Origin of the sequence: Pseudomonas sp. NY15435, from assembly GCF_048068295.1 — a bacterium.
Classification (GTDB): domain Bacteria; phylum Pseudomonadota; class Gammaproteobacteria; order Pseudomonadales; family Pseudomonadaceae; genus Pseudomonas.
Genome location: NZ_JBLUQA010000013.1, coordinates 173,015 through 215,840, shown reverse-complemented (window position 1 = coordinate 215,840; position 42,826 = coordinate 173,015). Strand labels below are relative to the sequence as shown.

General features: G+C 65.3%; 41 protein-coding genes, 1 pseudogene and 1 riboswitch (1 of these 43 only partly in view). Of the genes and pseudogenes, 28 read left to right on the top strand and 14 right to left on the bottom strand.

Annotated features, from left to right (window positions below; genetic code table 11):
- The 8 genes and pseudogenes from ACNFH5_RS26035 to hutG all read left to right on the top strand — a co-directional run.
- Nucleotides 1-319: pseudogene (locus tag ACNFH5_RS26035) on the top strand (urocanate hydratase); the annotation flags it as partial.
- 111 nt (nucleotides 320-430) lie between these two features.
- Complete coding sequence (locus ACNFH5_RS26030; protein ID WP_416751062.1) at nucleotides 431-1,843, top strand: purine-cytosine permease family protein; 1,413 nt, start codon at nucleotides 431-433, stop codon at nucleotides 1,841-1,843.
- A gap of 142 nt (nucleotides 1,844-1,985) precedes the next feature.
- On the top strand, nucleotides 1,986-2,894 hold the full coding sequence (locus ACNFH5_RS26025) for an ABC transporter substrate-binding protein (RefSeq protein WP_416751072.1): 909 nt from the start codon (nucleotides 1,986-1,988) through the stop codon (nucleotides 2,892-2,894).
- Nucleotides 2,895-3,100: 206 nt separating this feature from the next.
- Nucleotides 3,101-3,955 (top strand): ABC transporter permease, encoded by an 855-nt coding sequence (locus ACNFH5_RS26020; RefSeq protein WP_038803328.1) that lies wholly within the window; start codon nucleotides 3,101-3,103, stop codon nucleotides 3,953-3,955.
- Entirely contained in the window at nucleotides 3,952-4,767 is an 816-nt protein-coding gene (locus ACNFH5_RS26015; protein WP_416751060.1) for a quaternary amine ABC transporter ATP-binding protein, read from the top strand. Before ACNFH5_RS26020 ends, ACNFH5_RS26015 begins: the two co-directional genes overlap by 4 nt.
- 220 nt (nucleotides 4,768-4,987) lie before the next feature.
- On the top strand, nucleotides 4,988-6,514 hold the full coding sequence (gene hutH / locus ACNFH5_RS26010; protein WP_416751058.1) for a histidine ammonia-lyase: 1,527 nt from the start codon (nucleotides 4,988-4,990) through the stop codon (nucleotides 6,512-6,514).
- On the top strand, nucleotides 6,511-7,707 hold the full coding sequence (gene hutI, locus ACNFH5_RS26005; protein WP_416751056.1) for an imidazolonepropionase: 1,197 nt from the start codon (nucleotides 6,511-6,513) through the stop codon (nucleotides 7,705-7,707). Before hutH ends, hutI begins: the two co-directional genes overlap by 4 nt.
- Nucleotides 7,708-7,819: 112 nt before the next feature.
- Entirely contained in the window at nucleotides 7,820-8,623 is an 804-nt protein-coding gene (gene hutG, locus ACNFH5_RS26000) for an N-formylglutamate deformylase (protein WP_416751054.1), read from the top strand.
- Between the two features lie 98 nt (nucleotides 8,624-8,721).
- Here the strand turns inward: hutG and ACNFH5_RS25995 are convergent, their stop codons facing one another.
- A complete protein-coding gene (locus tag ACNFH5_RS25995; RefSeq protein WP_416751052.1) occupies nucleotides 8,722-9,633 on the bottom strand; it encodes a LysR family transcriptional regulator in 912 nt (303 codons plus the stop codon).
- A 132-nt stretch (nucleotides 9,634-9,765) separates the two neighbouring features.
- Here ACNFH5_RS25995 and ACNFH5_RS25990 point away from each other — a divergent pair, with 132 nt between their 5' ends.
- The 3 genes from ACNFH5_RS25990 to ACNFH5_RS25980 are packed head-to-tail and all read left to right on the top strand — an operon-like array spanning nucleotide 9,766 to nucleotide 12,324.
- Nucleotides 9,766-11,010, top strand: a complete 1,245-nt coding sequence (locus ACNFH5_RS25990) for a D-amino acid dehydrogenase (RefSeq protein WP_416751050.1) — start codon at nucleotides 9,766-9,768, stop codon at nucleotides 11,008-11,010.
- A 24-nt stretch (nucleotides 11,011-11,034) separates the two neighbouring features.
- Nucleotides 11,035-11,385, top strand: a complete 351-nt coding sequence (locus ACNFH5_RS25985) for a RidA family protein (RefSeq protein ID WP_416751048.1) — start codon at nucleotides 11,035-11,037, stop codon at nucleotides 11,383-11,385.
- Between the two features lie 39 nt (nucleotides 11,386-11,424).
- Nucleotides 11,425-12,324, top strand: coding sequence for a transporter substrate-binding domain-containing protein (locus ACNFH5_RS25980; RefSeq protein WP_416751046.1), 900 nt, complete (start codon nucleotides 11,425-11,427; stop codon nucleotides 12,322-12,324).
- 4 nt (nucleotides 12,325-12,328) lie between these two features.
- Here ACNFH5_RS25980 and ACNFH5_RS25975 read toward each other — a convergent pair whose 3' ends face one another.
- Nucleotides 12,329-12,805: an NUDIX domain-containing protein gene (locus ACNFH5_RS25975; protein WP_416751044.1), complete on the bottom strand. Its 477-nt coding sequence runs from the start codon at nucleotides 12,803-12,805 to the stop codon at nucleotides 12,329-12,331.
- A complete protein-coding gene (locus ACNFH5_RS25970) occupies nucleotides 12,802-13,230 on the bottom strand; it encodes a hypothetical protein (RefSeq protein ID WP_416751042.1) in 429 nt (142 codons plus the stop codon). Before ACNFH5_RS25970 ends, ACNFH5_RS25975 begins: the two co-directional genes overlap by 4 nt.
- 178 nt (nucleotides 13,231-13,408) lie before the next feature.
- Here ACNFH5_RS25970 and pip point away from each other — a divergent pair, with 178 nt between their 5' ends.
- The 7 genes from pip to ACNFH5_RS25935 all read left to right on the top strand — a co-directional run bounded on the left by pip (nucleotide 13,409) and on the right by ACNFH5_RS25935 (nucleotide 21,938).
- A complete protein-coding gene (pip, locus tag ACNFH5_RS25965) occupies nucleotides 13,409-14,380 on the top strand; it encodes a prolyl aminopeptidase (protein WP_416751040.1) in 972 nt (323 codons plus the stop codon).
- Nucleotides 14,377-14,814: a D-aminoacyl-tRNA deacylase gene (gene dtd / locus ACNFH5_RS25960; RefSeq protein WP_416751037.1), complete on the top strand. Its 438-nt coding sequence runs from the start codon at nucleotides 14,377-14,379 to the stop codon at nucleotides 14,812-14,814. Before pip ends, dtd begins: the two co-directional genes overlap by 4 nt.
- A 201-nt stretch (nucleotides 14,815-15,015) precedes the next feature.
- The gene (locus ACNFH5_RS25955; RefSeq protein ID WP_416751035.1) at nucleotides 15,016-16,584 is read left to right on the top strand and encodes a glucan biosynthesis protein G; all 1,569 of its coding nucleotides are present in this window, start codon (nucleotides 15,016-15,018) and stop codon (nucleotides 16,582-16,584) included.
- On the top strand, nucleotides 16,577-19,150 hold the full coding sequence (mdoH, locus tag ACNFH5_RS25950) for a glucans biosynthesis glucosyltransferase MdoH (protein WP_416751033.1): 2,574 nt from the start codon (nucleotides 16,577-16,579) through the stop codon (nucleotides 19,148-19,150). The genes ACNFH5_RS25955 and mdoH overlap by 8 nt, the downstream gene beginning before the upstream one ends.
- A 227-nt stretch (nucleotides 19,151-19,377) precedes the next feature.
- Nucleotides 19,378-20,175: a transporter substrate-binding domain-containing protein gene (locus ACNFH5_RS25945; protein ID WP_138213898.1), complete on the top strand. Its 798-nt coding sequence runs from the start codon at nucleotides 19,378-19,380 to the stop codon at nucleotides 20,173-20,175.
- A 73-nt stretch (nucleotides 20,176-20,248) separates the two neighbouring features.
- Complete coding sequence (locus ACNFH5_RS25940; RefSeq protein WP_416751030.1) at nucleotides 20,249-21,211, top strand: amino acid ABC transporter permease; 963 nt, start codon at nucleotides 20,249-20,251, stop codon at nucleotides 21,209-21,211.
- Entirely contained in the window at nucleotides 21,204-21,938 is a 735-nt protein-coding gene (locus ACNFH5_RS25935) for an amino acid ABC transporter ATP-binding protein (protein ID WP_416751027.1), read from the top strand. Before ACNFH5_RS25940 ends, ACNFH5_RS25935 begins: the two co-directional genes overlap by 8 nt.
- Before the next feature lie 224 nt (nucleotides 21,939-22,162).
- Here the strand turns inward: ACNFH5_RS25935 and ACNFH5_RS25930 are convergent, their stop codons facing one another.
- From ACNFH5_RS25930 to ACNFH5_RS25905, 6 genes are all read right to left on the bottom strand, one after another.
- Complete coding sequence (locus tag ACNFH5_RS25930; protein ID WP_416751025.1) at nucleotides 22,163-24,229, bottom strand: DEAD/DEAH box helicase; 2,067 nt, start codon at nucleotides 24,227-24,229, stop codon at nucleotides 22,163-22,165.
- A gap of 154 nt (nucleotides 24,230-24,383) precedes the next feature.
- A complete protein-coding gene (metF, locus tag ACNFH5_RS25925; protein WP_416751023.1) occupies nucleotides 24,384-25,232 on the bottom strand; it encodes a methylenetetrahydrofolate reductase [NAD(P)H] in 849 nt (282 codons plus the stop codon).
- Nucleotides 25,233-25,286: 54 nt separating this feature from the next.
- Nucleotides 25,287-25,817 (bottom strand): HD domain-containing protein, encoded by a 531-nt coding sequence (locus ACNFH5_RS25920; RefSeq protein ID WP_416751021.1) that lies wholly within the window; start codon nucleotides 25,815-25,817, stop codon nucleotides 25,287-25,289.
- A gap of 65 nt (nucleotides 25,818-25,882) precedes the next feature.
- Nucleotides 25,883-27,289, bottom strand: a complete 1,407-nt coding sequence (ahcY, locus tag ACNFH5_RS25915) for an adenosylhomocysteinase (protein ID WP_416751019.1) — start codon at nucleotides 27,287-27,289, stop codon at nucleotides 25,883-25,885.
- An 8-nt stretch (nucleotides 27,290-27,297) separates the two neighbouring features.
- Nucleotides 27,298-27,410: riboswitch (S-adenosyl-L-homocysteine riboswitch) on the bottom strand.
- A gap of 216 nt (nucleotides 27,411-27,626) precedes the next feature.
- Nucleotides 27,627-28,850 carry a CaiB/BaiF CoA transferase family protein gene (locus ACNFH5_RS25910; protein WP_416751017.1) on the bottom strand — a complete coding sequence of 408 codons (1,224 nt, stop codon included), beginning with the start codon at nucleotides 28,848-28,850 and terminating at the stop codon, nucleotides 27,627-27,629.
- A gap of 138 nt (nucleotides 28,851-28,988) precedes the next feature.
- Nucleotides 28,989-30,170, bottom strand: coding sequence for an acyl-CoA dehydrogenase (locus tag ACNFH5_RS25905; protein ID WP_038803335.1), 1,182 nt, complete (start codon nucleotides 30,168-30,170; stop codon nucleotides 28,989-28,991).
- A 229-nt stretch (nucleotides 30,171-30,399) separates the two neighbouring features.
- Between ACNFH5_RS25905 and gcvA the strand changes: the two genes are divergently transcribed.
- The 5 genes from gcvA (at nucleotide 30,400) to ACNFH5_RS25880 (ending at nucleotide 34,705) form a co-directional block, all read left to right on the top strand.
- Nucleotides 30,400-31,308 (top strand): transcriptional regulator GcvA, encoded by a 909-nt coding sequence (gene gcvA / locus ACNFH5_RS25900; RefSeq protein ID WP_416751014.1) that lies wholly within the window; start codon nucleotides 30,400-30,402, stop codon nucleotides 31,306-31,308.
- Nucleotides 31,309-31,446: 138 nt separating this feature from the next.
- Nucleotides 31,447-31,854, top strand: coding sequence for an acyl-CoA thioesterase (locus ACNFH5_RS25895; RefSeq protein ID WP_138213907.1), 408 nt, complete (start codon nucleotides 31,447-31,449; stop codon nucleotides 31,852-31,854).
- 195 nt (nucleotides 31,855-32,049) lie between these two features.
- The gene (locus tag ACNFH5_RS25890) at nucleotides 32,050-33,057 is read left to right on the top strand and encodes an ABC transporter substrate-binding protein (RefSeq protein ID WP_416751012.1); all 1,008 of its coding nucleotides are present in this window, start codon (nucleotides 32,050-32,052) and stop codon (nucleotides 33,055-33,057) included.
- A 65-nt stretch (nucleotides 33,058-33,122) separates the two neighbouring features.
- On the top strand, nucleotides 33,123-33,929 hold the full coding sequence (locus ACNFH5_RS25885; RefSeq protein WP_184588097.1) for an ABC transporter permease: 807 nt from the start codon (nucleotides 33,123-33,125) through the stop codon (nucleotides 33,927-33,929).
- Nucleotides 33,929-34,705, top strand: a complete 777-nt coding sequence (locus ACNFH5_RS25880; RefSeq protein ID WP_416751009.1) for an ABC transporter ATP-binding protein — start codon at nucleotides 33,929-33,931, stop codon at nucleotides 34,703-34,705. The genes ACNFH5_RS25885 and ACNFH5_RS25880 overlap by 1 nt, the downstream gene beginning before the upstream one ends.
- Nucleotides 34,706-34,718: 13 nt before the next feature.
- Here the strand turns inward: ACNFH5_RS25880 and ACNFH5_RS25875 are convergent, their stop codons facing one another.
- Nucleotides 34,719-35,702 (bottom strand): TPM domain-containing protein, encoded by a 984-nt coding sequence (locus ACNFH5_RS25875; protein WP_416751007.1) that lies wholly within the window; start codon nucleotides 35,700-35,702, stop codon nucleotides 34,719-34,721.
- The gene (locus ACNFH5_RS25870) at nucleotides 35,699-36,313 is read right to left on the bottom strand and encodes a LemA family protein (RefSeq protein ID WP_416751005.1); all 615 of its coding nucleotides are present in this window, start codon (nucleotides 36,311-36,313) and stop codon (nucleotides 35,699-35,701) included. Before ACNFH5_RS25870 ends, ACNFH5_RS25875 begins: the two co-directional genes overlap by 4 nt.
- Nucleotides 36,314-36,459: 146 nt before the next feature.
- Between ACNFH5_RS25870 and ACNFH5_RS25865 the strand changes: the two genes are divergently transcribed.
- The 3 genes from ACNFH5_RS25865 to ACNFH5_RS25855 all read left to right on the top strand — a co-directional run bounded on the left by ACNFH5_RS25865 (nucleotide 36,460) and on the right by ACNFH5_RS25855 (nucleotide 38,389).
- Nucleotides 36,460-37,290, top strand: coding sequence for an EamA family transporter (locus tag ACNFH5_RS25865; RefSeq protein ID WP_416751003.1), 831 nt, complete (start codon nucleotides 36,460-36,462; stop codon nucleotides 37,288-37,290).
- A 100-nt stretch (nucleotides 37,291-37,390) separates the two neighbouring features.
- Nucleotides 37,391-37,777: an MAPEG family protein gene (locus ACNFH5_RS25860; protein ID WP_416751001.1), complete on the top strand. Its 387-nt coding sequence runs from the start codon at nucleotides 37,391-37,393 to the stop codon at nucleotides 37,775-37,777.
- A 144-nt stretch (nucleotides 37,778-37,921) separates the two neighbouring features.
- Nucleotides 37,922-38,389, top strand: coding sequence for a c-type cytochrome (locus ACNFH5_RS25855; RefSeq protein WP_416750999.1), 468 nt, complete (start codon nucleotides 37,922-37,924; stop codon nucleotides 38,387-38,389).
- A 133-nt stretch (nucleotides 38,390-38,522) separates the two neighbouring features.
- Here ACNFH5_RS25855 and ACNFH5_RS25850 read toward each other — a convergent pair whose 3' ends face one another.
- On the bottom strand, nucleotides 38,523-38,921 hold the full coding sequence (locus ACNFH5_RS25850; RefSeq protein WP_416750997.1) for a DUF1090 domain-containing protein: 399 nt from the start codon (nucleotides 38,919-38,921) through the stop codon (nucleotides 38,523-38,525).
- Between the two features lie 178 nt (nucleotides 38,922-39,099).
- Between ACNFH5_RS25850 and ACNFH5_RS25845 the strand changes: the two genes are divergently transcribed.
- Nucleotides 39,100-40,068: an alpha/beta hydrolase family esterase gene (locus ACNFH5_RS25845; protein WP_416750995.1), complete on the top strand. Its 969-nt coding sequence runs from the start codon at nucleotides 39,100-39,102 to the stop codon at nucleotides 40,066-40,068.
- Here ACNFH5_RS25845 and ACNFH5_RS25840 read toward each other — a convergent pair.
- On the bottom strand, nucleotides 40,065-40,811 hold the full coding sequence (locus ACNFH5_RS25840) for a metallophosphoesterase family protein (protein ID WP_416750993.1): 747 nt from the start codon (nucleotides 40,809-40,811) through the stop codon (nucleotides 40,065-40,067). The genes ACNFH5_RS25845 and ACNFH5_RS25840 overlap by 4 nt on opposite strands.
- 173 nt (nucleotides 40,812-40,984) lie before the next feature.
- Here ACNFH5_RS25840 and ACNFH5_RS25835 point away from each other — a divergent pair, with 173 nt between their 5' ends.
- A complete protein-coding gene (locus tag ACNFH5_RS25835) occupies nucleotides 40,985-42,289 on the top strand; it encodes a ferric reductase-like transmembrane domain-containing protein (RefSeq protein ID WP_416750990.1) in 1,305 nt (434 codons plus the stop codon).
- A 5-nt stretch (nucleotides 42,290-42,294) separates the two neighbouring features.
- On the opposite strand, the gene ligB is transcribed toward ACNFH5_RS25835, so the two are convergent.
- Nucleotides 42,295-42,826 carry the 3' end of an NAD-dependent DNA ligase LigB gene (ligB, locus tag ACNFH5_RS25830; RefSeq protein WP_416750988.1) on the bottom strand. It continues 1,136 nt past the right edge of the window, so only the last 532 of its 1,668 coding nucleotides appear in the window; its start codon lies beyond the right edge, outside the window; its stop codon occupies nucleotides 42,295-42,297.

Here is a 42,826-nt window from a genome sequence, read left to right as displayed (position 1 = left end):
GAACCGCGAAACCGAAGCCATGCGCGACGGCTCCGACGCCGTGTCCGACTGGCCGCTGCTCAACGCCCTGCTGAACACCGCCAGCGGCGCCACCTGGGTCTCGCTGCACCACGGCGGCGGCGTGGGCATGGGCTTCTCCCAGCACTCGGGCATGGTGATCGTCTGCGACGGCACCGACGAGGCCGCCGCGCGCATCGCCCGTGTGCTGACCAACGACCCAGGCACCGGCGTAATGCGCCATGCCGACGCCGGCTACCAGATCGCGATTGATTGCGCCAAGGAGCAGGGCCTGAACCTGCCGATGATCACCGGCAAGTAATTCAGCAGTCCAGGACCAGGGAGAGGGCCGCCGCACGGCGTGGTGCGGCGGCCCGGTCCGTAAAGCAGCAGTACATCGACCGACAAGAATCCCTTTGGGAGAACAATAACGATGTCCCAGGCCAGTGATAGCTCCAAACCCCTGATCGAGGTGCGCTCGATCAACTACATCCCCGAGGCCGAGCGCCACGGCAAGCTGTACAGCCAGTTCACCCTGTGGCTGGGCGCCAACCTGCAGATCACCGCCATCGTCACCGGCGCCCTGGCCGTGGTGCTGGGCGGCGATGTGTTCTGGTCGCTGATCGGCCTGCTCATCGGTCAACTGCTCGGTGGTGGCGTGATGGCGCTGCACGCCGCCCAGGGGCCGAAGCTCGGCCTGCCGCAGATGATCTCCAGCCGGGTGCAGTTCGGCGTCTACGGCGCGGCCATCCCGATCGTGCTGGTATGCCTGATGTACCTGGGCTTCACCGCCACCGGCACCGTGCTGTCCGGCCAGGCATTGGGCCAGCTGTTCGGCGTCAGCGATAGCGTCGGCATCCTGATGTTTGCCAGCGTCATCGTGCTGGTGACCGTGCTCGGCTATCGCGTCATCCACGTCATCGGCCGCATCGCCAGCGTCATCGGCGTGATCGCCTTTGTCTACCTGTTCAGCCGCCTGATGAACCAGACCGACGTCAGCGCGCTGCTGCAGATTCGTCATTTCAGCTGGAGCAGCTTCCTGCTCGCGGTGTCCCTGGCCGCGTCCTGGCAGATCGCCTTCGGGCCGTATGTCGCGGACTACTCGCGCTACCTGCCGAGCAAGACATCGTCGGTGAAAACCTTCCTCGCCGTGGGCGCAGGCTCGGTGATCGGCGCGCAAGTGGCGATGATCTTCGGCGTGTTCGCCGCGGCCGGGGCCAACGGCCAATTCGCCGGCCATGAAGTAGCCTACATCGTCGGCCTGAGCGGCAGCGGCGCCGTCGCCGCGCTGCTGTACTTCAGCATCGCCTTCGGCAAGATCACCATCTCGACGCTCAACTCCTACGGCAGCTTCATGTGCATCGCCACCGTGATCAGCGGCTTCCGTGGTCACCTGGAAGTGAGCCGTGTGCAACGCCTGGTGTTCGTCCTGTTGATCGTCGGCGCCGCGACCCTGATCGCGCTGCTCGGCCAGCATTCGTTCCTCGGCGCGTTCAAGTCCTTCATCCTCTTCCTGCTGGCCTTCTTCACCCCGTGGAGCGCGGTCAACCTGGTGGACTACTACTGTGTCACCCGCGAGCACTACGACGTGCCGGCGCTGGCCGATCCCGACGGCCGCTACGGCCGCTGGAACGTTGCCGGCATCAGCGTCTATGTGATCGGTGTGCTGGTGCAGTTGCCGTTCATCTCCACCAAGTTCTACACCGGCCCGCTGGTGGAAGCCCTGGGTGGCGTGGATATCTCCTGGATCATCGGCCTCGTGGTTCCGGCCGTTCTCTATTACCTGGTCGCCCGCCGCGTCACGCGGGCAGTACCGGACCGGCTGATCCTGCCGGCCCGCACCTGAACAGACCGGCCCGGCCGCGCGGCCACAAGCCCGCGCGGCCCTTGCACTGCCCAACCTCATTCACGTTTAGGAGCATCAGATGAACAACACCAAGAAGACGCTGCTGGGCCTGTTCCTGTCCGCCGGTCTGCTGGGCGGCACCATGGCATCGGCCCAGGCCGCCGGCTGGTGCGAGAGTGGCAAGCCGGTGAAATTCGCCGGGCTGAACTGGGAGAGCGGCATGCTGCTCACCGACCTCATGCAGATCATCCTGAAGAACGGCTACGGCTGCGAAACCGACAGCCTGCCGGGCAACTCCATCACCATGGAGCAGGCCCTGGCCAACAATGACATTCAGATCTTCAGCGAAGAGTGGATCGGCCGCAGCGACGCCTGGAACAAGGCCGCCGCTGCGAACAAGGTGGTCGGCGTGGGCGCGCCCATCGTCGGCGCCACCGAGGGCTGGTACGTACCGCGCTTCGTGATCGAGGGCGACAAGGCGCGCAATATCGAAGCCAAGGCGCCGAACCTGAAGGCCGTCACCGACCTTGCCCAGTACGCCGAAGTCTTCCGCGACCCGGAGGAGCCGGGCAAGGGCCGCTTCTACAACTGCCCGGCCGGCTGGACCTGCGAGCTGGAAAACTCCGAGATGCTGAAGAAGTACGGCCTCGAGGACAAATTCACCAACTTCCGCCCCGGCACCGGCCCGGCCCTGGATGCCGCCGTGCTGTCGAGCTACAAGCGCAAGGAGCCTATTCTCTTCTACTACTGGTCGCCGACGCCGCTGATGGGCCAGGCCGACCTGGTGAAGCTGGATGAGCCGGGCGTGAACAAGGACGTGAAGATCCAGGTCGGTCTGTCCAAGACCTTCCACGATCAGGCGCCTGAACTGGTGGCGGTGCTGGAGAAGGTCAACCTGCCCATCGACCTGCTGAACCAGAACCTGGCGAAGATGGCCAAGGAGAAACTGACCTCCGAGCAACTGGCCAAGGCCTTCCTCAAGGAACACCCGGAAGTGTGGACCACCTGGGTCAGCGAGGACGCTGCGAAGAAGGTCCAGGCCGCGCTCTGAGCACCTGAGCCCCGATCGTCGCGAGCGACGGCCAGGCAAGGCGAAAGGCGGTGAGGACGCGGAGTTTACTCGCAGTAAATGAGCAGTCCGAACCGGCTTTCAACGCCGCCTGGCCTAGCGCAGCAGATCAGGGGCAGGTGCTCACGCTGCCGATTTCGGGGATGCACGATATCCCCGGTGATGCCCACTCCTGACGAGTACGTGCCATGTTTCCCGAACGCTTCACCTTCTCCATCGCCGACTGGGTCAACGGTTGGGTCGATGCCCTGGTTACCAACTACGGCGACGTGTTCCGCCATATCTCCGACACCCTGCTGTGGGCCATCGTCAACCTGGAGAGCGTGCTGCGGGCCACTCCCTGGTGGCTGATGCTGGCCATCGTCGCGGGCATCGCCTGGCATGCCACGCGGCGCATCCTGCCGACCGTGGTGATCGTCGGGTTGCTGTTCCTGGTGGGCGCCGTGGGCCTGTGGGACAAGCTGATGCAGACCCTGGCACTGATGATGGTCGCGACCATCATCTCGGTGCTGATCGGCATTCCGCTGGGCATCCTCGCCGCACGCAGCGACCGCTTCCGGGCGATCCTGCTGCCGCTCCTGGACATCATGCAGACCATGCCCAGCTTCGTGTACCTGATTCCGGTGCTGATGCTGTTCGGCCTGGGCAAGGTACCGGCGATCTTCGCCACCGTGATCTACGCCGCGCCGCCGCTGATCCGCCTGACCGACCTGGGCATCCGTCAGGTCGACCGCGAAGTGATGGAAGCCATCACCGCCTTCGGCGCCAACCGCCGCCAGCAACTGTTCGGCGTGCAGCTGCCGCTGGCGCTGCCGAGCATCATGGCCGGCATCAACCAGACCACCATGATGGCCCTGTCGATGGTGGTCATCGCCTCGATGATCGGCGCCCGTGGCCTGGGCGAGGACGTGCTGGTGGGCATCCAGACCCTCAACGTCGGCAAGGGCCTGGAAGCGGGTCTGGCCATCGTCATCCTCGCCGTGGTCATCGACCGCATCACCCAGGCTTACGGCCGCTCGCGCCACCATGAGGCCAGCAAATGAGCAAGATCCAGGTCAAGAACGTCTACAAGATATTCGGCGCCAAGGCCGACCAGGCGCTGGCGATGATCCGCCAGGGCAAGAGCAAGGCCGAGGTGCTGGCCGCGACCGATTGCGTGGTCGGGGTGAACGACCTCTCGCTGTCCATCGAGGCTGGGGAAATCTTCGTCATCATGGGCCTCTCCGGTTCCGGCAAGTCGACCCTGGTGCGCCACTTCAACCGCCTGATCGACCCCACCAGCGGGCAGATCCTGGTCGACGGTGAGGACGTGCTCGGCTACGACGCCGCCGCGCTGGAGAACTTCCGCCGGCGCAAGATCAGCATGGTGTTCCAGAGCTTCGGCCTGCTGCCGCACAAGAGCGTGCTCGACAATGTCGCCTACGGCCTGAAGATTCGTGGCGAGAGCAAGGCGCTGTGCCAGGAACGGGCGCTGCACTGGATCAACACCGTGGGCCTGAAGGGCTACGAGAAGTCCTATCCGCACCAGCTCTCCGGCGGCATGCGGCAAAGGGTTGGCCTGGCCCGCGCACTGGCGGCGGATACCGACATCATCCTCATGGACGAAGCCTTCAGCGCCCTCGACCCGCTCATCCGCGCCGACATGCAGGACCAGTTGCTGGAGCTGCAGAAGACTCTGCACAAGACCATCGTCTTCATTACCCACGACCTCGATGAAGCCGTGCGCATCGGCAACCGCATCGCCATCCTCAAGGACGGCCAGTTGATCCAGGTCGGCGCGCCGACCGACATCCTGCACAAGCCTGCCGACGAGTACGTCGACCGCTTCGTTCAGCGCCGCGTCGCCGCGCTGTAAGGAGCCGCCTAAGATCGCATTACACGTGGGCCGCCCTCTCCCTAACCCTGGCTGCGCGCCCCGCTCCGAAGGGATAGGGGATTGTCTTGCGCAGGATGAAACCAGAGCGTCAGCCTGCACGGGCAGCTCCCTCTCCCTTCAGGGAGAGGGCTGGGGAGAGGGGCTCTGCCGTTCCGACCGTGGAAGGATGCTTCCACGGCTTTCACACAAGGAGTTCTTCATGTCGTCCACCATCACCCTCGGCAACGGCCCGCTGCGCTGGCAGGACCTGGTCGCGGTGGCGCGCCACGGCGCGCGCCTGCAACTGGCGCCGGCGGCCTGGGCGCGTATCGACAACGCCCATGGCATTGTCGAACGCATCGTCAGCCGAGGTGAGCGGGCCTATGGCATCAGCACCGGCCTGGGCGCGTTGTGCAATGTGGTGCTGCAGGGCGAGCAACTGGCGCAGCTGTCGCGCAACACCCTGCTCAGCCATGCCTGCGGTGTGGGCGAACCGCTGAAGGTTGAGCAGACCCGCGCGATCATTGCTGCCGCCATCACCAACTACAGCCACGGCAAATCCGGCCTGCACCGCCGAGTAGTGGAAGCGCTGCTGGCGCTGCTCAACCACGGCATCACCCCGCGCGTGCCGTCCCAGGGTTCGGTCGGCTACCTGACCCACATGGCCCACGTCGGCGTGGCGCTGCTGGGCATTGGCGACGTGAGCTACCGCGGAGAGATCGTTCCTGCTGCCCGCGCGCTGGCCGCCGAAGGACTGGAACCGGTGCAGCTGGGTGCCAAGGACGGGCTCTGCCTGGTCAATGGCACGCCGTGCATGACCGGCCTGAGCTGTCTTGCCCTCGACGACGCAACGCGCCTCTCGCAGTGGGCCGATGTCATCGGCGCCATGAGCTTCGAAGCCCTGCGCGGGCAGATCGATGCCTTCGACGCCGAGATCATCGCGCTCAAGCCACACCCGGGCATGCAGAAGGTCGGTGCCAACCTGCGGGCGCTGCTCGAAGGCAGTGAGGTCATCGCCAGCAGCAAGGGCATTCGCACCCAGGACGCCCTGAGCATTCGCTCCATGCCGCAGATCCACGGTGCGTGCCGCGACCAGCTGGAGCACGCGGCCAAGCAGATCGAGACCGAACTCAACTCCGCCACCGACAACCCGCTGGTGCTGGGCACGCCGGACGACTACCGCGTCGTCTCCCAGGCCAACCCCCACGGCGAATCCGTCGCCATGGCCGCCGACCTGCTGGCGATCGCCGTGGCCGAACTGGGCGGCGTTGCCGAGCGCCGCCTGGACCGTCTGATCAACCCGCTGGTCAGCGGCCTGCCGGCTTTCCTGGTCAGCCAGCCGGGCGTCAACTCGGGGATGATGATCGTGCAATACGTCGCCGCCTCCCTGGCCGGCGAGAACCGCCAGCTGGCGCAGCCGGCGGTGGTGGACAACTTCGTCACCTCCGGCCTGCAGGAGGATCACCTGAGCCTGGGCACCAGCGCCGCTCTCAAGCTCGGCCGCGCCATCGACAATACCCGGCGCATCTTCGCCATCGAATACCTGCTGGCTGCCCAGGCCTTTGAATTCCTCAAGCCACAACGTTTCGGCGCCGGCACCGACTGCGCCTGGAGCCTGTTGCGCGAACAGGTGCCGGCCTATGACAGCGACCGCTGGCTGGCGCCGGACATCGACCGTGCCACCGCACTGCTGGCCGACCCGGCAGCGCTGGAGAGCATCGGCGCGAGCATCGGGAGACTGCAATGAAACACCTCTGGCACCACTGCCACGCGGCGACCATGAAGGATGGCCGCTACGCCATCATCGAGGATGCCGCGATCATCACCGAGGGCGAGCGCATCAGCTGGATCGGTCCGCGTGCCGAGCTGCCCGAGCGCCCGGTACAGAGCACCGACCTGGGCGGCGCCTGGGTCACGCCCGGGTTCATCGACTGCCACACCCACCTGGTGTTCGGCGGCGACCGCAGCGGTGAGTTCGAGCAGCGCCTGAACGGCGTCAGCTACGCGGACATTGCGGCGGCCGGCGGCGGCATCGCCAGCACCGTGCGCGCCACCCGCGAGGCCAGCGAGGAAGCGTTGTTGGCCAGCGCCATCAAGCGCGCCCGCCCATTGCTGGCCGATGGCGTGACCGTGCTGGAAGTGAAATCCGGCTACGGCCTGGATCTGGACAGCGAACGCCGCATGCTGCGCGTGGCCCGCCGCCTGGAACAGGAGCTGCCAGTGACGGTGCGTACCACTTGCCTGTCCGCCCACGCGCTGCCGCCGGAATACGCCGGGCGTGCGGATGAGTACATCGATCAGGTCTGCAGCCACATCCTTCCGGCCCTGGCCGAGGAAGGGCTGGTGGACGCGGTGGATGCCTTCTGCGAGCACCTGGCGTTTTCCCCGGCGCAGGTCGAGCGGGTATTCCAGGCTGCCCAGCGCCTGGGCTTGCCGGTGAAATTGCATGCCGAGCAGCTGTCGTCGCTGCATGGCTCCAGCCTCGCCGCGCGGTATGGCGCACTGTCCGCCGACCACCTGGAGTTCATGGACGAGAGCGACGCCATTGCCATGGCCGAAGCCGGCACCGTTGCCGTGCTGCTGCCCGGCGCCTTCTTCGTCCTGCGCGAAACCCAGCTGCCGCCGATGGATGCCCTGCGCAAACACGGCGTGAACATTGCCATCGCCAGCGATCTCAACCCCGGCACCTCGCCAGCGCTGTCCCTGCGCCTGATGCTGAACATGGCCTGCACCGCCTTCCGCCTGACCCCGGAAGAAGCACTGGCCGGCGTGACCCTCAACGCCGCACGAGCGCTGGGCATGGCCGACAGCCACGGCAGCCTGGAAGCGGGCAAGGTCGCCGACTTCATCGCCTGGGACATCCAGCGTCCTGCCGAGCTTGCCTACTGGCTCGGTGGCGACCTGCCCAAACGCGTCATTCGTCACGGCGAAGAACTGTGAGTTTGGTTCTTGTAGGAGCGAGCTTGCTCGCGAACCTGGCTCCGCAGCGGATCTGTTCGCGAGCAAGCTCGCTCCTACAGGTTCTTCTTCGCCAGAGTTGGAGATAGACCCCATGGATAACGTTCTCGAATTCAATCGCGGCCGCGTCCCGCTGCTGATCAGCATGCCGCACCCCGGCATCCGCCTGACTCCGACTGTGGAAGCCGGCCTGGTGGATGAAGCCCGCGAGCTGGCCGACACCGACTGGCACATCCCGCGGCTCTACGCCTTCGCCGAGGAACTGGGCGCCAGCACCCTGGCTGCCGGCTACTCGCGCTATGTCATCGACCTCAACCGCCCGGCCGACGACAAGCCGCTGTACAGCACCGCCACCACTGGCCTCTACCCGGACACCCTGTTCGACGGCCGCCCGCTGTTCAAGGACGGCCAGGCGCCGTCGCCGGAGGAGCGCGCGCGTTACCTTGCCGAAGTCTGGACGCCGTATCACCGCACCTTGGCCGACGAGCTGGCGCGCCTGAAGGCAGAATTCGGCTACGCGTTGCTGTGGGATGCTCACTCGATCGCCTCGGTGATCCCGCACCTGTTCGACGGCAAGCTGCCGGACTTCAACATCGGCACCAACAGTGGCGCGAGCTGCGATGCGGAACTGGCCGAGCGACTGGTGGCGGTCTGTGCCGACGCACCGGCCTACCGCCACATCCTCAACGGCCGCTTCAAGGGCGGCCACATCACCCGTCAGTACGGCCAGCCGCAGGACAACGTTCACGCGGTGCAGCTGGAACTCGCCCAGTGCAACTACATGGATGAGCACGCGCCCTTCGGCTACCGTGAGGACCTCGCCGCACCGACCGCCCAGGTACTCCGGCGCATGCTGGAAACCTTCATCGCCTGGGGCCGCGAACGCTACGGTCGCTGAGTTTTACACAGCCTCCTGCCGCGCCAGGGCTTGTCGGCGCGGCGCCGCCGGACCACGCATCCCGGCGGCGCTTCCCTGGTGTGGCAGGGGGCTGTCTTTTATGCGAAGCGGTGCTGCGCCAGTTGTCCCTCGGCGTGACGCACCAGCATCTCCAACAACAGCGCCTGGGTGTGTGGCGGCGTCTCGTCGGCGCGGGTGAGGGCGTAGAGCGTGACCTTCACCGGTGGTGACAGCGGGCGCAGCGCGGTGAGTCTCTCGTCCGCGCCCAGGGCGGTGAAGGGATCGACAAGCGCCAATCCCGTTCCGGCTTCCACCAGCGTGCGCGCCAACGCGTAGGTCTGTACCGCGATGCGCACGCGTGGCGGTGGTTCGACGTTGGCCAGGTGGCTTTCCAGACGTGCTGAGAGCGGGTCGGAGGTGGACAGGCCGATCATCGGCTCGCCGGCCAGTTCGCCCAGCGTCAGCGCCTTGCCCAAGCGACCTTCCGGCCAGTGCCCGCGCGGCGCCAGGGCTACCAGCGGGCCGCTGGCGATGGGCTGCGAGCGCAGGCCGGGATGGTCGGTCTGCTGCAGGGTCAGGGCGAGGTCGAGCTCGCGCATCAGCAGGTTCTGGATCAGCTCGCGGGAATGCTGAGTGGCCAGTTCGCAGCTGCTCTGCGGGTAGCGGTCGGTCCATTCGCGGATCACCGGTGGCAGCAGCGACAGCGCCATGGCCGGTGTGGCGCCCACGCGCAGGCGATTCTCCGGCTGGCCGCGCAGGCTCTGTGCGAGGCGGCGAACGCCCTGCAGGCTCTCCGTCACTTTCGCTACCTCACGCTCCAGTTCCAGCGCTTCGGGCGTTGCCTGCAATTTGCCGCGCACGCGCAGGAACAGCGGGAAACCCAGTTGCTGCTCGGCATGCTGCAGCACCTTGGTCACCGCCGGCTGGGAGACGTGCAGCAGTTGCGCGGCGCCGCTGACCGAACCGGTCTCGCGGATGGCCTGGAATACTTCGATATGGCGCAGGCGCATGGTCGGCTTCCCTTGTGTGAATCTTCTGCGCGTATAACGCAAGGTTATGGGGTGCCCATGTTTATTCATTGTTCGCCGCCTGTCACCCGGGCCTAAGGTCGAGGCCAGGATTGAACGGGCAGTGAGGCGGCAATGGCACAGCGGGTTTGCATCATCGGCGCGGGCGTGGTCGGGCTGGCCACAGCGCATGCGCTGGTCCGGGAAGGCTTCGACGTCACCGTGCTGGAGGCGCGAGATCAGGCGGGGCTGGAAACCAGTTTCGCCAACGGCGGCCAACTGTCCTACCGCTATGTCGCGCCGCTGGCCGATGCCGGCGTGCCGCAGCAGGCGCTGGGCTGGCTGCTGCGCGGGGATTCGCCGCTGCGTCTGCGCCCGCGCCTGGACCCAGCGCAGTGGCGCTGGCTGATGGCGTTCACCGCGGCCTGCAGGCGTTCGGTAAACCAGGCCAACGCGAAGCACCTGCTGCGCCTCGCCCTGTTCAGCCAGGCCACGCTGGCGCAGTGGCGCGAGGACGGGCTGGCGGGTTTCGACTGGCGGCGCAACGGCAAGCTGGTGGCCTTCCGTGACGAAGGCAGCTTCCGCAGCGCGCGGCAGAGCCTGTCCGATCCTGCCGCGCAATTCGTGTTGTCTGCGCAACAGTGCCGCGAGCTGGACCCGGCGCTGGAGCGCGCGCCCTTCGTTGGCGGCATCCATACGCCGGACGAGGAGGTCGCTGACTGCTACCTGTTCTGCCAGCGGCTGGCCGAGGGGCTCCAGGCGTCAGGCCGTTGCCGCCTCGTCTATGGACATCCGGCATCGAAGCTGCTTCTGCGCAACGGCGCCGTGGCCGGAGTAGAGGCGGGCGGTAAGAGCTTCGAGGCCAATCATGTCGTCCTCGCCGCCGGCTATCGCAGCGCCGCGTTGCTGCCGGGCGGGCCGCGCCTGCCGCTCTATCCGCTCAAGGGCTACAGCCTGACCGCGCCGATCCGCGCCGGTGACCACGCGCCGGACGTGAGCCTGACGGACTACGACCGCAAGGTGGTCTACGCACGCATCGGCGACCGGCTGCGCATCGCCGCCATGGTCGACATCGTCGGTTTCGACCCGCGCCTGGAACCCAAGCGCCTGGCGCTGATCCGCCAGCAGGCGGCGGACACGTTGCCCGACGCCTGCGACTACAGCGCCGCCATCGAATGGGCCGGCATGCGTCCGGCCACGCCCACCGGCGTGCCGCTGGTGGGCGCCTGCGGGCCGCGCGGCCTGTGGTTGAACCTCGGTCACGGCGCGCTCGGTTTCACCCTGGCCTGTGGCAGTGCGCAACTGATCGCCGCGCAGATCGGTGGGCGCAAGCCCGGCATCGACACCAGTGGCCTGACGCCCGAGCGGCTGGCCGGCTGATTCCATCGAATTGGGAGACTCACCATGCAACTCACACGCATCGCCACCAACGACCGCCTTTCCGGCGCTATGGTCTTCGGCTCGCTGGTGTTCCTCTCCGGGCAGGTGCCCGGTCAGGCCACCGATATCCAGGGCCAGACCCGCGAAGTGCTGGCGAAGATCGATGCACTGCTGGCTGAAGCTGGCACCGACAAGGCGAATATCCTCAGCGCGACCATTTACCTCAAGGACATCGGCGCCGATTTCGAAGCCCTGAACAGCGTCTGGTGCGCCTGGCTGCCCGAAGGCTGTGCACCGACCCGTACCACGGTACAGGCGCTGCTGGCGCGGCCGTCGGTGCTGGTGGAAATCACGGTGATTGCCGCGCGGCACTGAACCTCAACCCGACTCACAACAACAAGAGGGATCGAACCGATGAAACGACTTGCACTGGGATTGCTGGCGGCGTCCAGCCTGGTTTGCGCTTTGGCGCAGGCGAACGAAGCACTGGACGGCACGCTGAAGAAGGTCGCTGACCGAGGTGCGATAACCCTGGGTTATCGCGATGCCTCGGTGCCATTCTCGTACCTGGGCGATAACAGCGGTCAGCCCATGGGCTACTCGGTGGACTTGGCCGGCAAGGTGGTCGAACGTATCAAGCAGAAGCTCGACAAGCCGGATCTTGCGGTGAAGTACAACCTGGTGACTTCGCAGACGCGCATCCCGCTGGTGCAGAACGGCACCGTGGATCTGGAATGCGGCTCCACCGGCGTGACCGCCGAGCGTCTGAACCAGGTCGCCTTCTCCTATGGTTTCATCTACGTGAAGGGCCAGTTGCTGACCGCCAAGGACAGCGGGATCCGGGACTTCGCCGATCTGAAGGGCAAGAACGTGGTGACCACCGCCGGCACCACCAATGAGCGCTACCTCAAGGCCTACAACGCCGAGCACAAGCTGGGCATGAACGTGGTCAGCGCCAAGGATCACGGCGAGGCCTTCCTCATGTTGCAGTCCGGCCGTGCCGTGGCCTTCTACATGGACGATGCGCTGCTCTACGGCGAAAAGGCCAAGGCGCGCGACCCGCACCACTGGGTGGTGGTGGGCGAGCCGCAGTCGCGGGAGATCTACGCCTGCATGGTGCGCAAGAACGATCCGCAATTCCTCGCACTGGTCAATGAGACGCTGGCGCAGTTGTACTCCTCGGGCGAGATCAAGGGCATCTACCAGCGTTGGTTCGAGCAGCCCATTCCGCCGAAGAACCTCAACCTGGAGTTCCCCATGACCGCCGAGTTGCAGGCGATCATCGCCAAGCCTACCAGCGAACCGGTGCAGTAATCCGCTAGCGTTGCAGGCCGAGGTGGCGGATCAGTGGTTGCGCCTCGGCCAGACGCTCCCATACATCGTCGAGCAATTCGGCGGGGTAGTAGGAGGGCAGACGCGCCAGTTCCTGGCGCGGTACCCAGGCGACTTCGCGGATATCGAATTCGTCGCCACCCAGGCCGCGCAGGTTGTCCAGGCTGACGCGGCCATCCCAGGCATCCACGCGGTAGAACAGCTCCATGTGGAAGCGCCCGGCCACCGGCTCGGCGAACTCGCGCACATAGACCAGCGGGCCGACTTCCACGGCCAGCCCGGTTTCCTCCCGGCACTCGCGGCGCACCGTGTCGCGGGTGGATTGGTCCTTGTCCGACTCGAAGCCGCCGCCCGGCGGAATCCAGTACACATCGCCGGCGACCTCGTGGCGCACCAGCAGGATTTCGTCGTCGCGCACCAGCAGCCCGGCGGCGCGGATACGGTGTTGCAGGGGAGAAGTCATTGCCAGTCGAGCCTCGCCAGTTTCCATTCCGATCCCTCGCGCCACCATTCCAGCTTTACCGAGTAATGCCCGGCGCTATCGGGGATGAGGTTCTCGGCGCCGGTAAGCGCGACCTGCGCGTCAGTATGTCCGCGGTTGGCATAGGTCGGGTCGATCCGGCTCTCGCTGCTGAGCAGGATCACCTTGACCTGCTGGTGACGCAGGAACATCAGCGTCATGGTGCGCCTGGCCCAGTCGCGGTCGAACTCGCCGTTGGCGCGGAAATCGCCGGCCAGCTGTTCGATCACGGCCCCGCTATTCTTGGCTTCGAGGTTGTCCTGCAATTGCTTGACGGCCGCGTCCAGTTGCGCGCGCGGGTCGTCCCGGCCGCAGCCGGCCAGGGCGAGCAGCATCAGCAATAGAGAAAGAAACAACTTCCGTGGCATGGCTCACTAACTCCCTTATCGGTTTTTCGCTGGCCCGAGTATCATGCCCGACACCGTGGGGGCCGAAGACTTTCAATGGAAGTTGCGCCGCGGCAACGCGACTTTCTATTAGGTGGCGACAGGCCCTAGGATGGTTACTGGTCCGGAGCGACCGTACGTACTGATCCAGGAGCGAGCCATGCAAACTTTGTATCCGGAAATCAAGCCTTACGCGCGCCATGAACTGGCCGTCGAGGAGCCGCACGTCCTCTATGTGGACGAGAGCGGTACGCCCGACGGATTGCCGGTTCTGTTCATCCATGGCGGCCCGGGCTCCGGTTGCGATGCCATGTCGCGGCGCTTCTTCGATCCCAATATCTACCGCATCGTCACCTTCGACCAGCGTGGCTGTGGCCGCTCCACGCCCTACGCGAGCCTGGAGAACAACACCACCTGGCACCTGGTGCAGGATATCGAGCGCATCCGCGAACTGCTGGGTATCGACAAGTGGGTGCTGTTCGGCGGCTCCTGGGGCTCCACCCTGTCGCTGGCCTACGCCCAGACCCACCCTGAGCGCGTGCTGGCGCTGATCGTGCGCGGTATCTTCCTCTGCCGTCCGCAGGAAATCCGCTGGTTCTACCAGGAAGGCGCGAGCCGCCTGTTCCCCGATTACTGGGAAGACTACCTGGCGCCGATTCCCGCCGACGAACATGACGACCTGCTGCACGCCTTCCATCGCCGCCTGAGCGGCCCTGACCAGATCGCGCAGATGCACGCCGCTCGCGCCTGGTCCACCTGGGAAGGACGTACCGCCACGCTGCGGCCGAACCCGGCAGTGGTCGAGCGCTTCTCCGACCCGCATCGCTCGCTGTCCATTGCGCGCATCGAGAACCATTATTTCGTCAACGACGGCTTCCTCGAGCCCGACCAGTTGCTGCGCGACATGCACAAGATCGCCCACCTGCCGGGTGTGATCGTCCATGGCCGTTACGACGTGGTCTGCCCGCTGGACAACGCCTGGGCGTTGCACAAGGCCTGGCCCAACAGCGAACTGCAGATTGTCCGCGACGCCGGCCACGTGGCGGGCGAGCCGGGCATCACCGATGCGCTGGTGCGCGCCACCAACGAAATCGGCCGGCGCCTGCTGAACCTGCCGCCGGAGGCTGAATGAAGGGTTTGATCCAGCGGGTGCGTGGCGCCCGTGTCGAGGTCGAGGGCGAAATCGTCGGCGCCATCGACCATGGGCTGCTGGCCCTGGTGGGCGTCGAGCCCCAGGATGATGAGGCTTCAGTAAACCGTTTGTTGCACAAGCTGCTTAACTATCGAGTGTTTGGCGACGATGAAGGTAAAATGAACCTTTCATTGAGCGATGTCGGCGGCGGCCTGCTGCTGGTTTCGCAGTTCACCCTGGCCGCGGATACCCGAAAGGGGCTGCGGCCGAGCTTTTCCAGCGCGGCGCCACCTGAAAAGGGCGCCGCGTTGTTCGATCTACTCGTGGAACAGGCGCGAGAGCGTCATCCGCTGGTCGCCACTGGCCGTTTTGGCGCCAACATGCAGGTCCACCTGGTCAATGACGGCCCGGTGACCTTTCTACTGGAGGCTTGAACGCGCGGCAGCTTGTCATATCGCCGTGGGATGATGGTTAGGGCTTATGCACTTAGAACAATGCGCCTCCGGGAGCCGGAAGTACCCGTGGAAAATATCGGGGAATCATTCAGGCTCACCGGGGTCGGAATTCAATCGCCAGCAGATTGGCATCGCCTTTGCTGGCTTTAATCGTTTTGTGTTCACGGACGAGGGGGACTCGTGATTTTCCGTTCCGTTCAACAACCGCTTTCGCGCCAAATCCTTCGCGGACTGGTCGGCTCCGCCCTGTTGGCGTTGAGCGCTACCCATGCCTGGGCCTTCAATCTCGACGACGTTGGCGAAAAGGCCAAGGCGCTGGCTGCTGAGAAGTACAGCGCACCGACGAGCAACCTGCCATCGGAATTCAGCGAAATGAAGTTCGCCGATTACCAGCAGATTCGCTTCCGCAACGAGAAGGCTTACTGGGCCGACGAGAAGACCCCCTTCAAGATCAGCTTCTATCACCAGGGCATGCACTTTGACACCCCGGTGAAGATCAACGAAGTCACGGCAACCGACGTCAAGGAAATCAAGTACGATCCCTCCCGTTTCGACTTCGGATCGTTGAAGTTCGACGCCAATGCCACCAAGGATCTGGGTTATGCCGGCTTCCGCCTGCTGTACCCGATCAACTCCCCCGACAAGCAGGACGAGATCGCCACCTTCCTGGGCGCGAGCTACTTCCGCATCATCGGCAAGGACCAGTGGTGGGGCCTCTCCGCCCGTGGCCTGGCGCTGGACACCGCGCTGCCGTCGGGTGAGGAATTCCCGCGCTTCCGCGAGTTCTGGATCGAGAAGCCCAAGCCCAAGGACAAGCACCTGGTGATCTTCGCGCTGCTGGATTCGCCCCGTGCGACCGGCGCGTACCGCTTTACCATCCGTCCGGGCAACGACACCGTGGTCGACGTAAAGGCTCGCGTGTTCCTGCGTGACAAGGTGAGCAAGCTGGGCCTGGCGCCGCTGACCAGCATGTTCCTGTTCGGCTCCAACCAGCCGTCCGCGGAGCACAATTTCCGTCCGGAACTGCATGACTCCAACGGCCTGCAGATTCATGCTGGCAACGACGAGTGGATCTGGCGTCCGCTGAACAACCCGAAACACCTCTCCGTCAGTGCCTACAGTGTCGAGAACCCGCGTGGTTTCGGCCTGCTGCAGCGCGGTCGTGAGTTCTCCCGTTACGAAGACCTGGACGACCGCTACGACCTGCGTCCGTCTGCCTGGGTCGAGCCGCAGGGCGACTGGGGCAAAGGTACTGTCGAACTGGTGGAGATCCCGACTCCGGACGAAACCAACGACAACATCGTGGCCTTCTGGAACCCGGAGAAGCGCCCGGAAGCCGGCGAGCCGCTGGACTTCGCCTACCGCATGCGCTGGACCAAGGACGAGGAAGCCCTGCACGACGCGAAGAACGCCTGGGTCATGCAGACCCTGCGCTCGGTCGGCGACGTCAAGCAGAAGAACCTGATCCGTCAGCCTGACGGCAGCGTCGCCCTGGTCGTCGACTTCGTCGGCCCGACCCTGAAGGCGCTGGCCGGTGATGCCCCGGTAAGCACCCAGGTGAGCACCGACGACAACGCCGAGGTGAAGGAAAACGCACTGCGCTACAACGCAGTGACCAAGGGCTGGCGTCTGACCCTGCGAATCAAGGTCAAGGATCCGAAGAAGCCGACGGAAATGCGCGCTGCGCTGGTAAACGGCGGCCAGACCATTTCCGAAACCTGGAGCTACCAGCTGCCTGCCGATGAATAACTCCACCGCTACCACCGCGCCGGTGGCCGACTACCTCGCGCACCTGCCCCTTTCGGCGCAGGAGCGTGAGCGGCTGGCCCAGGCCGGTTCCATCAGCGAGCTGCATGAGCAGCTCGCTGGCGATGTACAAGGCGAAGACGCTGCGCTGGCTTCGGTCGGTGCGCGACTGCGCCATGGGTATGGCCAGGACCTCGACGATGCCCAGATGCTGGGCATGGACGACAACGGCCGCACGTACCTCAAGGCCGCGCCGCCGATTCAGCGCACCAAGGTGATCCCCGAACCCTGGCGGACCAACCCGATCATGCGCGGCTGGCGCCGCCTGACCGGACGCAGCAACCCCGCCAAGCCCTCGCGCGACCTGCCCAAGGCGCGCTGGCAGCGAGTGGGTTCGCTGCGCCGGTTCATTCTGGTCCTGCTCATGCTCGGCCAGACCACCGTCGCCACCTACTACATGAAAGGCATCCTGCCCTACCAGGGCTGGGCCTTCGTCGACCTGGAAGAAATCAATCGCCAGACCTGGCTGCAAACCCTGGAACAGGTGGTGCCGTACGCCATCCAGTTCGGCGTGCTGGCGCTCTTCGCGATCCTCTTCTGCTGGGTCTCGGCAGGCTTCTGGACCGCCCTGATGGGCTTCTGGGAGCTGCTCACCGGCCGCGACCGCTACCGCATTTCCGGCAGCAGCGCGGGCAGCGAGCCGATTGCCGCCGATGCGCGTACCGCCATCGTCATGCCGATCTGCAACGAGGACGTTCCGCGCGTCTTCGCCGGCCTGCGGGCGACCTACGAGTCGGTGGCAGCCAGCGGTGAGCTGGATCGCTTCGACTTCTTCGTGCTCAGCGACACCAACCAGCCCGATATCGCCATGGCCGAAGAAAAAGCCTGGATCGAGCTGTGCAAGGAAGCCCTGGGCTTCGGTCGCATCTTCTACCGCCGCCGTCGGCGCCGGGTGAAGCGCAAGAGCGGCAACATTGACGACTTCTGCCGTCGCTGGGGCGGCCAGTACAAGTACATGGTCGTCATGGACGCCGACAGCGTGATGAGCGGCGACTGCCTGACCAAGCTGGTGCGCCTGATGGAGGCCAACCCCGAGGCTGGCATCATTCAGACCGCGCCCAAGGCGTCGGGCATGGACACCCTCTATGCGCGCATGCAGCAGTTCGCCACCCGCGTCTACGGTCCGCTGTTCACCGCCGGCCTGCACTTCTGGCAACTGGGCGAATCCCACTACTGGGGCCACAACGCGATCATCCGGGTGAAACCCTTCATCGAGCACTGCGCTCTGGCGCCGTTGCCGGGCAAGGGCTCCTTCGCTGGTGCGATCCTCTCCCACGACTTCGTCGAAGCTGCGCTGATGCGCCGCGCCGGCTGGGGCGTTTGGATCGCCTACGACCTGGAGGGCAGCTACGAGGAATTGCCGCCCAACCTGCTGGACGAGCTCAAGCGCGACCGTCGCTGGTGCCACGGCAACCTGATGAACTTCCGCTTGTTCCTGGTCAAAGGCATGCACCCGGTGCACCGCGCGGTGTTCCTCACCGGTGTGATGTCCTACCTGTCGGCGCCGCTGTGGTTCTTCTTCCTGGTGTTGTCCACCGCACTGCTGGCGGTGCACCAGTTGATGGAGCCGCAGTACTTCCTGGAGCCGCGCCAGTTGTTCCCGATCTGGCCGCAGTGGCACCCGGAAAAGGCCATCGCCCTGTTCTCCACCACCCTGACCCTGTTGTTCCTGCCCAAGCTGCTGAGCGTCATGCTGATCTGGGCCAAGGGCGCCAAGGGCTACGGTGGCGTGATCAAGGTCACCCTGAGCATGCTCCTGGAGATGTTCTTCTCCGTGCTGCTCGCGCCGGTGCGCATGCTCTTCCACACCCGCTTCGTGCTGGCCGCGTTCCTCGGCTGGGAAGCGCAGTGGAAGTCGCCGCAGCGTGACGACGATGACACGCCGTGGAGTGAGGCGATCCGCCGCCACGGCCTGCAGACCCTGCTGGGCCTGTGCTGGGCGCTGCTGGTGGCATGGCTGAACCCGCGCTTCCTGTGGTGGCTGTCGCCCATCGTCGGTGCCCTGATGCTGTCGATCCCGGTCTCGGTGATCAGCAGTCGGGTCAAGCTCGGCCTGGCGTCGCGCGACGAGAAGCTGTTCCTGATTCCCGAGGAATACGACACCCCGCGCGAGCTGCGTGCCACCGACGAGTACACCTATCAGAACCGCTGGCAGGCGCTGAAGGACGGCTTTGTCCGCTCCGCCGTTGACCCGGTGCTCAATGCCCTGGCCTGCGCCATGGGCACTGCCCGCCACGGTCAGTCCGCCGCTATCGAATCGACCCGCACCGCGCTGGTCGAGAAGGCGCTGGAAGCCGGCCCCGAGCAGCTCGACGGCAACCGTCGCCTGGCACTGCTGAGCGACCCGGTGGCGCTGTCGCGCCTGCACCTGGCGCTCTGGCAAGGTGACAAGGAGCAGTGGATCGGTCCCTGGCGGCAATCGCTGAAGGCCGATGCCCATGCCCCGGCCGTACCCCTGGCTCCGGTCGCGGAGCAGGGCGCCATGGCGCTGCCCGCCGCGCAATCCTGAGCCGAGTCGCCCTCATCCCCGCGGCGGGGCTGGGGGCGGCGCGCCGGTTTCCCCGGGTTTCCCCGCGCACCGCTGCTGGTACCCTGCGCCAGCTATCCAGAAAAGATTGAGATATCCGCCGCATGGGGTACGCTTCGCACCCTTTTGCGCGCAGGGCATGCCTGGGCGCGCCCGGTTCGATCGCTGGAAAAAACAACAAGTTCTTTCACTTGCTTGGGAGTATGGGGATGAAAAAGTACCTGGCATCGCTGGTGATGGGCGTCTGCGCCCTGGTCAGCGTGAGCGCGGCTCAGGCCGGCGCCATCGATGAAGCGGCCAAGCGCGGCACCCTGCGCGTGGGCATGGACCCGACCTACATGCCGTTCGAGATGACCAACAAGCGCGGTCAGATCGTCGGTTTCGAAGTGGACCTGCTCAAGGCCATGGCCAAATCCATGAACGTCAAGCTGGAGCTGGTCTCCACCGCCTATGACGGCATCATCCCGGCCCTGCTCACCGACAAGTTCGACATGATCGGCTCGGGCATGACCCTGACCCAGGAACGCAACCTGCGCCTGAACTTCTCCGATCCCTTCATCGTGGTTGGCCAGACCCTGCTGATCCGCAAGGAGCTGCAAGGCGAGATCAAGTCCTACAAGGACCTGAACGATGCCAAGTACCGCATCACTTCCAAGATCGGCACCACCGGCGAATTCGTCGCCAAGAAGCAGCTGTCCAAGGCCCAGTACCACGGCTTCGACAACGAGCCCGAAGCGGTCATGGACGTGGTCAACGGCAAGGCCGACGCCTTCATCTACGACTCGCCCTACAACGTCGTTGGCGTGAGCAAGTTCGGCGCCGGCAAGCTGGTGCACCTGGACCAGCCGTTCACCTACGAGCCGCTGGCCTTCGGCCTGAAGAAGGGCGACTACGACTCGATCAACTTCATCAACAACTTCCTCAAGCAGATTCGTGAAGACGGCACCTACGATCGTCTGCACGACAAGTGGTTCAAGAGCACCGACTGGCTCAAGGACATGGAATAATCCACGTCTGACGCTGGTTGACCCGACGCGCAGGCCCTGAGCCTGCGCGTTCGCATTTTCACGGTAGAGATTCGTGGCTAGAACGAAACGCGCAACCTGGCCCTGGCACGGGCTGACCGGACTGATCCTGCTGTTGATCGGCCTGGCCCTCTGGTACTCCACTTCGCTGATCTCCTACGAATGGCGCTGGAATCGCGTCCCGCAGTACTTCGCCTACCAGGCCGAAGAGCCCCTGCGCGCGGACGCCATCTCGCGGGTAGAGAAGATCGAGGAACAGGGCGGCAACGCTCGCGTCACCCTGGTGGACGAAGACGGCAAGCAGCAGGTGCTGATGGTGGCTGCCGACAGCCTGCAGTTCTCCGAGAACGACGATGTCGCCGAAGGCGATGTGGTCGGCGCGACCCGCCACTGGGCCGCCGGCCCGCTGGCCTGGGGCCTGTGGACCACGGTGTGGATCTCTTTCGTCTCCGGCGCGCTTGGCCTGGTTATCGGCCTGTTCACCGGTCTCTGCCGGCTCTCGAAGAACCCGACCCTGCACGACCTTTCGACGCTCTACGTCGAACTGGTGCGCGGCACGCCGCTGCTGGTGCAGATATTCATCTTCTACTTCTTCATCGGCACCGTGCTGAACCTCTCCCGTGAGTTCGCGGGCGTGGCGGCGCTGGCGCTGTTCACTGGCGCCTACGTGGCCGAGATCGTCCGTGCCGGCGTGCAATCCATTGCCCGTGGTCAGGACGAAGCTGCGCGCTCCCTCGGCCTGAACGCCGCGCAGTCGATGCGCCACGTGATCCTGCCGCAGGCCTTCAAGCGCGTGCTGCCGCCACTGGCCGGGCAGTTCATCAGCCTGGTGAAAGACACTTCCCTGGTCTCGGTGATCGCCATCACCGAGCTGACCAAGAGCGGCCGCGAGGCGATCACCACCTCGTTCTCCACCTTCGAGATCTGGTTCTGCGTCGCCGCGCTCTACCTCGTGATCAACCTGCCGCTGTCGCATCTGGCGGGGCGCCTGGAGCGGAGGCTCGGCCAAAGTGATTGAAGTCCGTAACCTGACCAAGGTCTTCGATACCCGCGGGCAGGTCGTGCGCGCAGTGGATGACGTCACCACCGGCGTAGCCAAGGGTGAAGTGGTGGTGGTGATCGGGCCGTCCGGCTCGGGCAAGTCCACCTTCCTGCGCTGCCTGAACGGCCTGGAAGAATTCGACGAAGGCTCGGTGAGTATCGATGGCCTCGATCTCGCCAACCCGAAGACCGACATCAACGCCTACCGCCGCGAAGTCGGCATGGTGTTCCAGCATTTCAACCTGTTCCCGCACATGACCGTGTTGGAGAACCTTTGCCTGGCGCAGAAAGTCGTGCGCAAGCGCGGCAAGGCCGAGCGCGAAGCCAAGGCAAAAGCATTGCTGGAGAAGGTCGGCATCGGCCAGAAGGCCAACGAATACCCGTCGCGTCTCTCCGGCGGCCAGCAGCAGCGCGTGGCCATTGCCCGTGCGCTGTGTATGGACCCGAAGGTGATGCTGTTCGACGAACCCACCTCGGCGCTCGACCCGGAGATGGTCGGCGAGGTGCTGGACGTGATGAAGACCCTGGCGCTGGAAGGCATGACCATGGTCTGCGTGACCCACGAGATGGGCTTTGCCCGTGAAGTGGCGGACCGCGTGCTGTTCTTCGATCACGGCAAGCTGCTGGAAGACGCCCCTCCGGCGGAGTTCTTCGCCCAGCCCAAGGATGCGCGCGCGCAGACCTTCCTGCGGCAGGTGCTGTGAGGGCAGCGTCAGCGTTAAAAAAGCCGCCTTCGGGCGGCTTTTTTGTGCTTGTTCGGTGTGCGAGGGCGCGGCTCTTGTAGGAGCGCGCTTGCTCGCGAACAAGCTCCGCTGCGGACCCGGTTCGCGAGCAAGCTCGCTCCGACGAAAAGCCTTCCGGTATCCAGGGAGCCCCATAACTCCCAGGCAAAAAGAAACCGCCCCGAAGGGCGGTTTCTTTTACGGCATCACTCGCGGTTGCGGGTCAGCAGCGCGGGACGCTCGGTCTTGCGGCGCGGCTCCAGCTCTTCCAGCTGCTCCGGCGTCGGGAAGCGATCAGTGCGGACCAGGTCGCGCTTGTTGATCACTACCGGCTGGCGGGTCGGCTTGGCGGCGCCATATTCGCTCGGCTCACGCAGCGGGGCGTCGTTCATGCGGGAAGCCGGAGCCTTGCCACCGCGCTTGCGCTGGCCGGCCTTGCCCTGAGCGTTGCCGCCCTGGCCTTGGCCCTGAGGACGACCACCGCCGTTAGGCTTCTTGGCGGCGCGGCCCTGACCTTGTCCTTGACCCTGGCTGCGGCCTTGGCCGCTTCCGCCCTGGCCGCCGCCCTGGGCACCCTGGCTGCGAGGGCGCTGCTGGCCCTGGTTCTGGCCCTGGCCTTGCCCCTGACCGCCACGGCGGCGCTGGCCACGCTGCTGGTCCTTGTCCGGGAACGGGCTGACGTAATCAGCGCGGTTGCCGAAGTTGTCGAAGTCGTCGTCGAGGAATTCTTCAGGGTCGCGATTGCCGTCGGCCTTCGGTGCGCGAGCTGGCCTGGCCTGCTGCTGACGACCTTGGCCCTGCTGGTCCTGCTGGCGGGGCTGACGCGGTTGACGAGGCTCGCGCGGCTGATCGCTGGCGCTGGCGTTCGGCTGAGCATCACTGCCCTGGCCATCACCCTTCTTCTTGCCTCGGCCGCCACGACGGCGGCGTTTGCCGGCGGGCTTGTCGCCGTCAGCGGATTCGCCCTCAGCGGCGGGGGCGGCGTTCTGTTGCTCTTCGCCCTGTGCCTGCTGCGGTTTGTCCTTGTTACGGTCCTTGCGCTCGCCGCGCTTGGCTTTGTCCTTGCGCGGCTGGCGCTGGGGAGCTTCCTTCGCTTCGGGCTGCTGGACTTCCGGCAGCACTGTGTCGGGGTCGAAGCCCTGCATGTCGCCATCGGGGATGCGCTGCTTGGTCAGGCGCTCGATGGCCTTGAGCAGCTTGTCCTCGTCCGGCGCCACCAGCGAGATGGCTTCACCGGTGCGACCGGCGCGGCCGGTACGGCCGATGCGGTGGACATAGTCTTCCTCGACGTTAGGCAGCTCGTAGTTGACCACGTGGGGCAACTGGTCGATGTCAAGGCCGCGGGCGGCGATGTCGGTGGCGACCAGGATGCGCACGTCGTTGGCCTTGAAATCGGCCAGGGCCTTGGTGCGCGCGTTCTGGCTCTTGTTGCCGTGGATCGCTGCAGACGGCAGGCCGTGCTTGGTCAGGTACTCGGCCAGGCGATTGGCGCCGTGCTTGGTGCGGGTGAACACCAGCACCTGCTCCCAGGCGCCCATGGTCACCAGGTGCGCGAGGAGGGCGCGCTTCTGCACGGAAGGAATGCGGAACACACGTTGTTCGATGCGCTCGACCGTGGTGTTCGGCGGGGTGACCTCGATGCGCTCCGGGTTGTGCAGGAGCTTGTTGGTGAGGTCGATGATGTCCTTGGAGAAGGTCGCCGAGAACAGCAGGTTCTGGCGCTTGGCCGGAAGCTTGGCGAGGACCTTCTTGACGTCGTGGATGAAGCCCATGTCGAGCATGCGGTCGGCTTCGTCGAGGACGAGGATTTCCACGCGGGACAGGTCGACGCTGCCCTGGCCGATCAGGTCGAGCAGGCGACCGGGGCAGGCGACCAGGACGTCGACGCCCTTGGACATGGCCTGCACCTGCGGATTCATGCCAACGCCGCCGAAGATGCAGGCGCTTTTCAGTGGCAGGTCACGGGCGTAGACCTTGAAGCTGTCGTGCACCTGGGCAGCCAGCTCACGGGTCGGAGTCAGTACCAGGACGCGGGCCTGGCGTGGGCCATGGCGGTGTTCGCGGTCCGGGTGGCCTTCGGGGAACAGGCGCTCGAGTACCGGGAGGGCGAAGCCGCCGGTCTTGCCGGTGCCGGTCTGGGCGGCAACCATGAGGTCGCGGCCTTGCAGTACAGCGGGGATGGCGCGTTCCTGAACGGGAGTGGGGCGCGCGTAGCCAGCGGCTTCAACGGCGCCAGCCAGGGCCTCGGAGAGACCGAGGGAGGAAAAGGACATGCGGGGTTCCTGTAGGCCGGCGACCTGCCGGCTCGAGGGCGCGTGATTTCAAGCTCGGGGCGAGTGCTCGGCCGATGGCTGGAAGCACCCCGTCCACGATACGCCGGCGTTGCGCTGGCCGGGATCGCGGACGGTAAGCCCGGAGCAATGATCCTCAGCGGGGGAGCTTGAGGTTGTTCCAGAGCGCCAGGCTGGGTTCAGCCTGGTTCAGGGTGTAGAAATGCAGACCGGGTGCGCCGCCTTCGAGGAGGCGTTCGCACATGTCGGTGATGACCTGCTCACCAAAGGCCTGGATGCTGGCGATATCGTCGCCGTAGGCTTCCAGCTGCTTGCGAATCCAGCGGGGGATTTCCGCGCCACAGGCGTCGGAGAAGCGGGCCAGTTTGGTGTAGTTGGTGATCGGCATGATACCCGGTACGACCGGAATGCTGACACCGAGTTTCTCCGCACGCTCGACAAAATGGAAGTAGCTGTCGGCGTTGAAGAAGTATTGTGTGATGGCAGAGTCGGCGCCGGCTTTGACCTTGCGCACGAAATTCGCCAAATCATCCTCGAAATTGCGCGCTTGCGGGTGAACTTCCGGATAGGCGGCAACTTCGATGTGGAAGTGATCACCGGTTTCGGCGCGGATGAATTCCACCAGCTCGTTGGCGTAGCGCAGCTCGCCGCTGGCCATGCCCATGCCCGAGGGCAGGTCGCCGCGCAGGGCGACGATGCGACGGATGCCGGCGTCCTTGTAGTGCGCCAGCAAGGCGGAAAGCTCGGCCTTGGTATCGCCGACACAGGACAGGTGCGGCGCGGTCGGCACCTGCACGTCGCCGTCCAGTTGCAGCACGGTGGTCAGGGTACGGTCGCGAGTGGAGCCGCCGGCACCATAGGTGCAGGAGAAGAAGTCGGGCTTTTTCGCGGCCAGCTGGCGCGCGGTGGCCAGCAGCTTTTCATGGCCGGCTTCGGTCTTGGCGGGGAAGAACTCGAAGCTGAAACGGCGTTCTTTCTGACTCATGGTCGTTCCTTCGGCGCCGCGTCATCGCGTGGCTGCCGGCATGTGCCGTCGACTTCAGAAGTAACGGCGGTAGTGGTCTATCTTCGTGCGCAGTCGCTCGGCGCTGGGCTCGTGCGCATGGCCGAGGACGGCCAGGATGCGCTGCGACTGAACATGGTATTCGGCAATCTTGCTCCGCGCCCAGGTCGAGGGTGGCGGCTGCAGGTTGGTGATCCGGTCGCACAGCTTGACGATCGCATACTGCGAGGCACCGGTCGCCAGCCTTTGGAGGTAGATGTCGAATGGCAGCTTCTCGCCATTCACCACCTTGCTCAGGCATTGGGCGCCTTCGGCAACGAACTCGCCGAAACGCGTCTGCAGTTCCTCGAAGGGCACCGGGGTGTCTTCGAGCACGTCGTGCAGCAGGGCGATCTGAACGGTTTCCGCCAGGCGCTCGATGGGCGCTTCGCGGTCGGCCGCCATCACTTCATTGGCCACCATTGCCAGGTGGACCGCGTAGGGCAGCGTCGAGGCGGTCAGGGTCTGCCCGGCGTGAGCGCCGGCGGCGAAGATCCAGGCCTGGTTGTAGCTGTCCTGCAGGTCCATGCAAGTTTTCCAATGACGCCCAATGGCAAAGAGGGCAGACGATTGCTCGTCTGCCCTCTGGCACATCAGTAGCGGTAGGTGTCCGGCTTGAACGGGCCTTCCACGGTCACGCCGATGTACTCGGCCTGTTTCGGGGTCAGCTGGGTGACGACGCCACCGAAGCCTTTCACCATCTCCAGGGCCACTTCTTCGTCCAGCTTCTTCGGCAGCACTTCGACGGTCAGACGCTCGGCTTTCTTCTCGGCGGAGAGGTCAGCGTACTTCTGCTCGAACAGGAAGATCTGCGCCAGCACCTGGTTGGCGAAGGAGCCGTCCATGATGCGGCTCGGGTGGCCGGTAGCGTTGCCCAGGTTCACCAGGCGGCCTTCGGCCAGCAGGATCAGGTAGTCATCGTTGGCCGGGTCGAAGTCGCCAGCGCCGGTGCGGTGAATCTTGTGCACCTGCGGCTTGACCTCTTCCCAGGCCCAGGTCTTGCGCATGAAGGCGGTGTCGATCTCGTTGTCGAAGTGACCGATGTTGCACACCACGGCGCGCTTCTTCAGCGCTTTGAGCATGCCGGCGTCGCAGACATTGACGTTGCCGGTGGTGGTGACGATCAGGTCGATCTTGCCCAGCAGGGCGGCGTCAACGCTGGCCTCGGTGCCGTCGTTCAGGCCGTTCTTGTAGGGGGAAACCAGCTCGAAGCCGTCCATGCAGGCCTGCATGGCGCAGATCGGGTCGATTTCGGAGACCTTCACGATCATGCCTTCCTGACGCAGGGACTGGGCGGAGCCCTTGCCTACGTCGCCGTAGCCGATCACCAGGGCCTGCTTGCCCGACAGCAGGTGGTCGGTGCCGCGCTTGATGGCGTCGTTCAGGCTGTGACGGCAGCCGTACTTGTTGTCGTTCTTGCTCTTGGTGACCGCGTCGTTGACGTTGATCGCCGGGACTTTCAGGGTGCCGGCCTTGAGCATGTCGAGCAGGCGGTGCACACCGGTGGTGGTCTCTTCGGTGACGCCGTGGATGCGCTCGAGCATCTGCGGGTATTTCTTGTGCAGGATTTCGGTCAGGTCGCCGCCGTCGTCCAGCACCATGTTGGCGTCCCACGGCTGGCCATCCTTGAGGATGGTCTGCTCGATGCACCACTCGTACTCGGCTTCCGTCTCGCCTTTCCAGGCGAACACCGGGATGCCGGCGGCGGCGATGGCGGCAGCGGCCTGATCCTGGGTGGAGAAGATGTTGCAGCTCGACCAGCGCACTTCGGCGCCCAGCGCAGTCAGCGTCTCGATCAGTACGCCGGTCTGGATGGTCATGTGGATGCAGCCGAGGATTTTTGCGCCTTTCAGCGGCTGGCTGGCGGCGTATTTGCGGCGCAGGCCCATCAGAGCCGGCATTTCGGACTCGGCGATGATCAGCTCGCGGCGGCCCCAGGCGGCCAGGGAAATGTCGGCGACTTTGTAGTCAGTAAAAGCAGCGCTCATGTGTAACTCCATTCGTTGTCTGCGAATGGGCGCCGTTGATGCGTTTGGCGATCGGCGGCAGCCGACCGTGACGCGCCCCGTCCGAGCCTGACAAGCCGAAGCGAATCGACCTGCTGCAGCGCCCCTCGGACAGGTGGCGGGAACGACCGGGCAGCGCCGGCCGTTATTGAAGCTCGCGGATTATAGCCATGGCGCATGACAAGCCAAAGGCTTTTGGTCGCGTTCGCGCAGTGAGTCGCGGCCAGGCTCCCCGTCGCGCCCGCGCCAGGGGCCGTGAAAACCCTGGCGCGGGCGTCGTTTCGGGGATCGTCGGGCACCCGCAGGGCACGGGTGCCGGTTGTCAGGAGGCTTAGATGACGCCGCCGTCGCGCAGTTTGCCAATGGCCGCCTGGTCCAGGCCCAGCACGCCTTCGAGGATTTCCTGCGTGTGCTGACCGAGGGTCGGCGGGGCGTTGCGGTATTCCACCGGCGTCTCGGACAGGCGGATCGGGCTGGCAACCTGCGGCACTGTGCCGGCCAGCGGGTGCGGCAGGTCCACGCGCAGGCCGCGGGCAATCACCTGCGGATCGGCGAACACCTGGGCCAGATCGTTGATCGGCCCGCACGGCACGCTGGCCTGTTCCAGCACGGCGATCCATTCGGCAGTAGTGCGCATCACGGTGGCCTGGCGGATCAGTGGGATCAGCACCTCGCGGTGCGCCACGCGCGCCTGGTTGGTGGCGAAGCGCTCGTCGGTCGCCCATTCCGGGTGGCCCGCCAGTTCGGCGAACTTGCGGAACTGGCCATCGTTGCCAACGGTGAGGATCAGGTCGCCATCGGCGGTCGGGAAGTCCTGGTACGGCACGATGTTCGGGTGCGCGTTGCCCAGGCGACGCGGCGGGTTGCCGGTGGTCAGGTAGTTCAGGGTCTGGTTGGCCAGGCAGGCGACCTGCACGTCCAGTAGCGCCATGTCGATGTGCTGGCCGATGCCGCTGACGTCGCGGTGGGCGAGGGCGGCAAGGATCGCGGTGGACGAGTACAGGCCGGTGAGGATGTCGGTCAGCGCCACGCCGACCTTCACCGGGCCGGCGCCTTCCTCGGCGTCGGAGCGCCCGGTCAGGCTCATCAGGCCGCCCAGGCCCTGGATCATGAAGTCGTAGCCGGCGCGCTTGGCATAGGGGCCGAACTGGCCGAAGCCGGTGATCGAGCAGTAGATCAGCTTCGGGTTGAGCGCTTTCAGCGACTCGTAGTCCAGGCCATAGGCCTTCAGCCCGCCGACCTTGAAGTTCTCCAGCACGATGTCGGCCTTGGCGGCGAGTTCGCGCACCAGGCGCTGGCCTTCGGGCTGGGTGAAGTCGATGGTCAGGGATTTCTTGTTGCGGTTGGCGGACAGGTAATACGCCGCTTCGCTGGTGTTGCGGCCATCGCTGTCCTTGAGGAACGGCGGGCCCCAGGCGCGGGTGTCGTCGCCGCTGCCGGGACGCTCGATCTTGATCACTTCCGCGCCGAGGTCGGCGAGGATCTGCCCGGCCCAGGGGCCGGCAAGAACGCGGGAGAGGTCGAGGACACGGATGTGCGAAAGGGCGCCGGACATGCAATCACCTGCAACGTGAATAGGGGCGGGGAGGGCGCAGTGCGGGGACTCCACGGTCCTCCCCGGGGCCTCTCGGGCGAGAGGTAAAGCGTGCGCTGACTCGCTCTCCCGATGAGGCGGGCCAGCGCGGGGCGTTACTTAGAAGAACGCCTGGATGCCGGTCTGGGCGCGGCCGAGGATCAGCGCGTGGACGTCGTGGGTCCCTTCGTAGGTGTTCACCACTTCCAGGTTGACCAGGTGGCGGGCGACGCCGAACTCGTCGGAGATGCCGTTGCCGCCGAGCATGTCGCGGGCCAGGCGGGCGATGTCCAGGGCCTTGCCGCAGCTGTTGCGCTTCATGATCGAGGTGATTTCGACGGCGGCGGTGCCTTCGTCCTTCATGCGGCCCAGGCGCAGGCAGCCTTGCAGGGCGAGGGTGATGTCGGTCTGCATGTCGGCCAGTTTCTTCTGGATCAGCTGGTTGGCGGCCAGCGGGCGGCCGAACTGCTTGCGATCCAGGGTGTACTGGCGAGCGGTGTGCCAGCAGGCTTCGGCGGCACCCAGGGCGCCCCAGGAAATGCCGTAGCGAGCGGAGTTCAGGCAGGTGAACGGGCCACGCAGGCCGCGCACATCGGGGAAGGCGTTCTCTTCCGGGCAGAACACGTTGTTCATCACGATCTCGCCGGTGATCGAGGCGCGCAGGCCGACCTTGCCGTGGATCGCCGGGGCGGACAGGCCTTCCCAGCCTTTTTCCAGGACGAAGCCGCGGATCTGGCCTTCGTCATCCTTGGCCCAGACCACGAAGACGTCGGCGATCGGGCTGTTGGTGATCCACATCTTGGCGCCGGTCAGGCGGTAGCCGCCGTCGACTTTCTTGGCGCGGGTGATCATCGAACCCGGGTCGGAGCCGTGGTCCGGCTCGGTCAGGCCGAAGCAACCGATGTATTCGCCGCTGGCGAGTTTCGGCAGGTATTTCTGCTTGGTGGCTTCGTTGCCGAATTCGTTGATCGGCACCATCACCAGGGAGGACTGCACGCTCATCATCGAGCGGTAGCCGGAGTCGATGCGCTCGACCTCACGGGCGATCAGGCCGTAGCACACGTAGTTCAGGCCGCTGCCGCCGTATTGTTCGGGGATGGTCGCGCCGAGCAGGCCGGTTTCGCCCATCTCGCGGAAGATCGCCGGGTCGGTCTGCTCATGGCGGAAAGCTTCCAGCACGCGAGGGGCCAGCTTGTCCTGGGCGAACTGCTGGGCGCTGTCACGCACCATGCGCTCTTCTTCGGTGAGTTGCTGATCCAGCAGCAGCGGATCTTCCCAGTTGAAGCTTGCTTTGGTCGCCATGGAGAAACCTCGAACGCAGACAGTGAATGACCCGCACAAGTCTAGGCGGGCTCGGTGTGGGCCATCCTAGTCAGCCGTCGGGAAGCCGAGCAACCGACTAATTCGCACGCTGTTGTGCTATTTTGTCACTCCGTAATTGTGGGTTTGATGCATTTTTCTATAGGAATTGCCTCTATATCAGGTGTTCCTGGCGAATTCTGCGCATCACGATATTCCGAAGAGGCATTCGATGCGACGCAAGATACCGACCACCGCGGCGCTGGTCGCCTTCGAATCCGCCGCCCGCCACGAGAGCTTCACCAAGGCCGCGGATGAGCTGTCACTGACCCAGAGCGCGATCTGCCGGCAGATCGCCACGCTCGAGGATTTCCTCGGCGTCGAGCTGTTTCGCCGCTCGCGGCGCGGGGTGAAGCTGACCGAAGCCGGGCTCAACTACAGCCGTCGCGTCGCTCAACGGCTGGACGCCGTGGAGCGCGACACCCTGGCGGTGATGGGCCAGCAGGGTGGCGGCACGCTGGAGCTGGCGGTGGTGCCGACCTTTGCCACCCAGTGGCTGCTGCCACGGCTGAAGGACTTCAAGCGGCTTCATCCGGAGGTCACGGTGAACATGACCAACCGCACGCGGCCTTTCCTCTTTGCCGACACCGAGTTCGATGCCGCGCTGTACTTCGGCGATGGCGTGTGGTCCGGCACCGTGGCCAACTTCCTCATGCATGAGAACCCGGTGCCGGTGTGCAGCCCTGAGCTGCTGGGTGGGCACCGGGAGCTGTCTGCCGCGCAGATCGCCGAGCTGCCGCTGATGCAGCAGACCACCCGGCCCTATGCCTGGCGCCAGTGGTTCGGCTCGCTGGGGATGAGCGTGGCGCACGACATGAGCGGTACCCGCTACGAGCTATTCTCCATGCTCGCCCAGGCAGCCATGCATGGCATGGGCGTCGCGCTGATCCCGCCGATGCTGATCCAGCAGGAGCTGGCCGACGGCAGGCTGATCGTGCCGATGCAACATGCCTATTTGAGCGAAAATGCCTATTACCTGATGATTCCCGAACGCAAGGTGGAGTCGGCGACCCTGGGCGCTTTCCGCGACTGGCTGGTGGATGAGGCGGCACGATACCGCGCCGAAGCCGGCCTCGGCTGAACATCTGCTCGCAAGATGTTGAATAGGCTCTGAGTCATGGCAAGGTCTCTGGCGCCGGCCAGGTCCACACTTGCATAGCCGGCGGGGCTTTCCCCGTCATCGCGCTCACGAGGCGCAACCTCCCAAGAAGGAGCTTCCATGAATTTCCATACCCGCAAATGGGTCAAGCCTGAAGACCTCAACCCGAACGGCACCCTGTTCGGCGGTAGTCTTCTGAAGTGGATCGACGAAGAAGCGGCGATCTACGCCATCGTCCAGCTGGGCAACCAGCGTGTGGTCACCAAGTTCATTTCGGAGATCAACTTCGTCAGTTCCGCACGCCAGGGCGACATCATCGAGCTGGGCATCACCGCCACCGAGTTCGGCCGCACCTCGATCACCCTGAGCTGCGAAGTGCGCAACAAGATCACCCGCAAGAGCATCCTCACGGTCGACAAGATGGTCTTCGTCAACATCGGTCCGGATGGCCAGCCGGCGCCGCACGGTCGCACCGAGATCCTCTACATCAAGGATCAGTTCAAGGACGACGCCATTCCCCAGCCCTGACGGCTGATTCGCCCAGGTGATTGCCAGCGTGCCCGGAGCCAAGCCGAACCGCGGCGAAAGCCTTTGCATTTGCGTCGATTGAATGTGAGCCTGTGCCCGCCCACGGCGGGCATGGGCCGACGCGAGCTCCCCGCCGATCCAGCAGTACTTCATTCGCCAGGAATGCAGCTGCAAAACAATGACCGGGGAGAGACCATGCACACCACCTTCGCATCCGCGCTGCGCCAACTGGCCGTGGCCACCTGCGCCAGCCTGCTGCTGGCCGGCACCGCGCACGCCGCCGCGATCAAGGCCGACACCAAGCCCGAGGCCGGCACCTTCAAGATGGGCATGCAGCCCTGGCTGGGCTACGGCCAGTGGTACGTCGCCGAGCAGGCCGGCGCCTTCAAGGCCAATGGCCTGGAGCAGGTCGAGCTGGTCAACTTCACCGAAGACAAGGACATGAACGCCGCCCTGGCCAGCGGCCAGATCGACGGTGGCAACCTTGCTACCCACACCGCCATGGCCATGGTCGCCGCCGGGCTGCCGGTGAAGATCGTCCTGCTGCTGGACCAGAGCACGAGCGCCGATGCGCTGATCGTCGATCCGTCGATCAAGACCCTGACCGACCTCAAGGGCAAGCAGGTCGCCTACGAAGAAGGCACCACCAGCGACATCCTCCTGCACAGCGCCCTGCGCAAGGCCGGCCTGACCATCGCCGACGTGCAGCCGGTACCGATGCCCGCCGCCAACGCCGGCAGCGCGCTGATCGCCGGCCAGGTACCGGCCGCGGTGACCTACGAGCCTTACCTGTCCGCCGCCAAGCAGCAGAACCCCAAGGTCAACCTGCTGTACAAGGGCTCGGATGACCCGGGCATCATCAGCGACGTGTTCGTGGTGCGCGACGAAGTCCTGAAGGAGCGTCCCGGCCAGGTGCTGGCGCTGATCAAGAGCTGGGAGGCGGGTCTCAAGCACTACAACGAGAAGAGCGCCGAAGGCCGTGCTGCCATCGCCAAGGGTGTGGGTGCCGACGAGTCCGAGTTGACCAGCGCCTTCGACGGCGTGCACTTCTACTCGGTGAAGGAGAACCAGGCTGAGCTGAAGGGCGCCTTCCAGAAGGGTTCCTTCGAGCACATCCAGAAAGCCGCCAGCGAAGCCGGCATCCTGCAGCAGCCGGTCACCCCGGCGCAGGCCATCGACGCGCGTTTCGTCGAAGCCCTCTGATACGCCGATCTACCGCGCGCCGGCCCCGAGCCGGCGCGCGTCTTTCTCCGTTCGACGAGCCCGACATGAAAGCCCGTAAATCCAACCCGCTGTTCACCATCGGCAAGCCGATCGCGCAGCGCCATTTCCTGCTCATCGGCGGTGCCGTGTTCGTCCTGCTGGCACTGCTGTGGTGGCTGGCCGGCGCCAGCGGCGCGGTACCGAAGATATTCCTGCCGGCGCCCGGCGATGTCTGGGCGCGCATGCTCAAGCTGGCCGCTGATGGCACGCTGTGGTCGGACCTGAAGGTCAGTGTGTACCGCATTGCCGTGGCCTTCCTGGTGTCCTCGGCGATGTCCATCGTGATCGGCGTGTTCGCCGGCTGCTATGGCTTCTGGAAGGCCGCCACCGAGCCGCTGGTGGACTTCGTGCGCTACATGCCGGTGGTCGCCTTCGTCCCGCTGACCATCCTCTGGGCGGGCACCAGCGACTTCCAGAAATTCCTCATCATCTGGATCGGCACCTTCTTCCAGCAGGTGCTGATGGTGATGGACGCGATCAAGCGCGTGCCGGCGGACTTCGTTGGCCTTGGTCGTACCCTCGGCATGCCGGATCGCCGCATCCTCCTGAAGATCGTCCTGCCCAGTGCGCTGCCAGGCATCTGGGACGCCCTGCGGATCAGCCTTGGCTGGGCCTGGACCTGGCTGGTGCTGGCCGAGCTGGTGGCCGCGACCTCGGGCCTGGGCTACCGCATCACCGTGTCCCAGCGCTTCTTCCAGACCGACACCATCATCGGCTACATCCTCCTGCTCGGCTTCCTCGGGCTGGTCACCGACCAGGCCATGCGTGCCGGCGAGAAGGTCCTGTTCCGTTACAACCGGAGGCGCAGCTGATGGCGACTTTGGAAATTTCCGGCCTGAACAAGAGTTTCGCGGTCGGCAAGGAGCGCCGCGAGGTACTGCGCAACATCGACCTGACGTTGGCGGACAACGAGTTCGTTTCCATCGTCGGCACCTCGGGTTGCGGCAAGAGCACGCTGTTGTCCATCGCCGCTGGCCTGGAGGAATTCGACAGCGGCAGCGTGAAGGTCGACGGCGTGCCGATCACCGGGCCGGGTCTGGACCGCGGCGTAGTGTTCCAGTCCTATACCTTGCTGCCCTGGCTCACCGCGCGGCAGAACGTCGAGTTCGCCCTCAAGGCGGCCGGCCTGTCCCGCGCGCAATGCCGCGAGATCGCCGATGAACACCTTGAACTGGTGAAGCTGACGAAGTTTGCCGACGCCTATCCGAACGAGTTGTCCGGCGGCATGAAGCAGCGCGTGGCGATTGCCCGCGCGCTGTCCTACCGGCCGAAGATCCTGCTGATGGACGAGCCTTTCGGTGCGCTGGACGCCATGACCCGCCACCAGATGCAGGAACTGCTGACGCGCATCTGGGAAACCCACCGGTTGACGGTGATGTTCGTCACCCACGACGTGGAAGAGGCGGTCTACCTGTCCGACCGCATCGTGGTGATGGGGCTCGGCCCTGGGCGGATCAAGACCACCTTCGACGTGAAGCTCGGTCGCCCGCGCCACGAGGACATGGCCGCCAGCGCTGAGTTCATCGACCTGCAGCGCCAGGTGCTGCGCTCGATCCGCGAGGAAGAACAGGGCGTCGCCGCCCTGTAATTCTCAGCGGTCATTACCAGCGGCCGGAGGCACCGCCGCCGCCGCTGGAACCACCGCCGCCCCGAAAACCGCCGCCCCCTCCACCGCCACCGCGACCACCTCGGCCGATGGAGCTGAGGATGCTCATCAGCAGCTGCAGCACGCCCATGGTCAGCCACATCGGCGGCAGGAAGAAGATGTACAGCACCAGCGGGATCGAGAAGGCGCCGATCATCTGCTGTTGCAGCGCCGCAGGGTTCGCCTCGCTGAGCAGCAGCACGCCGGAGGCCGCCGCACCCACTACGGCGCTGCACAGCAGGTAACGGCCCATGCTGCGCTGGCGCATCCACGACACCGGAAGCAGCATGCCCAGCAGCGGTACGCCGATCAGCAGGCCGAACATCGCCGCCAGGCGCGTGGGCGGGATTTCCTCGCTGGCCGCGGCATTGAGGTTGGAGTAGGTGTCGCTGTAGTTCTCGGCCGGGCCGGTGCGCGGCAGCTCGTCATCGGTGCTGTCCGGTGCGGCAGCGTTGGCCGGAGGCTCGATCAGGGCGACCAGGCTGTTCACGCCGGCCTGGACGCCGCCTGCGAAGTCGCCTTTCTGGAAGAAGGGGACGATCTGTTCGCGAATGATCCGTCCGGCCTGCACGTCAGTGATGGTGCCTTCCAGCCCGTAGCCAACTTCGATGCGCAGCGTGCGGTCGTTCTTGGCGATCACCAGCAGCACACCATCATCCACACCTTTGCGGCCCAGCTTCCACTGCTCGAAAGCGCGTACCGCGTAATCCTCGATGCTGTCCTCGCCGGTGGTGGGAATCAGCAGCACGGCGATCTGCGCGCCCTTGCGTTGCTCCAGGCCAGCGAGCTGGCTTTCGAGCTGAGTGCGCTGGCCCGCGTCGAGGGTCTGGGTGAGGTCGGTGACACGCGCGCTGAGCGGCGGGATGGCGACCGGCGCGGCCTGCAGCACGGCCGCCCAGCACAGCAGCAGGGCGGCCAGCAGCCAGCGCGGCAGGGTCATTGCGCGGGCTGCGCCGGCGCGTTGCCGAAGTCCACTTTAGGCGCGGTGGAGATCGCGGCTTCGTTCTCGACGCTGAAGTTGGCCTTGGGTTTGTAGCCGAAGATCTTCGCGGTGATCACCTGCGGGAACTGGCGAATCATCACGTTGTACTCCTGCACGGCCTTCACATAGCGGCCCCGGGCGACAGTGATGCGGTTCTCGGTACCTTCGAGCTGGGTGAGCAGGTCCTTGAACAGGCCGTCAGCCTTGAGCTGCGGGTAGTTTTCCGAGACCACCAGCAAGCGTGACAGCGCGGAGCTGAGCTGGCCCTGGGCCTGCTGGAAGCGCTTGACGGCTTCCGGGTCGTCGAGCTGGTCGGCATTGAGGGTGGTGCTGCCGACCTTGGCGCGGGCCTCGGTCACCTGGGTCAGCACGCTGGCTTCGTGGGCGGCGTAGCCCTTCACAGTGCTGACCAGGTTGGGAATCAGGTCTGCGCGGCGCTGGTACTGGTTGAGCACTTCCGACCAGGCGGCCTTCACTCCTTCATCGCCGGACTGCATGGCGTTGTAGCCACAACCCGAGAGCAGAGTGACGAGGATGTAAGCGGTCAGGAATTTGAACAGGCGTGGCATGGCAGGCGCTCGTGCTGGTGAAAAGGCCCAGTCTAGGCCAGTTCCGGCTGAGGAGTCAGATGGAAATGTCCGAAACAGGCCGTGCTTGCCGGCAACGGGGTGGCTCGGGGTAGAATCTTCCTGGTCTATACCAGGAGTTCGCTTTCGTGCTCGCCACTACCCTGGTGCTGCTGGCCGCCCTGCTGCACGCCACCTGGAACACCCTCGTCAAATTCAGCAATGACCGCCTGCTGGTGGTCGCCTGCATGGACATGGTTGGCCTGGCCGCCGCGCTGGTCCTGCTGCCCTGGATCGAGATTCCCCCGGCCGAGGTCTGGCCCTGGCTGCTGGCCGCCGTGTCATTGCAGCTGGTCTACCGCGTGCTGCTGATCCAGGCCTACAAGGTCGGCGACCTGGGGCTGGTCTACCCGCTGATGCGCGGGCTGTCGCCGCTGGTGGTCCTGGCGCTGACTCTCTACTTCGGCGGCGAGCATCTGACCGACAAGCAGATCCTCGGCATCCTGCTGATCCCGGTCGGCATGCTGTTCCTGCTCAAGGGCGGCGGTGGCTCGAAGCTGCCCTGGATCGCCTATCCCACCGTGCTGCTGATGGGCCTGTGCATCGGCAGCTACACCTGGACCGACGGCAACGCGCTGAAGCTCTGGCCCAAGCCCCTGGACTACCTGGTCTGGCTCTCGCTGCTCTCCGGCTTGCCGTTTCCGTTGCTGGCGTTGTTTGGCCGGACGCGGGCCTTCGCCAAGTTCTGGATCAATGACTGGAAGCTGGGCCTGAGTGTTGGCTTCTGCGTGCTGCTCAGCTACGGGCTGGTGCTCTGGGCCATGCAATTGGGTTCCATCGCCGAGGCCGCCGCGCTGCGTGAAACCAGCGTGTTGCTGGTGGTGTTGTTCGGCATGCGCTTTCTCAAGGAACCCTTCGGCCTGCCGCGCCTGGCCGCGTGCAGCCTGGTACTGGCGGGCATGCTGGTGATGAAGCTCTGAGGATTGGCTCCGGCTACGGCGCACGCCGCCAAGCCGGTCAAGGACGCCGCGTGCGGCCATGGCCTAAGCTGCGGGCTTTCCCCACGACGAGACTTTCTCCATGCCCATTGCCTTCTGGTGCGTCCTGATCGCGATCTTCCTGCCCTACGTCGGCACCAGCATCGCCAAGTTCACCGGCGGCGGCTTCGGCCCCCGGCAGAACCACGACCCGCGCACCTTCCTCTCCACCCTGGAGGGCTACCGCAAGCGCGCCAACGCCTTCCAGATGAACAGCTTCGAGGTCACCCCGGCCTTCGCCGCTGCGGTGATCATCGCCTACCTGGTGAACAACGCCGATCCCGCCACCATCGACCGCCTGGCCATCGCCTGGGTCACCAGCCGGCTGCTCTACCTGATCTTCTACATCGCCGACCTGGCGCTGCTGCGCTCGCTGGCGTGGTTCCTCGGCATGGGGCTGATCATCGCGATCTTCGTCGTTTCGGCCTGACCCGAGCCCACCTGAACCGCAGCTGAACGAACGGCGTGGCGCTGCGGCGGATGGCCGCAGCGACCGGCGCGCGGTCTGGATCATTCGGGGAACGGGGCGGATAATCCGGCGCTTCCGTGTCCAGCCGTCCTACAAGAGTTCCCCATGAAGTTGAAGACCCTGCTCGTTCTGCTGCTTGCCGGCACGGCGCTCGCCGGCTGCCATCGCCAGGACCCCAACTCGCCGGAGTACAAGCGCCAGGCGGTGTTCAAGGAAATGCTCAAGACCAGCGAGGACATGGGCGGTATGCTGCGCGGCCGTATTCCGTTCGATGCGGACAAGTTCCGTGCGAACTCGACCAAGCTCGGTGAACTGGCCGACAAGCCCTGGCAGTACTTCCCCACCACCCAGCCGCCGGCGGACCAGGTGGAAAGCGACGACACCCGCGCCAAGGCGGAAATCTGGCAGCGCCAGCTGGAGTTCCAGGCCGACGCCAAGACGTTCGAGCAGGCCGTCCGCGCGCTGGGCGAAAACACCCGCAACGCTGTGCCGACGCCTGAGGGCGTGCGCAAGGACTTCGCTGCGGTGGAAGATGCCTGCGAAGCCTGCCACAAGAAATTCCGCGCGCTCTGACAGACGCTTTTCGTAGGAGCGAGCTTGCTCGCGAACATGGCAGGCCCGTTTGCGGTCCTGCTAAGGCCTTGCTGCAAAGCGCTTCGCGAGCAAGCTCGCTCCTACAGTCAGCGCGATCCGCGAAGCAGGGTCTTTACTCCTCCAGCTCGCGCTTGGCCTGCTCCAGTTCGGCGCGGGCCTCGGCCAGCTTGTCCTTGCGCTTCTCGATCTTCTCCGCGTCGCCCTTGTTCATCGCCTTGCGCAGGTCCTTCTCGCGCTGGGCGACTTCCTTCTCGGCATCCAGCACGTTCTGCTTGCGCTCCTGCGTGAGGCTGGCGTCGGTGCAGTAAGTCTTCACCTTCTCCAGGGCGGTCTGCAGGCCGGCGACGCGATTGCCGTTGCCCTGGGCCTTGGCCTGTTCGAGCTGGGTTTCGATGGCGGCGCGCTTGGCGGCGCAGCCGGTCAGCGGTTGCATCGCGGCCTCGGCGGCAAACAGCGGAGTTGCGCAGCCAAAGGCGAGAACGGCGGCCATCAGGGCAGAGCTTCGGAACATTTTTGGATTCCTTGGTTACCAAACACTATGACGTCGGAGTCAACGGCTAGAGTGTGCCATGGACGGGAGGACCAGAGGCTGCCTCAGGACAATTGCCTCGGAACACCGGCATCAGGACAGGTGCAGCAGGACAGGGCCGGGACTCGCAAGGCTCGCCGGGCGGGCAAGGAGAAGCGGTATGCGGGTGGCGATACGTATCGTGCAGGCACTCATCGCGCTGTTGGTGCTCCTACTGCTGGTGGGCGGCTGGTGGTATGTGCCCGGCGAGCTCACGCAGCGGCCGCAGCTGAGTGGCAGCAGCGAAGATGCCTCGGTGCGCCAGGGCGAGCGGCGGCGTAGCTACGTGCTGTATGTCCCGCAGAAACTCGCCGAGCACCCGGCGCTGCTGGTGGTGCTGCACAGCTCGCAGAGCAATGGTGAGCGCATGCGCCGCGACAGCGGTTACCGCTTCGACGCCCTGGCCGATCGCGACGGCTTCCTGGTGCTCTACCCCGATGGTTTCGAGGGGCACTGGAATGACTGCCGGCGGGTCGCTTCCTACAGCGCACGGCGTCTGAATATCGACGATGTCGGCTTCCTCTCGGACATGATCGAACGCCTGCAACGCGAGCGCGGAGTAGACCCCGCACGGGTGTTCGTTACCGGCTACTCCAACGGTGGCCAGATGGCCCTGCGCATGGCTGCCGAAGCCCCGGACAAGGTCGAAGGCGTCGCCGCCGTGGCCGCCAGCCTGCCCAGCCCTGACAACAATGCCTGCCGCCCGGCCGAGCAGCCCAAGGCTGCGCTGTTGATGAACGGCACGCGCGACCCGATCAATCCCTACGCGGGCGGCCGGGTGACCCTGTTCGGCTTCGGCGATCGCGGCAACGTCCTCTCCGCTGAGGAGTCTGCGCTGGCGCTGGCCAGGCGCAATGGCCAGGACGGTGAGCCGCAGGTAGACAAGCTGACCCAGCCGGGGCCGGTGTGGACGCAGCGGCAGCGCTGGGCTGCCTCCGGCGGGCCAGCGGTGGAGCTGGTGACGGTGTTTGGCGGCGGACACCTGATCTCGCAGCCGTTGTACCGGCCGCCGCGTCTGCTCGGTCAGGTCGACCCGCAATTGGATGGGCCCGCTGAAATCTGGCGTTTCTTCAGCGAGCTGTCGCCTTAAAGCTGGATCACCCGGCAGGGGTCGAATCCACTGTCCTCGCCGGGATAGGCGCCTGGGTTGGCGATGATCCGCGCCTTGCCGATGCGGTAGTCAAGGCACTCATGGACGTGCCCGTGAATCCACAGGTCGCAGCGCTCGGCCAGGCCTTCCAGGTTCGAGGCGAAGGCAGGTGACAGGGCATCGCCGACATAGTGCGAGGGAATAGAGCGGGCGCTGGGCGCATGGTGCGTCACCACCACCGTCGGGCCCGCGAAGGGGTGGGCCAGCTCCGCGTCCAGCCATTCGCAGCTGGCGCCACACAGCTCGCGACTCATGTCCGGTGTAAAGGGCTGGGTAAAGTAATCCACCGTGTTGAAGTCGGGCATCAGCAACTGCGCCTGCTCACAGGCCAGCTCCGATGCGCGCTCGCCATAGAGCTGGAAATCCGTCCACAGCGTGGTGCCGAGGAAGCGCACGCCGCCCAGGACCACGGCATCCTTCTCGAGGAAATGGATATCCAGCGCCTGGGCCAGATTGCGCATGGCCTGGGTCAGCTCGGGCAGATCGGAGTGGTAGAACTCATGATTGCCGGCAACGTAGATGATCTCGCTGTCCGGGAACTCCTCGCGCGCCCAGTGCAGGCCTTGCAGGTGCTCGTGAATGTCGCCGGCCAGCACGACGACATCCGCAGCGGCATACGGCAATTCGCGGTGGCCGTTGGGGAAGTATTCGTGGTGCAGGTCGGAAAGCACTCGCAGGCGCATGGCAAATAACTGGTCTGTAGGAATGTGCCGAGCATAACGAAGGACGATGCATTTGACATGGGTCATGGCATTGCTGATGGCGGCCTAAAGACCCTTCGAAATTAAGGGATGATTCAGAAGTTTCCTTCAGCTTCCCGTCTGGGCTCGCTGCTTTGGCGCCCCAAGGAGGACTCATGAAACTGATCTGGATCGTACTCTTGGCCGTAGCGGCCACCTTCGGGTTGGCGTTGTTCGTCGACCCACCGGCAACGCTGGATATCTGGGTCGTGCGCAAGCAGGCCATTCTCTTCACCGGCGTCGCATCCTTCGCGTTGATGTCGCTGATCATGCTGCTGGCCGTGCGCCCGGTCTGGCTGGAAAAGCCCCTCGACGGCCTCGACCGCATGTACCGCGCACACAAATGGGCGGGCATCCTGGCCATTGTGCTGGGCCTGCTGCATTACCTGATGGAGCTGGGCGGGCCGCTGCTCGCCGAGTTCATCGCCAAGCCGGCCAAGGGGCCGCGGGTGGAAACCTTCCTCGACGCGTTCCGCGGTTCGGCCAAGGACCTGGGCGAGTGGTCGGCTTGGCTGCTAGCGGCGATGCTGGTCATCACCCTCTGGCAACGCTTCCCGTATCACCTGTGGCGTTACGTTCACAAAACCCTTGCGGTGGTTTACCTGGTGCTCGCCTTCCATGGCGTGGTGCTGGCGCCGGCGGGTTACTGGGCGCAGCCGGTCGGCTGGCTGGTGGCGCTCTGCGCCGCGGTGGGCAGCCTGTGCGCACTCTGGTCGCTGACCGGGCAGATCGGTCGCCGGCGCACCCATGAGGGTGTCGTGGTTGCAATTGAGCGCCCCGGCGAACGCATGCTGGAAGTGACCTGCAAGTTGCGGGGGCGCTGGCAGCATCGCGCCGGCCAGTTCGCGTTCCTCACCTGTGACCGCCTCGAAGGGCAGCATCCCTTCACCCTTTCCAGTGGCGACCAGGGTAACGGCGAGGTGCGCTTCAGCATCAAGGCGCTAGGGGACTACACCCAGCGCCTTCAGGACAGCCTGAAAATCGGTGATCCGGTGAAGGTGGAAGGGCCCTACGGGCGCTTCGATTTCCGCCGCGACAAGGGTGAGCGGCAGGTCTGGATCGCTGGCGGTATCGGCATCACGCCGTTCCTGTCCTGGCTCGAGTCACTGCAGGCGCGGCCGGATGACTGCCCGGAAGTGACGCTGCTGTACTGTGTGCGCTCACCGTCCGATGCCATCTACGCCGGACGCCTGCGCGAGTTGTGCGCGAAGTTGCCGCGTATCGATCTGCGCGTGCATTACAGCGAGAGCGAAGGCTACCTGCAGGCGTCCGACCTGGGCCTGCAGCCCAGTGCGCAGGGGCGTTGGCCGAGTGTCTGGTTCTGCGGCCCGCAGGCGCTGGCTGAGCTGCTGCGCCGTGACTTGCGTCGCCAGGGCATGCCGAGCGGGCGCTTCCATCAGGAAGCCTTCCAGATGCGCTGATTCACTCAGAAGCCGGCGACGCCGAGGTCGTGCAACCGCTCGCGCAGTTGCGCGACCTCCGGCGCCTGGAAAAAGGCGACCCAATGCGCCGCACGCACCTTGCCGATGCTGGGTTGCTCCTGCCATTGCTGCGCGCTGCGGGCGGCGAGCGCGACCCAGGTTTCTCCCGCTGGAAGGGTTTTGGTGGAAGGTGCGCCCAGAGCGCGCAACCAGGCAGAAAACGAGCGCTCGCGAGCCTGTTGAAACTGTTGGTGGAGACTGGCAGCGCTGCGCTCGCCCAGGCCGGGAACCTGGCTCAATTGTTCCGGTGTCAGTGTCATCCAGCCGAGCATTCCGCTCAGCAGTCCAGCCTCCTGCAGGCGCCGCCAGGTGCCTGGGCCAACGCCGGAGAGTGCAAGCCCGTTCTTGCCGCCGAGCCATTCCAGGCGGGCGAGAAATTGCTCCTCGCAGCCCGCCGTAGGCCGCCAGCAGGTGAGGGCGTCGTACTGCTCGTCCGTGGGAGCATCGACCTCGGACCGGTTCGGTGAGCGCCAGACC

Coding starts and splice junctions, on each gene's coding strand:
- ahcY (WP_416751019.1), bottom strand. CDS start 27,289: ATGGAGTTACACATGAGCGCTGCTTTTACTGACTACAAAGTCGCCGAC.
- ACNFH5_RS25870 (WP_416751005.1), bottom strand. CDS start 36,313: ATGCCACGCCTGTTCAAATTCCTGACCGCTTACATCCTCGTCACTCTG.
- ACNFH5_RS25840 (WP_416750993.1), bottom strand. CDS start 40,811: ATGCGCCTGCGAGTGCTTTCCGACCTGCACCACGAATACTTCCCCAAC.
- ACNFH5_RS25875 (WP_416751007.1), bottom strand. CDS start 35,702: ATGACCCTGCCGCGCTGGCTGCTGGCCGCCCTGCTGCTGTGCTGGGCG.
- ACNFH5_RS25880 (WP_416751009.1), top strand. CDS start 33,929: ATGGCGACTTTGGAAATTTCCGGCCTGAACAAGAGTTTCGCGGTCGGC.
- ACNFH5_RS25860 (WP_416751001.1), top strand. CDS start 37,391: ATGCCCATTGCCTTCTGGTGCGTCCTGATCGCGATCTTCCTGCCCTAC.
- ACNFH5_RS25850 (WP_416750997.1), bottom strand. CDS start 38,921: ATGTTCCGAAGCTCTGCCCTGATGGCCGCCGTTCTCGCCTTTGGCTGC.
- ACNFH5_RS25995 (WP_416751052.1), bottom strand. CDS start 9,633: ATGCGCCTGCGCCATATCGAAGTATTCCAGGCCATCCGCGAGACCGGT.
- dtd (WP_416751037.1), top strand. CDS start 14,377: ATGAAGGGTTTGATCCAGCGGGTGCGTGGCGCCCGTGTCGAGGTCGAG.
- ACNFH5_RS25910 (WP_416751017.1), bottom strand. CDS start 28,850: ATGTCCGGCGCCCTTTCGCACATCCGTGTCCTCGACCTCTCCCGCGTT.
- ACNFH5_RS25835 (WP_416750990.1), top strand. CDS start 40,985: ATGAAACTGATCTGGATCGTACTCTTGGCCGTAGCGGCCACCTTCGGG.
- ACNFH5_RS25920 (WP_416751021.1), bottom strand. CDS start 25,817: ATGGACCTGCAGGACAGCTACAACCAGGCCTGGATCTTCGCCGCCGGC.
- ACNFH5_RS25990 (WP_416751050.1), top strand. CDS start 9,766: ATGGCACAGCGGGTTTGCATCATCGGCGCGGGCGTGGTCGGGCTGGCC.
- ACNFH5_RS25980 (WP_416751046.1), top strand. CDS start 11,425: ATGAAACGACTTGCACTGGGATTGCTGGCGGCGTCCAGCCTGGTTTGC.
- ACNFH5_RS26030 (WP_416751062.1), top strand. CDS start 431: ATGTCCCAGGCCAGTGATAGCTCCAAACCCCTGATCGAGGTGCGCTCG.
- hutH (WP_416751058.1), top strand. CDS start 4,988: ATGTCGTCCACCATCACCCTCGGCAACGGCCCGCTGCGCTGGCAGGAC.
- ACNFH5_RS25930 (WP_416751025.1), bottom strand. CDS start 24,229: ATGTCCTTTTCCTCCCTCGGTCTCTCCGAGGCCCTGGCTGGCGCCGTT.
- ACNFH5_RS26025 (WP_416751072.1), top strand. CDS start 1,986: ATGGCATCGGCCCAGGCCGCCGGCTGGTGCGAGAGTGGCAAGCCGGTG.
- ACNFH5_RS25985 (WP_416751048.1), top strand. CDS start 11,035: ATGCAACTCACACGCATCGCCACCAACGACCGCCTTTCCGGCGCTATG.
- ACNFH5_RS26015 (WP_416751060.1), top strand. CDS start 3,952: ATGAGCAAGATCCAGGTCAAGAACGTCTACAAGATATTCGGCGCCAAG.
- ACNFH5_RS25845 (WP_416750995.1), top strand. CDS start 39,100: ATGCGGGTGGCGATACGTATCGTGCAGGCACTCATCGCGCTGTTGGTG.
- ACNFH5_RS25945 (WP_138213898.1), top strand. CDS start 19,378: ATGAAAAAGTACCTGGCATCGCTGGTGATGGGCGTCTGCGCCCTGGTC.
- ACNFH5_RS25970 (WP_416751042.1), bottom strand. CDS start 13,230: ATGCCACGGAAGTTGTTTCTTTCTCTATTGCTGATGCTGCTCGCCCTG.
- hutG (WP_416751054.1), top strand. CDS start 7,820: ATGGATAACGTTCTCGAATTCAATCGCGGCCGCGTCCCGCTGCTGATC.
- ACNFH5_RS25905 (WP_038803335.1), bottom strand. CDS start 30,170: ATGGCGACCAAAGCAAGCTTCAACTGGGAAGATCCGCTGCTGCTGGAT.
- pip (WP_416751040.1), top strand. CDS start 13,409: ATGCAAACTTTGTATCCGGAAATCAAGCCTTACGCGCGCCATGAACTG.
- ACNFH5_RS25895 (WP_138213907.1), top strand. CDS start 31,447: ATGAATTTCCATACCCGCAAATGGGTCAAGCCTGAAGACCTCAACCCG.
- ACNFH5_RS25890 (WP_416751012.1), top strand. CDS start 32,050: ATGCACACCACCTTCGCATCCGCGCTGCGCCAACTGGCCGTGGCCACC.
- ACNFH5_RS25975 (WP_416751044.1), bottom strand. CDS start 12,805: ATGACTTCTCCCCTGCAACACCGTATCCGCGCCGCCGGGCTGCTGGTG.
- gcvA (WP_416751014.1), top strand. CDS start 30,400: ATGCGACGCAAGATACCGACCACCGCGGCGCTGGTCGCCTTCGAATCC.
- ACNFH5_RS26020 (WP_038803328.1), top strand. CDS start 3,101: ATGTTTCCCGAACGCTTCACCTTCTCCATCGCCGACTGGGTCAACGGT.
- mdoH (WP_416751033.1), top strand. CDS start 16,577: ATGAATAACTCCACCGCTACCACCGCGCCGGTGGCCGACTACCTCGCG.
- metF (WP_416751023.1), bottom strand. CDS start 25,232: ATGAGTCAGAAAGAACGCCGTTTCAGCTTCGAGTTCTTCCCCGCCAAG.
- ACNFH5_RS25885 (WP_184588097.1), top strand. CDS start 33,123: ATGAAAGCCCGTAAATCCAACCCGCTGTTCACCATCGGCAAGCCGATC.
- hutI (WP_416751056.1), top strand. CDS start 6,511: ATGAAACACCTCTGGCACCACTGCCACGCGGCGACCATGAAGGATGGC.
- ACNFH5_RS25855 (WP_416750999.1), top strand. CDS start 37,922: ATGAAGTTGAAGACCCTGCTCGTTCTGCTGCTTGCCGGCACGGCGCTC.